Source organism: Streptomyces sp. NPDC005141, from assembly GCF_053599975.1.
Genome location: NZ_JBSFYW010000060.1, coordinates 1 through 54,042 on the forward strand (window position 1 = coordinate 1; position 54,042 = coordinate 54,042).

Genomic DNA, 54,042 nt, shown 5'->3' on the forward strand with positions numbered 1-54,042 from the left:
GGGCGTGAACTTGTCGTGGTCGACCGCTGGTTCCCGAGCTCGAAGCTGTGCGGAGCCTGCGGAACGGTCCGTGAGAGTCTGCCGCTGCACGTCCGTGAGTGGACGTGCGGCTGCGGCGTGACGCATGACCGTGACGTGAACGCGGCGAAGAACATTCTCGCGGCCGGGCTGGCGGTGTCTGCCTGTGGAGACGGTGTAAGACCTCAACGGGAATCCTCCCGGACGGGGCAGTCGTCGGTGAAGCAGGAACCCCAGCGGGCGACCGCTGGAATCTCCCGCCTTTAGGCGGGGGAGGAAGTCAAGAACGGCTCCAGGTGTCGGAGGTGTGGGGTGTCTCTGAAGTGCCGGGCCCTTCGGCGGAGGTCGGGGCATTCGCGCGCTGCGGGCCGGGGTCCGGGATGTCCGCGCTTCGAGGGGTGCCCGAGTGGCCCGCGCGGTCGAAGGGCCCTGAGGCGGCGGATCAGGGAGAGGCGGACCGGGAGGAGACCGTGGCGCGGGCCTCGTCCCAGGTGGGCTGTGCCGCCGTACCGCCGTGCGCCCGCGTCGACAGCGAACCGCAGGCGGCGGCCACGGTGAGCGCGGAGGGCAGGTCGAGACCCCGCAGGGTCGCGGCGACGAATCCGGCGTCGAAGCTGTCGCCCGCGCCGACGGTGTCCACGGGGTCGACGGGCACGGCCGGTGCGTGTGACAGCCGTGTCCCCGCGCACGCGAGGGTTCCGTTCGCGCCGTCCTTGACGACGACCGTCGGTCCCCGGCCGGCCAGGAGGAGGGCGGCCGGGGCCAGTTCGGTCTCCCCGGACAGGGCGGACGCCTCCGCCGCGTTGGGCAGCAGGAAGTCGGTGAACCTCAGCACCGGGTCCAGGAGCCGGCGGTCCCATCGCCCGGCGGGGTCGTCATTGGTGTCGAGGGACGTGGTCGCGCCCGTCTGTCGAGCCTGGGCGAACACCGTGCCCAGCGACCGTGCCAGACGGGGCATCAGGAAGAAGGACGCCGCGTGCACGTGCCGGGAGGCCGCGAGCAGGTCCCGCGGCACGTCCTCGGGGCCGGTCGCCGTGAGACAGCCCGGCGCGGTGAGGATGGCACGGTCCCCGTCCCCGGCCGTGACGACCGTCGTGAGCGGGGTGGGCAGGACCGGGTCCGTGACCAGGAAGCCGACGTCGACGCCGCGTCCGGCGAGCGCCTCGCGCACGAAGGCGCCCGCGGGATCGTCACCGACCCGGCCCGCGAACGCGACCCGCAGCCCGAGCCGAGCGGCCCCGCACGCCATGATCGCCGCGGAGCCGCCGAGCACCAACGCGGCGTGTTCCACGAGCTGTTCGCGCTGCCCGAACATGAGGGGGCCGCGCAGCGGGCCGACCACGACATCCGGATTGGCGTCGCCCATGACCAGGAGATCGAAGGATTTCATGCCGGCTAGCCCTTCAGCCCGCTCGAAGTCAGTGACTGGACAAAGGTCTTCTGCGCGAGGAGGAACGCGACCAGGACGGGCAGCACGGTGATCACATTCCCCGCCATCACCGCCGACCACCGCGTGTGGTGCTGTCCCTGGAACGTCGTCAGACCGAGTTGCAGCGTGTACCGGGTGTCGTGGTTGATCGCGATGAGCGGCCAGGACAGGTCGTTCCAGGTGCTCAGGAACGTCAGCACCGCGACGGTGGCCAGCGCGGGCCGGGCCAGCGGCAGCACGATCGAGAACAGCACCCGCAGCCGCGAACAGCCGTCGATCCAGGCCGCCTCCTCCATCTCCCGGGGCAGGGCGAGGAAGAACTGCCGGAACAGGAAGACCGCGAACGGGGTGACGAGCGAGGGCACGATCAGCGCGCCGAGCGTGTCGATGAGCCCCAGCTCCTTCATCACCAGGAACGTCGGGATCATCGTGAGCTGGAAGGGGATCACCATCGTCGCCAGCATCAGGCCGAGCAGCGCCCGTGATCCGGCGAACCGCATCCGCGCGAAGGCGTAGCCGCCCAGTGCCCCGAGCAGCAGATTCGACAGGACGGCCGCCAATGCGACGATCAGTGAATTGGCGAACCAGCGGGGGAACATCGCGTTGCCGAGCACATAGCGGTAGCCGCCCAGGTCGACGCCCTTCGGCCACAGCGCGGGCGGGAACCGGTTGATCTCCGCGTTGGACATCACCGAGCTGAGCACCAGCCACACCAGCGGCAGCGCGAAGCACAGAGTGAGCGGCGCCAGCAGCAGATGCCAGGCGCTCACCTTCCGGGAGGCGGTGGGTGAACTCATCGGACCGCTCCTTCCGTACGGGCCTGTCGGCGCCGTGCGAGGTGCAGCGCCCCGCCCGCCACCAGGAGGGCGGCCGCCAGGACGTACGCCGCCGCGGCCCCGTAGCCGGCCGTGAACATCTGGAACGCCTGCTGCCAGACGAAGTAGACGACCACGCCGGTCGAGCCGAGGGGCCCGCCCTTCGTCGTCACATAGATCAGGTCGAAGACCTGGAGTGCCGTGATCAGCTGCCACAGCAGCAGGAACACGGTGACCGGGGTGAGGGTCGGCAGGGTGATGTGGCGCAGCACCCGCCAGCGGCCCGCCCCGTCGATCCGGGCGGATTCCACGAGTTCGGGAGGGACGTCCTGGAGTGCGGCCAGATAGACGACCACACAGAAGCCGACGCCGCTCCACAGCGAGATCAGCACCAGCAGATAGATCGCCTGGTCCGGGTCGGTGAGAAAGCCCTGAGGGGACAGGCCGATCTTGTGCAGCAGGGAGTTCGCGGCGCCGAACTCCGGATCGAGGATGAACGAGAAGAGCACGCCCTGCGCGGTCGCCGACACCACGAACGGAACGAAGATGAGCGTGCGGTAGAGGCCGATGAAGCGGATACGGCGGTTCAGCGCCAGGGCGAGCACCAGCCCGCCGAGCAGGCTGAGCGGCACGTACAGGGCGGAGTAGAGCAGCGTATTGCCCACGGCCGTTCGGAAGTTGGGGTCCTGGACCAGCGCCCGGTAGTTGTCGAGGCCGACCCAGCGGCCGGGGGTGACCAGATCGTCGGCCCGGAAGGAGAGCAGCAGCGACCAGATGACGGGCACGATGCTCAGACCCAGGATCACGACGACCGCCGGGCTGATGAACCCCCAGGCGGTGGCCGTCTCGCGACGGGCCCGGCGGCGTGCGGCGCGGCGTGCGGCGGCCGGGCTCACCGCGGCGCCGGGTGCGAGTGTGAGGGCGCGGGGAAGAGTGGACATGACGGCCTCCTTCACCTGGAAGTCAGGTGGGAACGTCGGAAGTCGAGGTCACCGGGGGATGAGCAGGGCGGCGTCGGCCTTGTCCGCGCACCGGTGGATGGCGTGGGCGGGGGAGTCCTTGCCGAGCAGGACCGAGATGATCGCCTCGCCGAGGGCCTGGGAGATCTGCGGGTAGGCCGCGTGCACCGGCCGGACCCGGGCGGAATCGAGCGCGTCGGTGAACACGTCGAGTCCCCTGGTCGTCGCGGAGTGGGCGCGCCACTCCGGCCGCCGGGCGGTGCCCGAGCTGAGCGGCAGGCTGCCGGCCGAGATGCCCCAGCGCGCGTCCTGGGCCGGCCGGCTCATCCAGCGGACGAACTCGACGGCGGCCCGGGAACGGGCCGCGCCGTTGTCGAACACGGTCCAGGTGTCGGGTCCGGAGATGGTGACCGGCGTGCCGTTGTAGGTCGGCAGCGGGACGACGTCGTAGTCGACCTTCGCGGTGATGATGTCCGGAAGCTGCCAGGGCCCGGTCGCCACCATGGCCATACGGCCGCCCAGGAAGACCTGGTACATCTGCTCGCCGCCCGGCTTCGGGTCGACGTACACGCTCTTGTCGCGGGTCAGCCGGGCGAGGGTCTCCAGTGCCTGGGTGCCCTGCTCGGCGAATCCGATGCCCTGGCCGTCGGCGGCGACCACGTCGCCGCCCAGGTCCCAGATCATCGGCCACAGCCGCCAGACGGTGTCCTCGTCGCCCGTGCCCGGCCATCCGGTGCCGAACACCCCGCGCCCGGAGTCTGTCAGCCGCCGCGCGGTGTCGGTGAACTCGTCCCAGCTCCAGCCCGGCTCCGGGAAGGGGACTCCGGCCTGCTGGAACAGCTTCTTGTTGTAGACGACGGCCAGCGAGTCGAGCACCGCCGGGGCGGCGCGCACCTTGCCGTTGACGGTGACCGCGTCCCGTACCGGAGCCCAGAAGGAGTTCCAGGGCGGGTCGCCCTCCCGCAGCGCGGACGTCAGGTCGACGACCCGGGGGCTGCGCGCGACGCTGGCCAGGTCCGAGCCGAAGACGTAGGCGATGTCGGGGTAGGAGCCGGCGGCGAGCGCGGCCGTCACCTTCTGGAGCATCGCGTCGGCCAGCACCCCGCCGCCCGAACTGTCCACGCGGATGCGTGGATGGGTGCGGTTGAACTCGGCCACCAGCCCCTCCACGACCTTCCTGGCCGTGTCGTTCTGGCCGTGCCACAGCTCGACGGTCACCCGGCCGTCGGCACCGACGCCGTCCGAGGGGCCGGCGCAGCCCGCGATCGCTCCGGCGGCCGCCGCGCCCAGAAGCAGCCGGCGCCGCGGAATCATGCCTGTCATCCCAGCCCCCGTCAGCGGGTTCTGCGGACGTAGTCCGCGCTGCCGGGCGTCGAGACCAGTACGTCCCGCCGTACGATGCTCAGCCGGTCACCGAAGGCCGAACGGGCCTTGCGCAGACCGCTGTCGGTGTACTCGATCACGACCACGCGGTCGTGGAACGCCTTCGCGTACGCCCCGCACTCGTCGTACTCTCCGCACTCCTCCGCCACCGCGAAGTCGAGCCCGGTCCGCGACCTGAGCCCCGCCAGTTCGACGGTGTTCTTCTGCCCGATCGCCAGATGCCGGGCGTGCGCGTGCTGCGACAGCAGGCGGATGAACGCGGTGGCGTCGTCCGCGGTCAGCAGCTTCCTGGAGCGGGTGTAGCTGTCGAAGTTGTCCGGTTCGACCGCGTCGAATCCCTTCCGGGCGCAGTCGTCGATCCACCGGTCGACGCGCGCGGCCACCCGTTTGCGCTTGGCCGGCGTGCGGATGTCGAGCAGCGCCTCGTTCCAGTCCTCGTCGACGACGACCTTGCCGTGCGCGTCCCGCAGCAGCAGGTCGGCGGGCCACTGCCCGCGTTCCTCCGGCTGTGCCTGGAACGCGTTGACGTAGCAGATGTTGTACAGGCCCGGCGCGGGGGACGCCGCGCGGTCGCGGCTGACGATGCGGACACCGGCGGCCGGGGGATAGGCGCCGCCGATCTGGTAGTCGAAACCCGCGTGGAGCGGCGGGAGTTTCACGGCGGTCGCCGTCCGGTCGGGGCGGTGCGTCGGTTTCGGTGAACCGGCCGCCGTTCCGACCCGCGCCGAGGGTTCGGCCGGGGTTCTGGAGGGCGCCGGGGAGGCGGCCGGGGTCCTGGACGTCCTGCTCGGGCTCTTCGGCGATGCGCTCGCATTCTTTCCCGAGTCGCAGCCCGTGAGGGTCATAAGACCGGCCAGGGCAGTGGCTGTACCCAGAATTCCGGCGCGGAGAACACGTTTGACGGGGGGCATGTCCGCTCCATCAATCGCGAGTACGTCCCCGCCTCGGACGCTGCGCGCGATCCTGGCGACTTTGGCCGGACTTGAACCTAGTCCGCTACCGGCTGGGCGTACCTCTGCGTGCCGGGTCGCACCACGGCACGCCAGGATCAAATCGTGCATGCCCGACTTCGTCAAGGGGCGGCCCCGGCCACGGGGCACGCCGCGGCCGCTGCTCCGCCGGCCGGAGCGCGGGCCGGTCACTCGACGGATGCCGCCGCCGGGGAAGTGCCCCGATGCTGGCCGGGCGCCCGTCGGGAGGCCGGGCACGGCCATGGAGCGGACCGCGGGGACATCGAGGAGAGCAGGCACGCCATGCCCATCGGAATCATCGGCGCCGGAGCCGTCGGCCGGGCCCTCGCGGGGCGGTTCGTCCGGGCGGGCGAGCAGGTGGTCATCAGCAACAGCCGTGGCCCCGCGTCGCTGCGGGACCTCGCCGCCCGGACCGGACCCGCGCTGAGACCCGCCACCGTCGGCGAGGCCGCGGACCAGGAGATCGTCGTCCTCGCCGTGCCGTGGCGCCGGCTCGGCGAGGCGGTGGCCGCGGCGGACGTCACCGACTGGCAGGAGCGGATCGTCGTCGACACCACCAACCCGCTGGGCCCGCCGGACTTCCGGGCCCCCGACCTCGGCGGCCGCGTCTCCAGTGAGATCGTCGCCGACCTGGTGCCCGGCGCACGGCTGGTCAAGGCCTTCAACACGCTGCCGCCGGACGTCCTCGGCGCCGATCCGCTGACTTCGGCGGGACGGCGTGTGATCTTCCTCTCCGGCGACCACGCCCGCGCCAACGAACGCGTCGCCCGTCTCGCCCGGCGCGTGGGCTGGGCCGCGACGGATCTCGGCCGACTCGCGGACGGCGGGCGTCTGCAGCAGTTCCCCGGCGGTCCGCTCGCCGCACTGAAACTCGTCATGGAGCCCTGACCTGACGCTTTATTGTCAGGACATGACCGGAGAGCGCATCGCACTGGCCGTGCACGAGCACGGCGGAGACGGACCACCCCTGCTCCTCCTGCACGGAGCGGGACGCACGCTCGCCGACTGGGCCGCCGTCGCCCCGCTGCTCGTCCCCCACCACCGGGTGCTCGCCGTCGACCTGCGCGGACACGGCCGCTCACCCGCGGGCACCTGGAGCCTCCCGGAAGTGCTCGCCGATCTCGAACGGGTCCTGGAGCGGTACGACATCCCCCACGCGCTGCCCGTCGGCCACTCCCTCGGTGGGATGCTCGCCGTGCTCCACGCGTCGCGGCACCCGGACGTCACGCCCGGCGCGGTGAACCTCGACGGGTACGGATGGGGCCGCCCCGACCAGTACGTGGGACTCGACACCGCGTACGTCGAGGAACGCCTCCTGCAGGTACGGAAGTTGGCGCATGCCAGGTTCGGCCTCCCGCTCCCGGCCGACGGGTTGCGGGAGCTGCTCGCACGGCAGCGCGAGGTGTCCGGGCAACTGGGCATCCCCTACGAGCTGCTGGAGGCGGGCGCCGTGCGGTCGCTGCGGGAGCGGCCCGACGGAACGTTCGACGTGGGACCGGAGCAGGAACACGCTCGGGAGATGCTCGCCGCGATCGACTCGCTCGACCTCTTCGCCCTGTTCCGCGGCACGCCCGTACCCCAGCTCATCGGGCGCGCGCTGCGGCCCGGTCCGGCGATCCACGGGATGGACTGGTTCGACGCGCTGATGGCCGCCTACGCGCGGGGACTCGCCCGGGATCTGGCCCGGCTGGCCGAGGAGCGCGCCGATGTGGCGGTCGTCGAGATCGACGCAAGCCACGCGATGCTCCTGGAGAACCCGAAGGCCGTCGCCGACGCCGTCCTCGCCTTCACCTCCACGGCGATCCCCGGACCCGCCGAATGACGCCGGCCGGAGACGAGTGGATCGTCGGCCGCGACCGGGAATTGACCCTGCTGGCCCGCCTGGTGGACGAACTCGCGGCGGGCGGCTCGGAGTCCTTGGTGGTGACGGGCGGCCCCGGCGCGGGCAAGAGCGTCCTGCTGGACGCCACGGCCCGCACCGCGCGGCGGGCCGGCGTACGGGTGCTGCGCTGCCGGGGCAGCGAAGGGGAGTCCGAGCTGGCGTTCGCCGGACTGCACCAACTCCTGCGCCCCGTCCTCGACCTGGCCGGCGGCCTCCCCCCGCGCCAACGCACAGCGCTGCTGGGCGTGTTCGGACTCGACGACTGCACCGAACCGGCGTCCGACCCGATGCTGACCGCGCTCGGCGCCCTGACCCTGCTCTCCGACGCCGCCGAACGGGCCCCCGTCCTGCGCGTCGTCGACGACGCGCACTGGATGGACCTGGGCACGCTCGACGTCCTCGCCTTCGTGGCCCGGCGCCTGGAAGGCGAGCCGGTCACCCTGGTCCTGGCGGCCCGCGACACCGACGTACCCCCTCAATTTGCCCGGGAAATACGGCAGTTGACGGTCGACCCGCTCGATCAGGCGTCCGCCGCGCTCCTTCTCGACCACCAGCCGCAACCACCAGCGGGACGAGCCCGCTCGCACGTCCTCGAACAGGCCGCGGGCGTCCCTGCTGGCCGAACCGGACGACGCCGAGCGGCACTTCGAGTGGGCCCTGGCCGATCCGGCGGGGGACCAGTGGCCCTTCGAGCGGGCCCGGGTCCGCCTCGACGACGCTGAGTGGCTGCGCCGCCGCCGGCGTGCCGTGGCCGCCCGCCCGCTGCTCGGCGCCGCGCTGCACGTCTTCGAGCGGCTCGGCGCCCACCCCTGGACCGAACGGGCCCGCGCGGAACTCCGGGCCGCCGGCGTCACCCCCGGCACCACGTCCCGGACCTCCCTCGACGCCCTCGCCGAACTGACCGCGCGGCAGGTCCAGATCGCCCGTCTCGCCGCGGCCGGACTCACCAACCGGGAGATAGGGGAACGCATCTTCCTCTCCCCGCGTACGGTCGGCTTCCACCTGTACCGGGTCTTTCCCAAACTCGGCATCACCTCCCGGGGCCAACTCCGGGACGCGCTAGCCGACTTGCCGGAGTAGTCCGCCCTTGGCGCGGACCGGCCGGCGGGAGGTCCTCGACCGTCCTCCGACCGTCCCTTCGCACCGTGCCGCTCATGCCTCACGCCAGGCCGATACCCGGTCCGGGGGAAGCCTGCGCGCGTGACGCCGGCGGGCCCGCACCGGATGCGCCACCTCAGTGACGCGGCGGATGCGGGGGAGGGGGTGGCAGCGTCGTGACGTCCGGTGCCGGCTCGGGCCAGACGAGCAGCACCGGACAGGGCGCGTGGTCCACGACGAAACGCCCGGCCGGTCCCAGACTGTGCGGGCCCAGCCGGCTGCGGTCGCCGTCGCGGGCCAGCACGAGCAGATCGGCCCCCTCGGCCGCGGCGACCACCTCCCGCTCGACCCGGCCGGCGCGCTCCAGCCGCGTCGCCGGGCCGCCCAGCCGCGCGGCCGCCGTGTCCAGGAGCTCCGCGCCCGAGATCGTACCGAGGGATTCCAGGAGGTCGCCCGGGTCGGACTCGGAGCGTCCGCGGCCGAGGAGCCCCGCGAAGGCGCCGTGCGCGAGACCGGGCACCCCGGGGTCCGCGACGTGCAGCAGCACCACGTCCGTCGCACCGGGAGCGTGCGTGTGTACGGCGTCCACGCACGCGGGCCATGTTCCCTCGACCAGCCAGACGACCACCCGCATACCCATCAGCCTCCGATGACGTGGAGCGAGACCCACAGCGCCAGTACGGCGGGAACCAGCGCCGCGGGCACGGCGATCAGGCCCAGCCGGGTGAACTCCTTGAGGTCGACGCCGTGTTCGTGCTGATGCACGATACGCCGCCACAGCAGCGTCGCCAGGGAACCGGCGTACGTCAGATTGGGCCCGATGTTGACGCCGAGCAGGACGGCCAGCACCGCGCCCGCACCCGAGTCGGCGGCCAGCGGCAGCAGGACGAGGACCGCGGGCAGGTTGTTGATCAAGTTGGCCAGCACGGCCGCGAGCGCGGCGATGCCGAGCAGCGCGGGCAGCGAGCTGCCGTCCGGCAGGAGCCGGTCGAGGGCGTCGGCCAGACCGTTGTCGACCACCGCGCGGACGACGATGCCGAGCGCGAGAACGAAGGCGAGGAAGGACGGCGCGGCTGCCCGCACCACGGTGAACGGGGTGGCGCGGCGGCGGACGAGGGCACGGGTGGCCAGGACGAGTGCCCCCGCCGCCGCGGACCAGGCCGGATCGAGGCCGGCCACCGAGGCGACGACGAAGCCGGCCAGGGTGCAGCCCACGGTGATCAGCGCGAACAGCGGCACGTCCGGAGGTTCCTCCGCCCGACCGGGGAGCGCGCCCGCCCCGAGGTCACGGGCGAAGAAGCGCCGGAAGACCACGTACTCGGCGCCGATCGCGACCAGCCAGGGCAGCACCATCAGCGCGGCGAACCGGGTGAAGCTCAGACCGCTGGCCGTGAACGCGAGCAGGTTGGTGAGGTTGGAGACCGGCAGGAGCAGTGAGGCGGTGTTCGACAGGTGGGTGCAGGCGTACACATGCGGTTTCGGGCGGGCCCCCATTCGCGCGGCCGTCGCGAACACGACCGGCGTGAGCAGCACGATGGTGGCGTCCAGGCTGAGTACCGCCGTGATCGCCGAGGCGAGGACGAAGACCGCCGTCAGCAGCCGGCCGGGCTGTCCCGCGGCCCAGTGGGCCATCCACGCGCCACAGGCGCGGAAGAGCCCCTCGTCGTCGCAGAACTTGGCCAGGACGAGGACCGCCGCCAGGAAGCCGATCACCGGACCCAGGTGCGCGGCCTCCGCGCGGACGTGGTCCCAGGAGATGGCCCCCGTGGCCAGGACCAGCCCCGCGGCGGGCACCGCCACGACCGCCTCCGGCCAGTTGAACGGCCGCACCACCGCGCACACGAGGACGGCCGCGAGCAGGACGACGGACAGTGCCTCGGCGAACGGACTGCCCAGAGCGGCGGCGAGCGGCGCGGCGACATGGGTACCGAGCCCGGGGGAGAGCGGTGCGGTGACATGGTTGCCGGTGCCGGCGGAGAGCGCCTCGGCGAGGGGGGTGCCGGCTGTGCCGGAGACTCCTTGGACGAGCGGGCTGTTCAGGATTCGGTCCTCCGGGCGGTGATGGCGGCGCGCTCCCATCACATCAGACGAGACCTCTCCCGCCCCTCAGCACCCTCGCGCCGCGTCGCCGGTCTGCCCCGCCCTCGCTCCCGAACGGCTTCACGCCGAGTCGGCGAATGCGCCCTGCGCGTCGCTCCTGCGATGCCGGCGCGCCGCGTCGGCGTCCTGGCCCGTCCTCGCCCCCGAACGGACCGCCGGGCCATGAGCGCCGCTCACTCTTCGCCGACGAGTGACAGCTCCGCCCAGATCGTCTTGCCGTCCGGTGTGTGCCGGCTGCCCCAGCGCTGGGTGAGCTGGGCGACGAGGAGCAGCCCGCGCCCGCCCTCGTCGGAGGATTTCGCACGCCGCAGATGCGGCGCGGTATGGCTGCTGTCCGAGACCTCGCAGATCAGGGTCTCGTCGTCGTGGATGAGTCGCAGCCGAATCGGTGACTCGCCGTAGCGGATGGCGTTGGTGACGAGTTCGCTCACCACGAGCTCGGCCGTGAAGGTGGCCCCGGTCAGCTCCCAGACCTCCAGCTGGTCGGCGACCTGCTTGCGGATCGGCGCGACGAGAGCGGGGTCGGCGGGGATGTCCCAGGTGGCCACGTGGGAAGCGGCGAGGCCATGGGTACGGGCGAGCAGCAGCGCCACGTCGTCCGGTGCTCCGCCCGCCGGAAGCAGCGCCTGGAGGATCGCGTGCGCCGCCCCCTCGAGGGACTGCGACGACTCCTCCAGCGCCCGGCACAGGAGCCGGTGGCCGGTGTCGAGGTCCCGTTCGCGGCTCTCGAGCAGGCCGTCGGTGTACAGCGCGAGCACCGTGCCCTCGGGCAGGTCGAGCTCGATGGACTCGAAGGGCAGCCCGCCCAGGCCGAGCGCCGGACCGGGCGGCACGTCGATCTCCCGGGGCACGCCGTTCGGCAGCAGGACGACGGGCGGCGGATGGCCCGCCCGGGCGAGGGTGCAGCGCCGGGAGACCGGGTCGTACACGGCGTAGATGCACGTGGCGCCGACCTCCCCGGTGGTGCCCTCGGAACCGGCCTCGGCGGACAGCCGGACGACGAGGTCGTCGAGGTGGGTGAGCAGCTCGTCCGGAGCCAGGTCGATGTCGGCGAGCGTACGGACGGCGGTGCGCAGCCGGCCCATCGTCGCCGAGGCCTGGATGCCGCTGCCGATGACATCGCCGACGACCATGGCGACCCGCATCCCGGACAGCGGGATCACGTCGAACCAGTCACCGCCCACCCCGGCACGCGCCGCGGGCAGATAGCGCGACGCCGCCTCCAGGGCCGCCGTCCGCGGGAGGGACTGGGGAAGCAGGCTGCGCTGCAGGGCGAGCGCGGTCTGCCGCTCACGGGAGAAGCGGCGGGCGTTGTCGATGCAGACGGCCGCCCTGGCCGTGACCTCCTCGGCGAGCAGCACGTCGTCGGCGGTGAAGGGCTCGGGCCGCCGGAACCGGCTGAGGACGGCCACCCCGAGGGTCCGGCCGCGGGCCCGGACGGGCACCGACATGGTGGTGTGGATGCCGTACTCCCGGACGCGCTTGCCGCGGACCTCGTCCCAGCTCAGCCACTCCTCCAGCGTGCCGTCCGCGTTGGGCGCGACGAGTGGCCGGCCGACGATCAGGGAGTCGGCCTGCGGGGAGGACGCGGGGTAGACGTCGACGTCGCCGGGTTCGACGACCGCTTCGGGGCTGCCCGGGTTCACCGACTGGTGGGCGGCGCGGCGGAGCGTGACCGGGGCGGCCGGCGGCTCGACACCGTACTCGCCGCCGTTCTCCGGGGGGTCCAGCAGATCGACGCTGACGAAGTCGGCGAGGGCGGGAACACAGACGTCGGCCAGTTCCTGGGCCGTCCGGGTGACGTCGAGGGTGCTGCCGATGCGCACGCTCGCCTCGTTGACCAGCTGGAGCCGCTCGCGCGCCCGGTACTGCTCGGTGAGGTCGTGGGCGGCCACACACACGCCGTGCACCGTCCCGTCGGAGTCGGTCAGCGGTGCGATCCTCGCGAGCCAGTGGTGCGCCCGGTCGTCGCCGCCGCCGCGCCCGTACGTCTCCACGTCGCGCCCGCGGCCGGAGACGAGGACGTCGGCCATCTCGCGCTCCAGCTGCTCACCGGTCCGCGGGTCGCCGATCTCGGAGGCCCGCAGGCCCCGGATACGGTCCTCCGGGAGGCCGATCACCTCGGACATCGCGTCATTGACGCCGTACAGCCGCAGCCGTTCGTCGTAGACGGCCATGGCGCAGGGCGACTGGGCGAGGACCGCGCGGACCAGCGGGGTGTCCAGGGCGCGGGGCCCGTGGCCGTCCAGTGGGGTGACCACGAGCCAGTCGCCGCTCTGCTCGAGGCGGTGGGCGAGCAGCCACACGGACAGGACACGGCCGTCGCGGTGACGCAGGGCGAGCACCCCGTTCCAGTGCTTGCGGGTGGGTCCCGGTGGTGCGGTGGTGTCGGGGGAGACGAGGAGTTCCGCCGCCGGGCGGCCCTCGACCTCCTCGGGCGCGTACCCCAGGAGCCGCCGGGCGCCCTCGCTCCAGCGGATCAGGGTGCCGTTCTCGTCGATGACCGCCCGTGCAGTGGCGGCCTCGTCGAGGGGGTGGACCGGGCTCATCGTCGCCACTTTCCCTTGTGCACACTCACAGTGAACAAGCGCGTCATCCGGGTTCCAGCCTAGTGGCTGGGCACCCCGCGCACCGCCGAACCCGGACGGCCCGGACAGCCATTCGTACGGTGAGTTTTCGGCCGATGCGACCGGCGGGACGGAAGTGACCGCCTGCCCCTTGACTCCGCCGCATACCCCACCGTCAGAATCTGTTTGTTCACGATCAGTTGTGATGACTTATGGGAACTGGTGAGGGAGACGCCGTGACGGTCACGCGCAGATCGGTATTGATCGCAGGAACGGCCGTACCCGCCGTCGGCACGCTCTCCGGCGTCGCCGAAGCCCGGCCGGTGTCCCCCGAGCACGCCGCGGGACGCCGCACACTCCCGCTGCGCGACGGCTGGCGTTTCGCGCTGGTCGACGCGGGCGGCATCACCGACCCGACCGGCACCTACACAGGGGCCGAGCGGCCCGGCTACGACGACTCGGCGTGGCGGGCCGTGGCGGTACCGCACGACTGGAGCATCGAGCAGACCCCCACCACGGAGCACGGCACCACGAGCGGCACCGGGTTCTTCCCCGGCGGCCTCGGCTGGTACCGCACCTCCTTCACCCTGCCGCCCGCCTTCGCCGGCAAGCGGATCTCCGTGGAGTTCGACGGTGTGTACATGGACGCCTCCGTGTACTGCAACGGCGAGGAGGCCGGCCGCCACCCGTACGGATACACCGGCTTCGCCTTCGATCTGACCGGCTCGCTGCACACGGACGGCAGCACCGCGAACGTCATCGCGGTCCAGGTCCGCAACCAACTCCCCAGCAGCCGCTGGTACTCGGGCAGCGGCATCTACCGCGAGGCCCGGCTGGTCGTGACGGAGGCGATCCATGTCGCGCGCTGGGGGACATGTGTCACGACACCGGAGGTCGGTGGGGACCGGGCGGTCGTCCGGGCCCGGACGACCGTCGTCAACGAGTCCGGTGCCCCGGCCGACGTGCGGGTGATCTCGACCGTCATCGGCCCCGACGGCCGGACCGCCGCCCGAACGAGCGGCACGGTCACGGTCGGCGACCGGATCGAGGAGACCCACGAACTCACCGTCGACAAGCCGAAGCTGTGGGACTTCGCGACCCCGGAGCACCGCTACACGCTGGAGACCGAACTGCGCGTCGGGGGCACCGTCGTCGACACCTTCCGCACGCCGTTCGGCATCCGCACGTTCCGCTTCGACCCGGACGAGGGCTTCCACCTCAACGGCGTCCACGCCAAGATCAAGGGCGTCGACCTGCACCACGACCAGGGCGCGCTCGGCGCGGCGGTCAGCATCGACGCAGTACGCCGCCAGCTGACCATCATGAAGTCGATGGGCGTCAACGCCTTCCGCACCTCCCACAACCCGCCCTCGCCGCAGATCGTCCAGGTCTGCGAGGAACTGGGCATCGTGATGATGGTGGAGGCCTTCGACTGCTGGCGGACCGGCAAGACGACCTACGACTACGGCCGCTTCTTCGACGAGTGGGGCGAGAAGGACGCCACCGAGATGGTCCTCGCGGCCCGCAACTCGCCGGCCGTGGTGCTCTGGTCCATCGGCAACGAGGTGCCCGACTCCACCTCCACCGCCGGTCTCGCCATGGCCGACCGGATCATCGGCGCCATCAGGGCCGCGGACGACACCCGCCCGCTCGTCATCGGCTCGGACAAATACCGCCGCCTTCCCGCGAAGGGCTCCGCGGCCGACCTCATGCTCGCCAGGCTCGACGGCCTCGGCCTGAACTACAACACCGCCAAGTCGGTGGACGCCCTGCACGCCGCCTACCCCCGGCTGTTCCTCTTCGAGTCCGAGTCGTCCTCCGAGACCTCGACCCGCTCCGCGTACCAGGAGCCGGAACACCTCAACACCGGGGAGAACCACACCCCGGGCAGGCGCGCGGTCTCCTCCTACGACAACAACCTCGCCTCCTGGACGATGAGCGGCGAGTACGGACACAAGAAGGACCGCGACCGCGCCTGGTTCGCGGGCCAGTTCCTGTGGTCCGGCATCGACTACATAGGCGAACCCACGCCGTACGACGTCTTTCCGGTGAAGGCATCCTTCTTCGGAGCGGTCGACACGGCCGGTTTCCCGAAGGACTTGTACCACCTGTTCAAGAGCCAGTGGACGAGCGAGCCCATGGTCCATCTGCTGCCCATGAGCTGGAATCACACGGTGGGGGACACCGTCGAGGTCTGGGCCTACGCGAACGTCGACACCGTCGAGCTGTTCCTCGACGGGAAGTCCCTCGGCACGCGGACGTTCGACACCAAGAAGACCATCGACGGGCGTACGTACCTGGAGACCACGGAAGCGACCGGCGACGACAAGACCTTCACCGGCGGCCCGTACCCCGGGAGTTACACGAGCCCGAACGACAGCGCGGGCAAACTGCATCTCACCTGGAAGGTCCCCTTTGCGCCAGGGGAGTTGAAAGCGGTGGCGCGGCGCGGCGGCAGGGCGGTCGCGACGGACGTCCTGCGCACGGCCGGGGCCGCCCACGCGATACGCCTGACGCCGGACCGCACCTCGCTCGCGGCCGACGGCCGTTCACTGGTGTTCGTGACCGCCGAAGTGGTCGACGCCCACGGTGTCGTCGTGCCCGACGCGGAACACCCCATCGCCTTCGACGTCGACGGGGGATCGCTCGCCGGCCTCGACAACGGCCGCCAGGAGAGCGCAGAGCGCTATCAGGCGAGCACCCGGACCGCCTTCCACGGCAAGGCGCTCGCCATCGTCCGGTCCGGGACGAAGGCGGGCGCTCTGAAGGTGACCGCGCGGGCGAAGGGGCTGCGGGCGGGCTCCACGACCGTGCGCGCCACCCCGGCAGGACCGGGGGCGAGCACCCCGGTGACGCCGTTCGGGCCCGACCACCCAGCGGCCCCGAACTACCCCTACGCGGACGCCGGTTACTCGGGCCGCCCGGACACCCTGCCGACCGCGATGCTGGACGGCGAGGCGGCCACCGGATGGTCCAACGCCTTCTACAAGTCGGCGACCGCGCTGCTGCCCGCCTTCGGCGGAGCCCGCCCCGAGGACTGGGTGTCGGTCACCTGGGCGCGCCCCCGCCGCGTCGACCGTGTCGAGGTCTCCTTCACCGTCGACGCGACTCACACCCGCCCGGCCTCGGTCGAGGTGTCGGTGTGGGACGGGAAGCGGTACGCGCCGGTGCGGGGGGCCGCCGTCGACTGGGCCACGGCGTCGGACGCGCCGACCGTGATCACCTTCGACGCGGTACGCGGCTCACGGCTGCGCCTCGTCATGGCGAGCGGGCACCCGGGCGGGGCCGACGGCGGCCTGCGCATCAGCCGCCTGGAGGTCCCGGTCGTCTGAGGGGCCTGGGATGAGGGCCCGCCGCTCAGCTCGCGGTGCTCGACGAAGACCCGCGTCGGGCCGTCGGCGACCGCTCCGGGGCTGCCGGACATGGCTCGCCTCCCTTGATGCGCTCACCACCGCGAGGGGAGGAGCGGGCCCGGATGCGACAGCGGACGGCCGAAGGGTTGCGCACGCCGCCGGGTCGGGTCGGAAGCGGCCCCGTGGGAGGCGCGAGAAGACGGGGTTGGTGGGTCCGGTTCCTTTTCCGGGCGAGCCGGGTCTGTACCTGGTGACCCGTCCACCGCGTCGACGGGTCACGCCCTTCGAACAGGAGAAACGTCATGAACGCCGATTCCGTGGAACTCGCCGGCCAGGTCGCCCGCGCGGCGCGCGGCCTGCGGGACCACACACAGCGGTCAGCCCTCAGCGGCAAGCGTGAACTCCCCACCCCCTGCGCCGACTTCGACGTACACCGGCTCAGTGAGCATCTGCTCGGCGTGCTGGTCACCGGTGCCCGCGCGGCAGCGAAGGAGGCGCCGGCGGCGGACGCCCCGACGGCCCTGACCGAAGCCCCCTGGGTGGTCTTCCCGCCGCTCGTCGACAAGCTCGCCGCCGCCTGGTCCGAGCCGGGCGCCTGGGAGGGGGAGACACCCTTCGCCGGAAGCGTCCGCCCCGCGCCGGTCGCCGGGATGATCACCATCATGGAGCTGACCGTGCACGGCTGGGACCTGGCCACCGCCACCGGTCAGCCGTTCACGGCGGACGACGACGTGATCGCCACCGCCACGGCCGTAGCCGGACAGATCGCCGAGAGTGCCCGCGCCGACGGGGCCTTCGGTCCTGAGGTCGAGCCCGCCCCCGACGCCACGCCCCTGGAGCGGCTGCTCGCCCTGACCGGCAGGAAGACCGTCTGAGCACAGGCCCGGACCCGCGGTCCACCCGGGCCCCCGCCCGGGACCGCGAACCGCGTGGCGCGCACCTCGCCACGCGGTTCCGCCGACTGGGCAGCTCTCGCAGGCTCCGGTACGGACGGTACGGGTACCGGGACGCAAGGGCGCCGACCTGGATGTCCACGGCGCGGCCGACCGGCTGCGGGCCTGGCGGATCTGGGCCTGGCGGATCTGGGCCGGGTGCCCGCGGGCGCGGGCTCGTGCGCCGGACACCGAGCCCCCTCGGGGCCGCCGACCGAGGGCGGGAGGAACGGGGTCGGCGGCCGGTTTCGCGCGGGAGAGCCGCCGTCCCGCGCGGGGCCCCCGAGAAGGGCCGGTCCCAGTGGACTACGGAGATCTGTGCGCCGGGAGCGTGCGAGAGAGCCCGGCGCGTGCGCACGGTTCACACGGGGCGCATGAAATATCGAAAGCCGGTGCGAGCCCGCTGAGTTGCCGCCCCGCTTTTGACATTCTTTCAATAAGTCGATCTTGCCCAGGCGCCTTGTTGGTCATGAGAGTGTTGTGCGAGGGTGAGCCTCCTGCGCTTGGTCAATGGCCGGGTCTGAATCGCTGTTCGCCATTCCCGGCTGTCGACGGGCTCAAAAAGCTCCTGACCGACGGTCGCCGCACGGCCTTCGTCCCCCGGCCGTTTTCCCGGCGCTCCGTCAAAAAGGTCCACACCAATCAGGACTCCTTTTTCGACGGGCAAGCACCTTTTGTGTGCCACCTTGCACCTCGGAAGGAACCCGCTCCCGTGCGCACCCCCCACCCACCGCTTCCCGCTCATCCGCCCAGTGGCGTTCCGGGCGAGTCCGACGAGGACCTCGCCGCGCTGCTGAGAGGCCGGGCGGGGGACGACACCACCCGTCCCGTCGCCCTGTTGACGGCCCGGCACTGGCAGCCGTCGTACGACTACGCGGTGATCTGCCTCGCCACATCGACGCGTGTCGCCTCGATGGTCACCGAGGCCTCCTTCCATCATGTGCTCGGCCGTCTCGCGGAAGGCGAGCCGGCACTCGCGCTGCGGCCCGACCTGCTCGTGAGCGTGAGGGACACGGTCAAGAACTGGTCGGCGGACGATCGGATATCCGACGTCCTGCCGGACTTGAGGAAACCCGCGGGGGGCCGCGGTCTGCGTGCGGCGAAGTCCATGACGGCCGAAAACCGCAAGGTAGCCGAGCGCGCTTTCCTCGCTCTTCCCGGACTCGCCCGCTGTCTGCTGTGGCACACCGAGGTGGAGGCCGAGTCCCTATCCGTCCCCGCCGCCCTTTCGGGCATCGACTCCGACATCGCCGCCGGGGCCTGGGAGCAGGCCCGCGAACAATTCCGCGAGGGCTGTGTTCGCGCCCACCGGGAACTCGCCCCCAGTCGGGAATGCGGTTTCTACAACCGGCTTCTCGACGTACCGATTCGCCGCGGCGGCGCCTTGCTGCCGGATGTCCAGCAGCACCTGGCGGTGTGCTCCTACTGTCGGCACGCTGCCGAGCAACTCAGCCATTTCGAGGGCGAGTTGGGGGTTCTGATCGCCGAGTCCGTGCTCGGCTGGGGCGCCCGGCGCTATCTCGACTCCCGCCCAGGCCGCGCGGGGCAAGCGCTACGCCACCGGAGCGTCTCCCCCTTCGGCGGCAGACGGCAGCGAGGCGGTGGACGCCCCGCCAAGAGCGCACGCTCCGGAGCGTCCGCCCTCGCCGGAGAGAGCGGACGCACCGCGAGCGCCGGGCGCCCCGGGACGGGCGGACGCCACCGGCTGCTGACCCAGCTCTCCTCGACGGGACGCCGCGCCGCCACGTCCGGTGACCGGCCCCAGCAGGCGCTGGTCACCGGAGCCGGTCTGTCGGCCGTCCTGCTGGCGACCGTGCTCGCGGTCAGCCTGTGGCCGAACGAGGAGGGCGGCGCCGACCCCGCGACCACCACCGGCGCGAGCAGCAACCAGACGTTGCCGCCCGCCCCTGGTTCCGGTTCGCCGACCCCGCCCGCCGTGTCCGCGCCGCCCACCTCGGCCGCACTCCCCGCGAACGCCGGACGGACGCGGCTGCGCAATCTGGACGCCGACCTGTGTCTCGACATCCGGGGCGCGCACCTGGGGGAGGGCTCCGGGACCAGGCTGGCGGTGTGCTCGTCCGCCTGGACCCAGCAGTGGTCGTACGAGAGCGACGGGCTGCTGCGCAGCGTCGCCGATCCCGGACTGTGCCTCGAATCGGGCGCCGACAACGGTGTCCTCTTCCTCAGCGGCTGCGTGGCCGAGGACGCGAAGCGGGGCAAGGACATGCGCTACGACCTCACCGCGCAGGGCGAGCTGTTGCTCCGCCGGGACGAGGGACTGGCCGTGACGCCCGCGTCCACGGACCCTGACACCGATGTCGTGGTCAAGGTCCGTGACGGCTCCGACAAGCAGCGGTGGCGGACCGACGGTTCGTCGACCGGCCCCGATTCGCTGTCGATCGCGGGCACGTCGACCAGCTCGCCCCGGCCCACGGGCGAACCCTCGTCCGCCGACGGCACACCTGTCTCGCCGAGCGGGCCCGTGGAGGAACCGCGGGCAGGCGTATCGGCGGACCCGGGGGCCACGTCGGCGGGGACCTATCGGGGACAGCCCAGGGCGGTGACCGTCGCCGACGGCCACCGCGCCGAGCCCGGCCCCCGGCCCGTCCTGTCGCTGCCTCTCCCCGATGTCGTCGGCCTCTCCGAAGCCGTCGAAGTCGCCGGTATAGGCGAGATCATCGGCGGAATCGGCTCGTAGCACTACGGGGCGTCCACGCCACGGGGCCGTGATGCCACGACGAGCGTGATGCCACGACGAGCGTGATGCCACGACGAGCGTGCGGCTACGAGACGACGTCCCGCGGTGGCTCGCCCGCCACGAAGTCCGCGGCGTTCTGCACGGCGGCGAGCGCGATCCGTACCAGCGTCTCGCGGGTGACACCGGCGACGTGCGGCGAGAGCACCACGTTCGGTGCCTTGAGCAACCGCAGGGCCGGAGTGGGCGGTTCGGGGTCGAAGACGTCGAGGCCCGCTCCGGCCAGGGTGCCCGCGTGCAGCGCGTCCGCGAGGGCGTCCTGGTCGATCAGGGCGCCCCGCGCGGTGTTGACGACGAACGCGGTCGGCTTGAGGAGCGCGAGCCGTTCGGCGTTCAGCAGGTGCCGTGTCGCCTCGGTGAGCGGGGCGTGCAGGCTGATGTAGTCGGACGTGCGCAGCAGTTCGTCGAGTTCGACATGGCGGGCGCCGAGCCGGGCCTCCGTCTCGGCGGACACGGGCTTGGGCCCGGCGTACACGATGCTCATGTCGAACGCGACCGCGCGACGGGCGACCTCCTCGCCGATATGGCCGAGCCCCACGATGCCGAGCGTCTTGCCGGACAGTTCGGTGATGGACTGCTGCAGCCGGGGCAGCGCCCAGTCGGCTTCGGTCAACGCGGTGTGGGCGGGCACCAGTTGCTTGGCCAGGGCGAGCATGAGGGCGAAGGTCTGCTCGGCCACGTTCTGCTTCTCGGCGCCGCTGGAACCGATGTTGCACACGGGTACGCCCCGGTCGCGCGCCGCGTCCAGATCGACGTAGTCGAAGCCGTGACTCGCGCACTGGATCAGCTCCAGGTCCGGTGCGGCGGCGATGTGTTCGGCGGTCACCGGGCCGAGGCCCGTGATGAGGACGTGGGCCTCGCGCAGCGCCGCGGGGTCCTCGTCCGTCGTCTCCACGACGGTGACGCGGACCTGCCCGGGGAAGAGTGTGGCGAGCGCGGCTCCCGCCGTACGGCCGCCCACATGCGGAGAGACGATGGCCAGCACGTTCTTCGTGACGGTCATGCGGTCTCCTCGATGAGGTCGTCGGGGCCGACGGTGGCCGGGCGGGCGTGCCCGGACAGGGCGAGGGTGAGGTCGAACTCGGCGAGCAGACAGCGGACGACGTGTTCGACGCCCGCCTGCCCGTCGAGGCCGAGCCCGTAGGCGTAGGGACGTCCGACGAGGACCGCCCGCGCGCCGAGCGCGAGTGCCTTGAAGATGTCGTCGCCGGTGCGGATCCCGCTGTCGAAGAGGACGGTGAGCCGGTCGCCCACCGCCTCCGCGACGCGCGGCAGCGCGTCGGCGGCGGCGACCGACCCCGCCACCTGCCGGCCGCCGTGGTTGGAGACCACCACGCCGTCCATCCCGGCGTCGGCGGCGTGCCGGGCGTCGTCCGGGTGCAGGATGCCCTTCAGGACGATCGGCCCGTCCCAGTTCTCGCGCAGGAAGGCCAGGTCCGGCCAGGTCTTGCCGGGGTCCGCGAACATGCCCACGAAGTGCATCACGGCGGCGTTCGGGTCCTCGTGCACCGGTTTGGCCAGACCGGCCCGGAACGCCGGATCCGAGAAGTAGTTGGCGGTGCCCACACCGTGCAGGAACGGCAGGTACGCCTGGTCGAGGTCGCGCGGGCGCCAGGCCAGCAGAGGCGTGTCGAGCGTGACGAGCAGCGCGGTGAACCCGGCCGCCTTCGCCCGGTCGAGGAAGCTCCGGGTGACCTCACGGTCCTTCGCCCAGTACAGCTGGAACCAGCGCTCGGCGTCGCCCATGGCCTCGGCGACCTGCTCCATGGGGGTGCTGGAGGCGGAGGAGAGGATGTAGGGGATGCCCTGCGCGGCGGCGGCCCGTGCCGCGGCGCACTCCGCGTCCGGATGCATGATCGACAGCACGCCGATCGGGGCGAGCGCGAGCGGCGCGGGCAGCGGGCGCCCCAACACCTCCACGGACAGGTCGCGTTCATGGACGTCGCGCAGCATGCGCGGCACGATCCTGCGCCGGTCCAGCGCCGCCCGGTTGGCGCGCGCCGTGCTGCCGTTGCCCGCGCTGCCCGCCACATAGCCGACCGGACCGGGGCCGAGCCGCTGCTCGGTGAGCTCCTCCAGCCGTGTCAGATCGGTGGGCAGCCGCGGTACGGCGCCCGTCATTCCGTTCAGATAGATCTCGTACTGGAAGTCGGCCCAGTGCTTCGCCATCCGTACGTCCCGCCTCTCGTCCCTGAGACCGCGCTGTACGACGACGATCCTGGCGACTGTGACAAGTCCCGTCCACCGTGGTGCGCACAACGTGCGGCTGGGATCATCACCCTGTGACAAACAAGCCGTCCGAGGTCCGGGAACGCGTCCGGCAGGAAATGGTCGCCGACCCGCGCGTCGTGGAGGCGATCGTCGCGGCGGTCCACGAACAGGTCCCGGTGTACGCGGCGCTCGACGACAGCCGGCTCCCCGAGGTGAGGGCGATCGCGGCCTGGGGTCTTGAGCGGCTGCTCCACCTCTGGGCCACCGACGGCACGCTGGGGCCGGCCGATCTGCGGCGCTTCCGGGGCATCGCGTCGGCCCGCGCGGCGGACGGCCGCCCGGTGCAGGCGGTGCTGCGCGCCTACCGGGTCGCGGGCACCGTCCTCACGGACGAGGTCGCCGCCCGCGCGCCCCGGCTCGCCGCCGCCGACGCCTTCGCACTAGCCCGCATGCTGCTCGCCACGCTCGACACCCTCTCCGAGGAGATGGCCACCGCCTACGCCGCCACCAGCGAGGACCTGGCCGGTGACCGGACCCGGGCGCTGCGGCTGCTGCTCGACGACCTGATCGCCGGGCGGCACGCCTCGGTGGGCGCGCTGACCGACCGCTCCGCCCGGCTGGGCATCCAGCTTCCGGACCCCTTCTGCCTGCTGGCGGCGGAACCGATCGGCGCGGATCGGCCCGACCTGGCGCACGAAACGGCGACGGACCTGCTCGACACGCTGGCCGGTCCCGGGGGAGAGGCGGCGCCCCTGGCGACGGTACGAGGGTCCAGGGCCGTCCTGCTGCTGCCGCTCGCGGCGTCCGCGCGGGTGGGCGCGGTCCTGGCCGAACGGTCCTGGCGCGGGTGCGTCATCACGGGCGAGAGCCTGGACCGGGTCGCCGTCGCGCACCGGCTCGCCGCAGACGCCCTCGACACCGCGCCGGCCCACGCCCACCGGTCCGGGCGTGTCCTCACGGACGCCGACGCGCAGGTCCTCGCCCTGCTCGCCGGGCGCCCTGCCGCGGTGTCGGACCACATCGCCCGGCTGGTGCTCGGGCCGCTCACCGACACCGCTCAGCGTCATCTGCTGGAGGCGCTCACGGCGTACATCGACTCGGGCTCGGCGAACGCCGCCGCGCGGACGCTGCACCTTCATCCGCAGTCCCTGCGCTATCGCCTGCGGCGCGTCCACGAGCTGACCGGCCGCGACCCGCGCGACCCCTGGCAGCGGCTCACCCTGGACATCGCCCGAACGATCCGCGACTGAGCCGCGGCCATGGCCGGTTTCGCCCCCTCCGCCCCTACGTCCCCGGGGGCTGCCGCCGCGGGCCCCGCTTCGGCCTGGAGGGCCTCGTCCTCGATCGCGGGCCGGGCTGAGACGTTCCAGCGCCGGACGCGAAAGTTTCAGCCCCTCCGGCGTTTGAGGAGCGGGGTCCGGGGCGGAGCCCCAGGTACGGGACGGGTAGGGGCGGAGGGGGCGAACTCCCTCGGTGCGCGGCCGTCGCTCAGGGGTCCCGCGTGGCCCGCCAGCCCCGCCAGCGGTGGACGGCGATCACCGTCACCGGGCCGTCCGGTGGCCGGTTCCGGTACTGCGGGTACTTGTCGCGCAGCGCGTCGACCGCCGCGGCGTACGCGTGGACGACCTCGCCGGACCACGGCGCCCCGAGCCCCGGTTCACCGGGACCGGGACCGCCGGGACCGGGACCGCCGGGCGACGGGATGACGCGCGCGTCGCCGTCCGCCCGCACCCACCACAGTCGCTCCCAGTCCTCGTCGTAGGCGTCCACGAGCAGACAGACGGCCGGACGGGCGGCGATGTTGCGCAGCCGCCGCAGCACCGGTGACCGTTTGGGCTTGTGGTCGACGGCGGTGACGAGCCCGTCGCCGCACTGCGCGAACACGAGCGGCACCAGATGCGGGCGGCCCTCGGCGTCCACGGTAGCCAGGCGTGCCACCCGCGCCGCCAGGAAGCGGCGGCGCGCCTCGTCCTCGTCCATGTCGGGCACGATCGGCTCCGATTCCCCGGCGGCGGTCCTGTGCGGCCGTCAGCGGTGGGTGGACACGGCCTCGGCCAACTCGTCGAGCTCGCGCAGAGTCTGGTCCTCGGGCCGGGTCGGAAGGTAGAGCAGGACGCGCTCGACGCCGAGCTCCGCGTAGCGGTCGAGGGACTCCCGGTCGTGCCGGGCCGCGTACACCACCACGGCCGGCCGGTCACCCGCCGTCTTCCTCAAGTGGCCGATGCGTGCGCCCAGTTCCTCGGGCGGTACGCCGCTCGGCATCCAGGCCGCCCCGTACTCGGCGACCCGGCCGAAGGCTCGCTCGCCGTCGCCCCCGACCCAGATCGGCGGGTGTGGTCGCTGGAGGGGCTTCGGCCGCAGGTGGACCGGGTCGAAGTCGACGAAGTCGCCGTGGAACTCGGCCTCCTCCTTCGTCCACAGCTCGATGATCGCGCGGATCCGCTCGTCCATCAGGCGGCCGCGGCGGGCCGGGTCCGTTCCGTGGTTGCGCATCTCCTCCCGGTTCCAGCCGGCGCCCACTCCAAACACGGCACGGCCGCCGGAGATCAGATCGAGGGTGGCGACCTCCTTCGCGGTGATGATCGGGTCACGCTGGACCACCAGGGCGATCCCGGTGCCCAGCAGCAGTTCGCTGGTCACGGCCGCGGCGGCGCCGAGCGCCACGAACGGATCGAGCGTGCGGTAGTACATGCGCGGCAGCTCGCCGCCGGGTGGGTACGGCGTCTCCCGGCTGACCGGAATATGCGTGTGCTCGGCGATCAGCAGCGCGTCGAACCCGCGCTCCTCCAGGGCCGGTCCCAGCGCCGTGGGACCGATGCCCTCATCCGTGACGAACGTCGACACCCCGAACTTCATCCGTGACCACCTCGTCTCGTCGGCACCTGCTGCCAGTGTGGCGCGGTACCTCCGAAGCGGTGCGGTCATGGCCGTTCCGGCGGGGTCACTCCTCGTCGCCGGGGGCGTCCTGCGGTTCGGCGTCCGGGCCCTGCGAGCGGACCCGCTGCACCTGCTCCAGCGAATCGCGCAGCTCGGCGAGCCAGTCGTCGGTGTGCCGCTGCACCAGCCGGACGCACCACGCCAGGGCGTCACTGCGGCTGCGGGCGACCCCGGCGGCGATGAGGGTGTCGAGGACCTCGCGTTCGGGCTGGCGCAGCCGGGTCATGACCGGCGCGGCGACGTGCGTGAACAGGGCGCGCTCGGTGCCGCACTCCACACCCCAGGAGACCTTCTTGCCGAAGCGGTGCTCGGCCTCGCGGGCGACCGCGACGCGGTCCTCGCGGGTGCGCTCGCGGAATTCCTGGATACGGGACCGGAGGGCGGCCTCCTTCTCGGCGTCCGAGGCGCCTTCGGTGAGCCTCGGCTCGGGGATGCGGCCGACGACGGTGATCTCCTCACGGTCCACCGTCACCTCCGCCAGGCTCTCGAAGAGATCGTCGGGCAGGCGGCCGGCGAACCAGCCGCGCAGCTTCTCGCGTTGCTCCGTTGTAATCATGTAATGACGATTACTCCATTGCGGAGGATGTGCAAGGGGTGCGGGGGGAAGTCCGCCGTAAGCGGAAGGCAAGGCGCCATGCGGGTTGAAGCGGAATGTTTCAGGCCTATTGCTGAGGCATGTCAATCCGGCCAGGTGGCCGTCAGTGACGATCAACAACCGCTCAGTTCCGGGCTTCAGGCGTTCGAATTCTGTAACTTCACGCCACTGATTCAATACTCAAAGTTACTGAAACACGTGGGGTCGATGTGTGTTTCCTGTGCGGACTCGGCAGACTCGCGCTCGCCGAACCGGCACTCGACCGAGCCGGTATCGCATTCGATCGAGCGGAAGGATGCACACAATGCCGAACACCGCGCGCTGGGCAGCGACTCTCACTCTGACGGCCACCGCCGTCTGCGGCCCCCTGGTGGGGTCCGCCCACGCAGCCCCCAGCCTCGCCCCGTCCGGGCTCTACGCCCCCTCTGCCCTGGTGCTCACCACGGGCCACGGACAGAGCGCGGCCGTCGCCACCCCGGAACGCGCCGTCACCCTCAACTGCGCCCCGACCGCCTCCGGGACCCACCCGGCCGCGGTCGACGCCTGCGCCGAACTCCGGGGGATCAAGGGTGACCTCGACGGGCTGACGGCCAGAAACGACGTCTTCTGTACGAGGCAGTACGACCCTGTCGTGGTCACGGTGGCCGGCGTCTGGCAGGGCAAGCGCGTCGCGTACGAGCACACCTTCGCCAACGAGTGCGTGAAGAACTCCTACGGGATGACCGTCTTCGCGTTCTGAGACCGGGATCGCGTGGTCCTTGTGGACATGGACCGGGGCACGTGGCTGGGGAGCGCGAGCCCCGTCGCGAGGTGCCATGTGATTTCGCACCGAGGGTCGGCCGGACAGAGTGGGGCTGTCGGCCGGCCCTCGGCATTTCCGCGTGTACCGCCCGGTCCGTGCGTACCGCAGGACGACGGTCCCGGCCCGTGGACCGCCCCTCCTGCGGGCGATCCGCTGCCGCCCGTGCGCCGCACGGCCCAGGCGCTTCACCGTTCCGAGTCACCCCGGATGCCGACACGGCCGGGACGGCGTAGCCGTGGAACATGGGTGCACTCGGCGAATGGGACCAGCGGCTCTTCACACGGGTGGCCGCGGCGCGGGTGCCGGCGGCCGATCCGGCGCTGCGGCGGCTCAGCCTCGCGGCCAACCACGGACGCCTGTGGCTCGGGACGGCGGCGGGGATGAGCCTGGTCGGCGGGCACACGGCGCGACGGGCGGCGCTGCGCGGCCTCGGCTCCCTGGCGCTGGCCTCGTTCACCGTCAACACGCTGGTGAAGTGGAGCGCCCGCCGCCCCCGCCCGCTGCTGGAGGGCGTCCCGTCGATCCGGCACCTGGCTCGTCAGCCGCACACCACATCCTTCCCCTCCGGGCACTCCGCCTCCGCCGCGGCCTTCGCCACCGCGGTCGCCCTGGAGTCCACGCGTTACGGCGCGGTGGTCGCGCCCGTGGCGGCCGCCGTCGCCTTCTCGCGTGTGTACGTCGGGGTCCACTACCCGGGAGACGTGCTCGCCGGAGTGGCCATCGGCGCGGGCGCGGCCGCCCTCACCTGCCACTGGTGGCCGCCACGCGCCGCCGTACCGGAACGGGAGCGACCCGCGGCGCGGGCGCCCGCGCTGCCGCTCGGCAAGGGGCTGGTCGTCTTCGTCAACAGCCGGGCCGGCGCCGGTGCGCCCGCGGCACCGCTGCCGCCCTCCGAGCGGCTGCGCGCCCTGCTGCCCGAGGCCGAGCTGATCGAGCGCGGCCCCGGTGACGACTTCGCGGAGCGGCTCGGCGCGGCGGCCGACCGGGCCGCGGAGACCGGTGGAGCGCTGGGTGTCTGCGGCGGCGACGGCAGCGTCAACGCCGCCGCCCGCGCGGCGGCCGAACGAGGGCTGGCGCTGGCCGTGTTCCCCGGCGGCACCCTCAACCACTTCGCGCTGGACGTGGGCGTCCCGGACTTCGAGGACACCTCCGTGGCGGTCGCCGGGGGCGAGGCGGTGACGGTGGACATCGGCGTGGCCCGCTCGGGCTCCGGACAGGACATGCCGTTCCTGAACACCTTCAGTATCGGCCTGTACCCCGAACTCGTGCGTCTCAGGGAGAAGTTGGAGCAGCGGTGGGGCAAGTGGCCGGCGGCGGCCGTCGCTCTGGTCCGGGTGCTGAACACCGCGGGCCCGATCGAGCTGACCATCAACGGGCGGCCCCGCCGCCTGTGGCTGCTGTTCGCGGGCAACGGGCGCTACGTCCCCGAGGGCTTCGCCCCCTCCTTCCGGCCGCGCCTGGACGACGGACTGCTCGATCTGCGCCTGGTCGACGGCGACCACCGGCTCGCGCGTACCCGGGTCGTCGCCTCCGCGCTCCTCGGGACCCTGCGTCACTCGCGGGTCTACAGCGCCGAACGGGTTCCCTGGGTGGAGCTGGACGGGATCTCCGGCGCGGACACCCTCGCGTACGACGGCGAAGTCCACCACGGTGCGGCCGGGTTGCGGCTGGAGAAGGAGCGCCGGGCCCTGGTCGTGTACCGGCCCGCCCGGCAGGGGAACGAACTGCGCCAGGAGGCGCGCCGGGTCGCCGCGACGGCCCGCTACCGGCGACGGGTGAGGGGCCGCCGTCTCCCTGCGGACGGCGGCCCCTCGGCCTGATGGGTGAATCGGTCAGGACACGATCACATGTGGACGACCGGTGCGGCGTCCGGGTCCTGGACCGGCTTGCCGCGACGGTAGAGCACCAGCGCGATGAGCGCTCCGGAGGCGAAGAAGCCGGCCGACCACCAGAAGGCGGTGGTGTAGCTCTCGATCGTGGACTGGGCCCGGACCAGCTTGTCCGTCGGGTCCTTGCCGACGAGGTAGCTGGTCGCGGCGCTCGCGGCCAGCGTGTTCAGCAGCGCGGTGCCGATCGAACCGCCCACCTGCTGCATGGTGTTGACGGTCGCGGAGGCGACGCCCGCGTCCTCGGGGGCGATCCCGCTGGTGGCCAGCGACATGGCGGGCGGCATCACCATGCCGAGTCCGGCGCCGATGAGGAGCAGCTGCGGCAGGACGTCGGTCGAGAAGGACGAGCCGATGCCGATACCGGTCAGCCAGGCCATGCCGAGCGCGGCGACCGCGAAGCCCGCGGGGATGACGGCCTTGGGACCGATCCGGGGCACCAGGATCGTGGTGGAGACCTGGGCCATGACCATCAGGGCCGCCATCATCGGCAGGAAGGCCACACCGGTCCTGGTGGGGCTGAAGCCGAGGTTCAGCTGCAGGTAGTAGGTGAGGAAGAGGAAGACGCCGAACATGCCCGCGCCGGTGATGAGCACCGCGAGGAACGAGGCGGCCCGGTTGCGGTCGAGCAGGACGCGCATCGGGAGCAGCGGGTGCTTGGCCCGCGTCTGCCACCACGTGAACGCGCTCAGCAGGATTCCGCCCGCGACGAGGAAGCCCCAGGTGGCCGGTGAACTCCAGTCGTGCGTCTCGGCGTTGGAGAAGCCGAAGACCACGGCGAAGAGACCGGTGGAGACCAGCAGGGTGCCCGGCAGGTCGAGCTTGGAGTTCGCCGCGTCCCGGTGACCGCTCAGCAGCACCCAGCCGCCGGCGAAGGCGACGACCGCGAAGACGAGGTTGACGAACAGCGTCCAGCGCCAGTCGAGCGCGTCGGTCAGGACGCCGCCGAGCAGCAGGCCCACCGCGCCACCGGCACCGGCGATCGCGCCGTACACGCTGAAGGCCTTGGCGCGCTCCTTGGCGTCGGTGAACGTCGTGTTCAGCAGGGAGAGTGCGGCCGGCGCGAGGAGGGCTCCGAAGACACCTTGCAGCGCGCGGGCGGTGACCAGCATCCCGAAGCTGGTCGAGGCGCCGCCCAGGACGGAGGCCCCGGCGAATCCGACGACACCGACCAGGAAGGCGGGCTTGCGCCCGAAGAGGTCGGCGATGCGCCCGCCGAGCAGCAGCAGGGAGGCGAAGGCCAGGGAGTAGGCGGTGACGATCCACTGCCGGTTGCCGTCGGAGAAGCCGAGGTCCGCCTGGGCGGAGGGCAGGGCGATGTTCACGATGGTGGCGTCGAGGACCACCATCAGCTGCGCGATGCCGATGATCGAGAGGATCCACCACCGCCGCTTCGACGAAGGTGCGGACGTCACGTCCGCGGCACCCGTTCCGGTGCCTTTGGTCAAGGTCTGGGACATGGGAGAAGCACTCCAGGGAAGTCGCTCGGTGCGTGCACGTAAACGAAACGGTTTCGTACACATCGACGTTTTGAGGTTAGACCCCGTCGAGCGAAACGGCAACGTTTCGCTAGGCGGGCCGGGTGTGAGCTGCGTCCCACCCATTCCTTGACGTTCATATAACTGCAGAGGCATATTGGAACCATGTCCGACGCCTCCCTCTGGGCCGCCCTCGCCGACCCCCACCGGCGGGCCATCGTCGCGCTGCTCCTGGAGCGGCCACGGGCCGTCGGTGAGATCGTCGAGGCGTGCGGGCTCAGCCAGCCGGGCACCTCGAAGCACCTGCGGGTGCTGCGCGACGCGGGGCTCGTCCGGGTACGGCAGGACGCGCAACGCCGGGTCTACGCCCTCGACCCGGCCCCCATCGCCGCACTCGACGCCTGGCTCGCCCCGTACCGCACGCTGTGGAACGAGAGCCTGGACGCCCTCGGCCGCCGCCTGGACGAGGATCCGGACCGCCTGGCGGGCGAGCCGCCGGACCACCCCGAAGAGCCGTTCCCGCACGATCGAAGGCAGCCGAACGGCGAATCACCCGCACCGAAGACTCCCTCGCCGAAGGCACCCCCACCGAAGGACTGAGCCACCATGTCCGCCGAATCCACCGCCCTCACCGGGACCTACCTCATCCTGGACGACGGCCGCGCCGCCGTCCGCTTCAGCCGCACCTACGACCATCCCGTCGACCGGGTCTGGCGGTTCGTGACCGACCCCGACGAGCTGGCCGCGTGGTTCCCCTCCCGCGCCGAGATGGAGCTGCGCCCCGGCGGCACGATCACCTTCAGCGGCGATCCGAACATGCCGGCATCCACGGGCCGCGTCCTCGCCGTCGACCCGCCCCGCCACCTCTCCTTCGCATGGGGCGGCGACGAACTGCGCTTCGACCTCGAAGCCCTCGACGGCGGGCGTACCCGCTTCACGCTCACCGACGTGCTCGCCGAGCGGAACACGGCCGCCCGCAACGGCGCCGGCTGGGAGGTGTGCCTCACCGCCCTCGACGCGGCGGCACGCGGCGAGCGGTCCGACGGCCCGCACGCCGGGGGGAACGCGCCCTGGAAAGAGATCTACCGCGGCTACGTGGAGGCGGGCGTCCCCTCCGGCGCCCCGGTCCCGGGAACGGACTGACCGCTCAGGCCAGCTGCCGCCGCACCAGCTCGTGCAGCCGCCCGCCCGTGTCCGCCAACAGCTGTGCGGGCGAGCCCTGCTGGGCGACCCGGCCGTCCTCCATCACGATGACACGATCCGCGTCCAGTACCGTCGACAGCCGGTGCGCGATCACGACCCGGGTGGCGTTCAGCGCCTTGGTGCTCTCGATCACCGTGCGCTGCGTCGCGTTGTCGAGGGCGCTGGTCGCCTCGTCGAAGAAGAGGATGCGCGGCCGTCGTATCAACGCCTGGGCGATCATGAGACGCTGGCGCTGGCCGCCCGAGATCGCGCCGCTGCCCGACACGAGCGTGTGCAGACCCATCGGCATCCGCCTGATGTCCTCGGCCAGACCCGCCATCTCGGCCGCCGCCATCGCCTCCTCCGGCGTGTACGGCTCGGTGCCGCAGATGCAGTCGAGGATGGACCCCGTGAACGGCTGCGCGTGCTGGAGCACCACCCCGCACTGACGGCGTACGGCGGACTGGTCGAGCGCCGCCAGATCCTGGCCGTCGTAGAGCACACTGCCCGACACCGGCCTGTCGAAGCCGATCAGCAGCCGCAGCAAGGTGGACTTGCCGCAGCCGCTCGGCCCGACGACCGCCACGAACTCACCCGGCCGGATGTCGAACGACACATCGTCGAGGACGAGCGGACCGTCGTCGGCGTACCGGAACGACAGCCGCCGCGCCTCGATCCCGCCGGACAGCACACCGGGACGGGTGCTCGCCACGCGCACCTCGGGCGTCGCGTCGAGGACCGGCCTGATCTCCTCGAACATCGGCAGCGCGGCCGCAGCCGAGACGAACGCGCCGGTGATCTGGGTGACCGAGGTCAGCAGCATCGTCATCGACGTGTTGAAGGTCAGGAAGTCGGCGGCCGACAGCGAGCCCTGCGCCGGGCCCGCCAGCAGCATGAACATCAGCAGGGAGCACAGCGGCAGATACACCGCGCCCATCACCGTCGTCAGGTTCTTGATGCGTCCGACCTGCCGCTGGAGTTCACGGCTGCGCGCGAACTCGCCCGCCCAGGCCGCGTACGCGTAGTTCTCGGCCGCCGCGACCCGCAGCTTGGGCAGTCCGCGCAGGGTCTGGAAGGCCTGGTTGTTGAGCTTGTTGCTCAGCACCACCAGATGGCGCTGCCGGCGCACCTGCCACAGACCGAGGCCGAGGAACACCGCCGCGATGACCACGAGCATGCCGATCGCGGCCAGCGCCATGGGCACGCTGTACCAGAGCAGCAGGCCCAGGTTCATCGCGCCGACCGTGCCCGCCTGCGCGAGCGTCGGGCCGACACCCGCGAGAAGACGGCGGATCGCGCTGATACCCATCGCGGCGCCGGCGAGCTCACCGGTCGAGCGGGAGGCGAAGAACGCCGTCGGCAGCCGCAACAACCGGTCCCACACGGCAGGTTGGAGGCTCGCCTCGATCCGGCCCTCCATCCGCAGCAGACTCAGGTTCTGCAACAGCATGAACGCCGCCGACACCACACTGGTGACCATCAGCGCGAGACAGACCTGCACGATGAGGCCGTGCTGGGCCTTCGGCACATACTCGCCGAGCACCTTGCCGGTCGCGATCGGCACCAGCGCGCCGATCGCCACGGTCACCAGCCCGCTGATCGCGAGGTTGCGCAGATCTCCACCGGTACCCGTCAGACAGAACCGCAGCAGCCTCAGCGGGCTCAGCCGCCGCTCGGGCAGCGGACGGTAGAACATCACGGCCTGCGCCTCGAACTCCGCCGCGTTGGCCCTCTCGACCGGCGTCTCCCGACCGGACGACGGCTGCACGGCCACATACCCGCCGCGCCGCCACAACAGCGCCACCGGCGCACCGGACACCGCCCGATGACCGACCAGCGGCCCGATGTCGTCGCGCCACCAGCGCCCGTCGAGACGTACGGCACGGGTACGGACACGTGAGGCGAGCGCGATCCGCTCCACGGGGTCGAGCCGCTCGCTCTCCGTGCCGCTCTGCGCCTGCTCGGCGAGGGTGATCCCGGCCGCGCGGGCGACCAGCGCGCAGGCCGCGTACGTGGCGTCCGTGTCGGCCGCGGTCGGGCGCTTCGCCGACGACCTGCCCATCGAGGCGAGCAGCGTGCGGTCGGCCTGGGCGCGAACGGCCTCACCGGCCTTGATGCCCGCCGCCGTACGGTCCTCGTGACCGGCCTCCACCTGCTCGATCCACCGGTCGAGGGTGGACAGCAGCCGGAACTGGTGATCGACCATGCCCTGCCAGACACCGGAGTCCATCAGCAGGTCGGCCGCCGCCTCGGCCCCGTACAGGGAGCCGTACTGCACACTTCCCGGCGGGACCTGCATCCAGAACACGTCGTCGTCGGTGGGCGCCGCCGCGTTCTCCGTGGCCATCGGCGCCTGGAAGAGGATGGACAGGCTGCGTCCGACGCCGAGGGCGAGGGCGTGCTCCAGCGGGCTCGACGCCGGCGGCACGTACCGCGGGTTGCCGTACTCGTCGTACGACCAGGTCGCCGTGTTGGCCTGCTGGTACAGCTCGCGCAACCCGATCCGGCGCACGGCACAGTCGCGCAACGGCCGCCCGACCAGGGTGTGCTGGGGGCCCGCCACCGGGCCGAGCAGCAGGGAGCCCGCTTCGAGCCGGCCGAGGTGATACCAGTGACCCTGCTGCGCGGCGTCGACCGCGAACAGGTCCATGGCGCCCGCGGCCACCAGCCACAGGACCTGCGGCCCCTCCAGGTCGAGACGGCTCAACCCCGCACAGTCGACCGGCATCCCCATCCCGCCGAGCGCACCGAGCACGACGTCCTGCTCGTGGACGCCCTCGTGAACCGTGGTCATCTGATTCCTCCGTGTATGCTCCGCGCCTTCAGGGAGAGTGGAGACGGGTTCCTGCGGAGCAGGGGAAGGAGCTGCGATGCGCTGCGAGGGCGGATCGTGGTGCCCTGGCTTGCAGGTTTGTTCCTTGGTTGTGGTCGCGTTAGCTTGTGGGCGTGTCCAGGCACCCTGTGAAGCGGGCGTTCAGGTACCGCTTCTATCCCAGTGATGCGCAGGCGGCTGAGCTGGGGCGGACGTTCGGGTGTGTGCGGAAGGTCTACAACCTGGCGCTGGCGGCCCGGACCGAGGCGTGGGCGCGGCAGGAAAGGGTCACCTACAGCGCCACGTCCGCGATGCTGACCGGGTGGAAGAAGACTGAGGAACTGGCCTTCCTGAATGAGGTGTCGTCGGTGCCGTTGCAGCAGGCGCTGCGGCACCTGCAGACGGCGTTCGCGCACTTCTTCGCCCAGCGGGCCAAGTATCCGCGTTTCAAGTCCCGCAAGAAGTCCCGTAAGTCGGCCGAGTACACCACGTCGGCGTTCCGCTTTCGCGACGGGAAGCTGACGCTGGCGAAGATGGCGGAGCCTTTGGACATCGTCTGGTCCCGGCCGCTGCCCGAGGGGGTGAAGCCGTCCACCGTGACGGTCTCGCAGGACGGTGCCGGCCGCTGGTTCGTTGCAATGCTGTGCGAGGACCCGACCGTGAAGCCGCTGCCCACAACGGATGCGATGGTCGGCGTCGATGTCGGCCTGCACCATCTGCTGACCCTCTCCACCGGTGAGAAGATCGCCAACCCCAGGCATGGGCGCCGTGACCACGGCCGGCTGGCCAAGGCCCAGCGCAGTCTTGCCCGTAAGGCCAGCGGTGACGGCGCCAACCGGCAGAAGGCCCGGCGCAAGGTCGCGAAGATCCACGCGAGGATCGCCGACCGCCGTCGTGACGGGCTGCACAAGCTGACCACCCGACTCGTTCGTGAGAACCAAACGATCGTGATCGAGGATCTGACCGTGCACACCATGGTCAAGCGCCGGAGTCTGGCCCGTGCCATCAGCGACGCGGCATGGGCGGAGTTCCGCAACCTTTTGGAGTACAAGGCCGCTTGGTACGGGCGGGAAGTGATCGCGGTCGACCGCTTCTTCCCCTCCTCCAAGCTGTGCTCCTGCTGCGGCACCCTCCAAACGAAGCTGCCGCTGCACGTTCGGACCTGGATGTGCGAGTGCGGCACGACTCACGACCGGGACGTGAACGCAGCGAAGAACCTTCTGGCCGCCGGACGGGCGGTGTCGGCCTGTGGAGCGGATGTAAGACCTCAACGGAGAACTCCCGACGGGCAGTCGGCAACGAAGCAGGAAGCCTCACGGCGCAAGCCGTAAGAATCTCCCCCATTCAGGAGGGAGAGCGTCAACTCATCGCTCCCTGACCAGCACGGCATACGGACCGCCGGCCGCCACCAGTGCCTCGTGCCGCCCGCGTTCCACGATCGTGCCGTGTTCGAGAACGACGATCTCGTCGCTGTCCCGCACGGTGCTCAGCCGGTGGGCGATCACCACACAGGCGCAGCCTCGCCTGCGCAGGTTGTCCATGACGGTCTGCTCCGTCTCCGCGTCCAGGGCGCTGGTCACCTCGTCGAGCACCAGGATGCTGGGCCTGCGCACCAACGCCCTCGCGATCTCCAGGCGTTGCCGCTGGCCGCCGGAGAAGTTCCGCCCGTCCTGCTCGACCCGGCTGTGGATACCGCCGGGACGGCGCGTCACGACGTCGTACAGCGCCGCGTCCTGAAGGGCGGCGACGACCGCGTCGTCCGGGATCGACGGATCCCACAGCGCCACGTTGTCGCGGACCGTCCCCTCGAAGAGGAAGACGTCCTGGTCGACGAAGGACACGGAGGCCGCGAGCGCGCCGCGCGGAATGTCCTCCAGGCGCCGGCCGTCGATGCGGATCGTGCCCTCCCAGGGTGCGTACAGCCCCGAGATCAGCCGGGAGACGGTCGACTTCCCGCTCCCCGAGCCGCCGACCAGCGCGACCTGCTGCCCCGGTCCGACCGTCAGCGAGAACCCGGTGAGCAGGGGCTTGTCCAGCGGGCTGTAGCCGAACGTGATGTTCTCCAGCTCGACATGGCCCTGAAGACGCCGGGTGGAATCGCCGGTGCCCGAGCGGGCGTAGAGCGGGTCGGCGCGGAAGTTCTCGACATCCTTGAGGCGGGCCACGTCGGCGGCGAAGTCCTGGATACGGCCCGCGACGCCGTTGAGCCGGGTGATCGGCGCGGTGAACCGGGTGACCAGCGCCTGGAAGGCGACCAGCAGCCCCACGGAGACATGCCCCTCGACCGCCCGCAGACCGCCGATCCACAGGATCAGCGCGCTGTTGAGCATCGCGAGCGTCGGTGCGACGACCCCGAGCCAGGCGCTCGGCACCCCGAGGCGCTGCTCCTCCTCCAGCGTGGTGGCGTGCTGTCCGGCCCATTTGCGGAAGTAGCCGTCCTCGCCGCCCGTGGCCTTCATCGTCTCGATCAACTGGAGCCCGGTGTAAGCGGTGTTGATCAGCCGGGCGCTGTCCGCGCGGAGCTTGGCGGTGCGGGTCGCGCGCAGCCGGATCACCACCCGCATCGCCACCACGTTGAGCAGCGCGACACCGATGCCGACGGCCGTCAGCTGAGGGTCGTACGTGTACAGCAGCACGGCGTACAGGACGACGACGATCGCGTCGACACCCGCGGCCGCGAGATCGCGGGCCAGGGTCTCGGCCACCGCGTCGTTCGACTGGAGCCGCTGCACCAGGTCGGCCGGGCTGCGCTGGGAGAAGAAGGTGACCGGCAGCCGCAGCAGATGGCGCAGGAAGCGGGCGCTGGAGAGCGTCGAGGAGATGATGCGGCCGCGCAGCAGATTCGCCTGCTGCAACCAGGTCAGCACCACCGTCAGCAGCACGGAGGCGCCCATCGACGCGAACAGCACGCCGAGCAGTGAACTCTGACCGCCGATCAGATACTGGTCGATGAACGTCCGGCTGAGCGCGGGCACCGCCGCGCCGACCGCCACCAGGAGCAGGCTCGCCAGCACCGCGGTGGGCATCGTGCCCGAAGTGCCGCGCAGTCGGGCCGGCATGGCCCCCAGCACCCCCGGTCTGCGGCCCCCCTTGCGGAAGTCGGGGCCCGGCTCCATCACCAGGACCACTCCGGTGAAGCTGGTGTCGAAGTCCTCCATCGGCAGGAAACGGCGGCCCTTGCCGGGGTCGTTGATGTGCACGCCCCGGCGCCCGAAGCGGCGGCCCATGCCGTCGTACACCACGTAGTGGTTGAACTCCCAGAACAGGATCGCGGGCACCCGCACCTCGGCGAGCGCGGCCGTGTCCATCTGCATGCCCTTGGCGGTCAGGCCGTAACTGCGCGCCGCCTTCAGCAGGTTGCTCGCGCGCGAACCGTCCCTTGAGACACCGCAGGCGATGCGCAGCTCTTCGAGCGGGATGTGCCGGCCGAAGTGGCCGAGCACCATGGCGAGGGACGCCGCACCGCACTCCACGGCCTCCATCTGGAGAACGCTGGGGGTGCGGACGTTCTTGACCCGGCCCTTGGGAGCACCGCGCCGGGGCGGGGCGGTGCGCCGTCTGTGCCGGGTGTCCGGTGCGGTGGTCACGGCAGGAGCCAATCGACGGGGCGCTGGTCGGCCAGCCGGATCGAAGCCGTGGCCAGGGTCATGGAGGTGAGCGCGTACGGCGGCCCGCCGGCCGACGACCACTTCAGGCCGCTCTTCGTGGTGGAAGAACGGTCGAGACGGACCAGGACGGCCACCGGCCTGCCCTTGTCGGTGAACTGCTCGCCCAACTGGTCGTCGCCCAAGAAGGAGGCGATCTGCTGCCGGCTCTGCACGCTCCGGCCCACCGTCTTCACATGGCCGCGCAGCACGCCGTACCGCTGGGCGGGCACCGACTGGACGGTGAGGTCGACGGCGGCGTCGGCGGGAATCGTGGCGGCGCTTCCCGCGGAGACGTACACCGTGGCGTACAACGGGTCGTCGGCGTGGGCGACCTTCTCCACGGCCGCGACGTTCGCGCCGGTCGAGATGATGGCGCCGATGGTGGCGGCGAGCGCGGTGACGCGACCCGAGGCGACCGTGCGGACGACCGAGGTCTCCCCTTGTGCCGTACGCACCTTCAGTACGGGGGCGTTCGCGGGGAGCCGTTCGCCCTCCTCGGCGAAGACGGCGGTGACCTGGCCGGCGACGGGGCTCTGCAGGATGTAACTGCCCTCCCCGTGGGTGAGGACGGCGGGCGCGCCGACCGTGGAGGCGACGGTGCCCGTCACGGCCCATACGGACGCGGCGGCCATGGCGATGACCGTCACGGACAGCACGAGCCAGCCCTGGGGGCGGGCGAAGCGCACCGGAAGGTCGAGTTCTTCGGGCGACCGCAGCTTGGCGAGGGCCTGTTGACGGAACTGCACGGGACTTGCCTCACCTGTCAGAGAGGTCTACGGCACCCGAGAGTCCCGGAACCGGTGGGGCGGTTCCGGGACTCGGCGGCGTGAAACGCGATCAGAGACCGGCGACCAGGCCGGTGACCGGGGCGGTGTTCAGGCCGGTCACACCCTCGACGGTGCCGACGGCCGTGCCCAGGAGGCCGGAGACCGGGGCAACGCCGTCCACCAGACCGGTGACGGAGCCGACGGCGTTCAGCGCGAGGCCACCGGAGACGTTGTCGAGGTCGGCGTCCGAGATCTCGGCGGTCTGGACACGGGGGGTGGAGTTCATGATGGAACTTCCCTTCATATGGATATTCACAAGGGGGAGAGCGGCCCCCTCTGGGGGGACAGATGACGGCCGCCACCGCAGGGGGTGCGGCTCCCGTTCCCGGGAGCACTGCTGCGACCTCCGCGGTGCAACGGATCAAAGCACGGCCGCGGGGCGGGCTTCCAATCAACCAGGGCTCCCACCTGCGCACTTGCGCTCCATCGGCGGTGAACCGTGCAGGCGCCCACACGCCTCTGCGGCCACTTCTTCACATGCTGCGCGGCATCGATCCACCCCAACCCTTGCGGCTCCCCGGCCGAATGGGGCAGTCCCGGCCCAATGAGGCGCAGGGGGGCGTGCGCCTGTGCAGATCCTCCGCAGGCGGTGACCCGCTTGAGCATGGGCTGTGCAGATTCACTGAACCCGGGATTCCATTACCGGTCATCGACGCAACGTAGCTGACCGGTCGCACACGGTACCCGGTGCGAGGCGGTGTGGCGGAGCCCGCCGGCCGGGCGGAGCGTGAACTCCACCCACCCGCCGGGCGGGAGGGTGCCGGGCCGCCGCGCGGCCGTCGTCGGTCAGCCGAGGATCGCGTACACCGTGCTCGCCCGCGCCGCGATCTCCGTCGACCCCTCGGCGGTCATCGTGATGTCCGCGAAGGCCATGCGGCGGCCCAGTTTGGTGAGGACCGCCTCGATCAGTACGTCCGCGTCCGTCACCGCCCGCTGGAAACTCGTGGACTGCTGAACCGTCGTCATGGGGACGAAAGCGCCGCGGGCCGCGGAGACAGCGATCACCGTCGCCGTGTCGGCGGCCGCCATCAGGGCCTGGCCGGACAGGCCGCCGCCCTCCCGGGCCAGCCGCGCGGACCACGGCAGCCGCAGGACGGCGCGGTGACTGTCCAACTCCGCCACGGACAGGCCGAGGTCGAGCACCCAGGGAGCGAAGTTGTCGGCGAGGATCTTGTCGGCTTCTACGAGGGTCAGCGTCATACGGCGCATTGTTCCCCTTCGGGCCGCCGGATCCCCGCACGGCCACGCGAGCCGGAAAGGCCCGATTGTCTCCGCAATCAACTGCTTTGGCTCAGCCAACTCCCGCTATTTGCAATGGCAGTTGAACACCCCGGGCGACCCACGCGTATCAACAGGCAACCAGGCGCCCCCCAGTCAGCTGCCGGACGGCGGCATCGACCCCGTCCCCAGGAGGTCAAGAGTTGAGTCACAAACGGATACCCAAGCGCAAGGCCGCCATCGCGGTGGGCGGCGTGGCAGCGCTCGGAGCAGCGGCTCTGCTGCTGCCCAACGCCAACGCGTCGCAGTCGAACGGGGACGACGCCACTCCCAGAACCTTCAAGGCGGGCGATGTCTCGGACGTCGCCTCCCAGCTCGCCTCCCAGCTGGGCGCCGCCTTCGCCGGGTCGTACTACGACGCGTCGAAGAACCAGATCATCATCAATGTCGTCGGTAACGACAGCAACGTCGTCAACCAGATCGAGAAGGCCGGAGCCGTGGCGCACCAGGTGCAGAACAGCACCTCCACGCTGCAGGCCGCCGCCAAGACCCTGAAGACGGACGCGACGATCCCGGGCACGGCGTGGTCCGTGGACCCGAAGACCAATGAGATCCGCGTGACCGCGGACTCCACGGTCACGGGTGACAAGTGGGACACGCTGAAGTCGACCGTCAAGGGCCTCGGTTCCGACGTGGCGACCGTCAAGAAGTCCGCGGGCACCTTCAAGACGTTCGTCGACGGCGGCGACGCCATCTTCGGCGGTGGCGCGCGCTGTTCCCTCGGCTTCAACGTCACCGCGGGCGACGGCAGCCCCGCCTTCCTCACCGCGGGCCACTGCGGTGTCGCCGCCGCCCAGTGGTCGGACGCGCAGGACGGCGCGGCGATCGCCACCGTCGACCAGGCCACCTTCCCCGGTGACGGCGACTTCGCCCTCGTCAAGTACGACGACCCGAACACGCAGGCCAACAGCGTGGTCAACGTCGGCAACGGGCAGACCGTCCAGATCAACCAGGCCGCCGACGCCGCCGTGGGCCAGCAGGTCCTCCGGATGGGCAGCACCACCGGTCTCAACGACGGCAGCGTCACCGGCCTCGACGCCACCGTGAACTACCCGGAGGGCACGGTCACCGGGCTCATCCAGACCGATGTGTGCGCCGAGCCGGGCGACAGCGGCGGCTCCCTGTTCACCCAGGACGGCAGTGCGATCGGCCTGACGTCCGGCGGCAGCGGTGACTGCACCGTCGGCGGCGAGACCTTCTTCCAGCCGGTCACCACCGCGCTGGAAGCGACCGGCGCGACGCTGGGAGCGGGAGGCGCCGGAGCGGGAGATGCCGGAGCGGGAGATGCCGGAGCGGGTGACGCCGGAGCGGGTGACGCCGGAGCGGGTGACGCCGGAGCGGTCGACCCGAGCGCCGGCGCCAGTGACCCGGCGGGCGCAGGCGACCAGGCGGGCGCCGGGGCCGACGACCAGGCCGGAGCCGGAGCTGACGACCAGGCCGGAGCCGGAGCTGACGACCAGGCCGGGGCGGGTGCCGACGACCAGGCCGGGGCGGGTGCCGACGACCAGACCGGTGCGGGCCACGACCAGTCCGGAGCCGCCGCGGACGAGAGTTCCGGGTGGTGACCACCCCCTGATGAAGCCGGAGACTCCGGCAGTCAAGAACCACTGACTCGGCCAACGGAACAGGGAATTCCGGTCGGCAGTGGAAAGGTCCGGCCCTCCGGCGGGAGGGTCGGACCGCTCCCTTTTCCCGATCGGGCCGCTCGCCCTTCGTGATCGGGACCTCTCGCTTTCCATGGTCGGACGCTCGCTCTCGGCGAGCCGCGTCGGCTTTCGCGAGCCGGGTCAGCCGAGCGGCCGTACCCGCAGCAGAAGCAGGGCGACATCGTCGGGCCGCTCCTGACCGGCCTCCTCGCCCCGCTGGAGCAGCGTGTCGGCCAGTTCGTCCAGGGGCTGGTCCCCGGTCGCGGCGAACCGTCGCCCGAGGTCGGCGAGGGCGTCCTCGATGTCGACGCCGGGGGACTCGATCAGACCGTCGGTGTAGAGGGCGAGCACGGACCCGGGAACGAGCGGCACCTCCGTCGTCGGATAGGTGGCGTCGGGGTCGATGCCGAGCAGGGGCCCGCCGGCCAGGTCGAGCACCCTGACCTGGCCGTCCGGCCGGCGCAGCAGCGGCGGCGGATGCCCCGCGCGGGCCATCACGGCCACCCCGCGCGCCGGGTCCAGCCGCAGGTACAGACAACTGGCGAACAGCTCGGTGCCGAGGTCGATGAGCAGCCGGTTGGTGCTCCTCATCACTTCCTCCGGCGCCTGGCCGACGGCCGTGTACGCGCGGACGGCGGTGCGGATCTGCCCCATCAGGCCCGCGGCCGTCACGTTGTGCCCCTGCACGTCCCCGATCACCGCCGCCGCCCGGCCGTGCGAGGACACCAGGTCGTAGAAGTCCCCGCCGATGTCCATGCCCTGGGTGGCCGGCAGATACCGCGCGGCCGCCTCGATCGAGGCCAGCGGCGGAAGTGAGGTCGGCAGCAGCGCGGCCTGCAGACCCTGCGCCAGCTGGAGCTTGGCGTCGTACAGCAGGGCCCGCTCCAGCGCCTGCGCGATCAGCCCGCTCAGACTGGTCAGCACCGCCTGCTCGTCGGCCGCGAAGTGGTGGGACTGCGCGTACCCGAGGACGCAGGTGCCCACCGGCCGCCCGGAGGCGATCAGCGGCAGATAGGCCCACGCGCCCATACCGTCGGGTGTCACGTTCCGCGACGGATACAGGCGCTCCAGTTGTTCGCGCGAGTTGAAGAACGCGGGCACACCGGTGTTCAGCGCCTGGGTGCCCGGGGTCTGCTCGCTCAGCGGCAGCCCGTCGAAGCGCTCCACGACGCGCGCGTCCGGATAGCCGCGATGCCCGAGCACGTGCAGGCGGCCGGCCCGGCTGCCGAGGACGACCAGGGCCTGGCTGCCGACGGCGGGCGAGATCTCGTCCGCGATCAGCTGGACCACGTCCTGCACGCCCGCCGCCTCGGTCAGCGCGCTCGCCAGGCTCAGCACGTGGGAGATCGTCACCAGGCGCGGGCTGCCGTCGCGCCGCTGCGGCCCCGCCCGGGTCATCTCGGACACCGGCCGGGCCCGCGAGATGCGGACGCTCAGCCCGGTCGTACTCGGATACAGGCGGAACGACAGCCACTCGCCCGGCGGGCGCAGCGCGACGAACGAGGTCACGTGCTGGCTGATCAGCGCCGCCCGGTAGCGGTCCTCGTAGACCGGGTCGTTCAGCCAGGGCACGGCCGCCCACAACTGGGTGCCAAGGAGGCGGCTGACGGGCACGTCGAGCAGTTCGGCGGTCGCGGCGTTGGCGAAACCGACCCGCCCGTGCAGATCGAGCGAGCACAGCCCGTACGGCAGTCGGGCCACCATCCGTGTGGCCTCCAGCGCGCCGAGCGTGCCCGCCGACGCCGTCGCGGTCGGTGTGAGCAGGTCGGGCTCGGGGCGCATCGGGCGGTGTTCCTCGGCGGCCCGCTCCAGCCGCAGCGCGAGCCGGTCGCAGGCCGCGGTGAGGTGTTCCCGCTCCCGGACGGAGAGGTCCGGAGGATGCGAGCCGGGCCATGTCACGTAGGCGGCGCCGTACACGGTGGTCGCCGTCGCCACCGGCAGGGCCGCGAGCGCGAAGGGGTAGGGGAGCACGACCGCGATCCGGGGGTACCGGCGGGCCATCTCGTGCTCGCCCCCCACCCAGATCAGCCGCCGCTCCCGTACGGCCTCGGCGACCGGGATCGGCGCGCTGAGCCCCACGCGCTCCCACGGCGCGGCGAAGGCCCTCGGCAGTCCGGCGGCGACCGCCATCTCCAGCACCGGCTCGTGGGACGCCAGCAGATACACGGCTCCCGAGTGGGCGTGCACGTCGTCCAGCATCGCGGCCAGCGTCAACGACAGCAGCGGCCGTCCCACCGGGGCCGGCCGACTCGCCGGCGCCTGTGCGGCCCCCTGCCCGTCGGACACGCCGACCACCTCCTCCCGGGACCGCTGCCGGCCTCCGGACCTCCAGGGATCAAGGCTCCCCCCTGAACGCCCATCGCGCACGGCGAGCGGGTGGACCTCGTACGGCTGGTCCGTGCCGTGCCCCTTCGGCCTTCGCCGCCGTGCCACCGAGCCCTGCATCCGGCCGGAGGCGCGGACCGTCACAACTGTCACCCGATCACCCCGCGAAACGCATGAATCAAGATGAGTTCGATTTCGTTCGATAGGCTGTCCCGTATGGGCTCCTTCGCAGGCCCGACGGGTTCGGAACGGTCACAGGGGCTGCGCCGGAGCCCTGGAAGCGCTGTAATTGCGGACGTGGTCAGTGAGGGTGCTGCGGAACGCGAAACGAGAACGTCGCGCGCCGAACTCGCCCTGAAGACGCTCACCGCGGACCTCGACCCGCACGAACGGCTGCACCGTCTGCTCGAACAGGCACTCGTCTTCACCGGTGCGACCGTCGCCGCCGTCTACTCACCGAACGTGAGCGGCGACGAACTGCATCTGGCCGAGTCCGCGGGAGTGCCCAGGACGCTGTACGGGCTCCGCGACAGCTACCCCCTGTCCGGCGGCTCCCCGGCCGTCGAGGCCCTGCGCTCCGGGGAGCCGTGCTGGCTCGGACCGCAGGAGGTCGCCCGCTGCGCCGACGCCCGGCGGCTGTCCTCCCAGGACTTCTCGCTGGCCGTCCTGCCTCTGCGGGACAGCGGCTGCCTGGTCGCCGTCAGCGAGAGTGCGCAGGGCTTCGGCCCCGTGGACCGGGTCTGCCTGGGGATGCTCGCCGACGCCGTCGTCTGCCCGCCGCCCCCGCTGCCGGACGATGTGGCCGACCTGCCCGCCAGTTCCTTCAGTCTCTCCATGGACACAGGGCATGTCGAGGTCGACGGCGAGGTGCTCGACCTGTTCGGGCTGACCTCCGCCGCCTTCGACGGCAAGGTCGAGACCCTGCTGTCGATGACCGTGCCCGAGGACCTCCCCTCGCTGATGTCCGCGGTGGAACCGGACCACATGTCCATCGGCGAGCGCGAGCTGGAGTTCCGCATCCTCCAGCCGTCCGGCGGACACAAGTGGCTCCGGCTGCGCGCCCGCCTGCTGCCATCCGGAGAAGGCCGCCCCGCACGGCTCGTGGGCACCGTCTCCGACGCCTCCAAACTGCGCTCCGGCGTGAACGACGTGGGCCGCGTCCAACGGCTCGCCGCCTCGCTCGCCACCGCCGGCACCGTCCGCGATGTCGGCCAGGCCGTCGTCGCCGCCCTGCGCAAACCCCTCCAGGCCGACCGGATCGCCGTCGCCGAGCTGGAGGGCGACCGCCTCGTGGTCACGCTGCTGGACCCGCCCGAGCCGGAGTTCTGGCCTGAGCTGTGGCGCAGTGAATGGCGCTCGGAGTGGCCCGACGCCCCCGTCCGGGCCATGCCCACGCTCGCGGCGGCCCTCCATGAAGGGCGCCCCGCCATCTGGCCCGCCGGCGCGGACCTGGAGGCCGCGCTCGCCGACGTCGGCCCCGGCGGCCTCGCCGTCCTGCCGCTCCCGGCGGGCGGACGCATGGCAGGGGCCTGCCTGATCGGCTGGGACACCCCGCACGAATTCGGCCCCGACGAGCGCGCCCTGCTCACCGTCTCCGCCGGCCTCGCCGGGCAGGCCCTGGTCCGCGCCCACGCCTTCGACGCCGAGCACGAACTGATCGGCATGCTCCAGCGGACCCTGCTGCCGCGCCGGCTGCCGGGGCTGCCCGGCGCGGTCGCCGTCGCCCGCTATCTGCCGACCACATCGGGCCTGGACGTCGGCGGCGACTGGTACGACGTGATCCCGCTGCCCGACAACCACGTCGCCCTCGTCATCGGCGACGTCCAGGGGCACAACGCCTCGGCCGCGACCCTCATGGGCCAGATGCGCACCGCCCTGCGCGCCTACGCCGTCGAGGGTCACCCCCCGGACGTGGTGGTCTCGCACGCCAACCGGCTCCTGCTCGATCTGGAGACCGACCTCTTCGCCACCTGCTGCTATGTCGATGTCGACATGGAGGAGGGGTCCGCCTGGTACGTGCGCGCCGGACACCTCCCGCCGGTGCTGCGTCACCCGAACGGCGTCACCGAGATCCCCGAATCGGAGGTCGGGCCACCGCTCGGCGTCATCCGGCAGGCCGACTTCCCCATGAGCCCGCTGCGGTTCCAGCCGGGCACCATCGTGGCGCTGACCACGGACGGACTGGTCGAGTCCGTCGAGGTCGACATCGAGGACGGCCTGAACCGGCTTGCCGCGGGCCTCTCCGACTCCGACCCCGCCCACCTCGGTCACGTGGCCGACGGACTGCTCATGGACGCCAACCGCAGCGACGACGTGGCCCTCCTGCTGATGCGCTACGACGGCATGGCGGTGCTCCCGCTCCGTGAGAGCTGGACCGTCTGGCGGGTCCCCGAGGCCGTCCGGCACGCCCGTCGCTACACCCGGCGCGCCCTGCGCGTCTGGGGCGTCGGCGAGCACGTGGACGCCGCCCTGCTGATCGTCTCCGAACTCGTCACCAACGCCCTGGTGCACACCGACGGGCAGGTCAGGCTCGACCTCACCCTCATCAACCACCGCCTGCGCATCGCGGTCGCCGACAACTCGCCCCGTACGCCGATCAAGCCCACCAGCATCGGCTGGGAGGCCACCGGGGGCCGCGGCATCCTCCTCGTCGAGGCGATGTCGGCGACGTGGGGCACGGTGCCGGTGAGCGGGGGCAAGCAGGTCTGGAGCGAGATCGCGCTCGACTGACGGACGAGGTGACACCCTGGGGCGGTGCGCCTCCTGCTGCTGTCCGACACCCATCTCCCGAAGCGGGCCAGGGTGCTTCCCGACCCGCTGCTCGCCGCACTCCCGCTCGCCGACGTCGTGATCCACGCGGGGGACTGGGTGGACACCGCCACCCTCGACCTGCTGGAAGCCCGTTCCCGCCGGGTCATCGGGGTGTACGGCAACAACGACGGTCCCGGCCTCAGGGCCCGCCTTCCCGAGACCGCCCGCGCCGACCTGCGCGGTCTGCGCCTCGGCGTCGTCCACGAGACCGGCGCCGCGCGGGGCCGTGAGCAGCGCTGCGCCGAACGCTTCCCCGACCTCGACGTCCTGGTCTTCGGCCACAGCCACATCCCCTGGGACACCACCGCGCCGACCGGTCTGCGCCTGCTCAACCCCGGCTCGCCGACCGACCGCCGCCGTCAGCCGCACTGCACGTACATGACCGCGACGGTGACCGACGACGGCCGGCTCACCGACGTGACCCTGCACCGACTGCCCCCGCGCACCGGCTGACCCCACGGCTACCGCGGATGGATCGCCCCGCCCGTCGCCGTCAGGGGCATCCCGCTGCCGCCCCAGCGCAGTGCGATGATCTCCGCCGCGACGGACACGGCCACCTCCTCCGGTGTACGCGCCCCGAGGTCGAGGCCGACGGGGGAGCGCAGCCGGGACAGTTCGCGCTCCGACACCCCGGACGCGAGCAGCCGTCCGACGCGGTCGTCGTGGGTACGGCGGCTGCCCATAGCCCCGATGTACGCGGCCGGGCGGCGCAGCGCCTCCTCCAGCAGCGGCACATCGAACTTGGGGTCGTGGGTCAGGACGCAGATCACCGTGTGCGCGTCGGTCGTCGTGCCGCTCAGATAGCGGTGCGGCCAGTCCACGACGACCTCCACGCCCGCCGGGAACCGTCTCGGCGTGGCGAACACCGGACGGGCGTCGCACACCGTGACCCGGTAGCCGAGGAAGGCGCCGATGCGGGCCACGGCGGCCGCGTAGTCGATCGCGCCGAAGACCAGCATGCGCGGCGGCGGTGCGAAGGAGTGCAGGAAGACGGTGACGGCGTCCTCGCGCCGTTCACCGTGCGGGCCGTAGTGCCGTTGCCCCGTGGCGCCCTGGGCCAGCTCGCCGCGCGCGTCGGCGGTGACGGCGACATCCAGCCCCGACGACCCGAGCGAACCGGCCACCCCGCCGGCCCTCCAGAACTCCGTCCCATCGCCCACCTCAGCCGCTACCCCGTCGGTCATCCCGGCCGCCACCGAGTCGGCCGCCCCGGCCACTCCGTCGGTCATCCCGGCCGCCACCTCGTCGGCCGCCGTGGGCGCCACCCGGTCGGCCGCCTCGGCTGTAACTCCGCCAGTCATCCTGGCTGGCGTCCCGTCCGCCGCCCCGGCCGTCACCCCGCCGGGCGGCCCCGGCTCCTCGTTCGGCCACACGGCGAGGGTGGCACCGCGCGGCGCGGGGCCCTCGAGCACCGTCGCCACCGTCACCGGGCGGCCCGCGGCCACCGACTCGGCCACCGCGGCGAAGGACGGATCGTCGGCGGGCGACACCCGCCTGACCAGCAGCGTGATCTCGCCGCCGCAGGTGAGTCCCACGGCGAAGGCGTCCTCGTCGCTGTACCCGAACGTCTCCAGGCGCGCCTCGCCCGAGGCGATCACCTCCTGGGCCAGTTCGAAGACCGCGCCCTCCACACAGCCGCCGGACACACTTCCCACGACCTCGTCGTCGGGACCCACCGCCATGGCCGCCCCCGGGTCGCGGGGCGCGCTGCGGCCGACCGCCACCACCGTGGCCAGCCCGAAGGGGGTTCCGGCCGTGTACCACTCGTACAGCGCCGGGAGGATCTCACGCATCGTCCGCTCCTCTCGCCGCGGTGTGCGTCTGTCTCAAGGATCCGGTCATCCTCCGGGATCCGCTCCGCGGCGGGTCCTCGTCGAGCGTTAATGCGTTGCCGCCGAGGGCGGCCGCCTGCTGCACTACGCAGGACGCGTTCAACCGGACCGAGGAGCAGCAATGCGCACACCGTTCATGTCCACCCAGGAAGGAATCACTCACACTTCGAAGGACATGACACCCGGTGCATATGCTCAACCTGGGAATTCTGGCGCACGTAGACGCCGGTAAGACAAGCCTGACCGAACGACTGCTGCACACGGCCGGGGTCATCGACGAGATCGGCAGCGTCGACGACGGCAGCACCCGGACCGATTCCCTCGCGCTGGAGCGGCAGCGCGGCATCACAATCAAATCCGCTGTCGTCTCGTTCGCGATCGACGACCTCACCGTCAATCTGATCGACACCCCCGGTCACCCGGACTTCATCGCCGAGGTGGAACGGGTGCTCGGCGTGCTCGACGGCGTCGTTCTCGTCGTCTCGGCCGTGGAGGGCGTCCAGGCGCAGACGCGCGTACTGATGCGGACGCTCCAGCGGTTGCGCATTCCCACGCTGATCTTCGTGAACAAGATCGACCGCCGTGGGGCGCGCTGCGATCACGTCCTGGAGAAGATCTCAGAGCGGCTCACCCCGGCGATCGTCCCGATGGGCGAGGTGGTCGAACCGGGCACGCGCGAGGCCCGCTTCACCGCTCACTCGGCCGTCCGGCTGCGGCCGCACCTCCTCGATCCGCTCGCCGACCACGACGAGGAACTGCTGGCCGCCTACGTCGAGGACCGGGTGTCGTACGAGCGGATGCGCGCCGCTCTCGTCACGCAGACCGGGGAGGCGCTGGTGCACCCCGTGTTCCTCGGATCGGCCATGACGGGTGCGGGCATCACCGAACTGATGGCGGGGATCAGGGAGTTGCTGCCCGTCGCGAAGGCGGACACCGACGGTCCGGTGTCGGGCACCGTCTTCAAGGTCGAGCGGGGAGCGGCCGGGGAGAAGATCGCGTACGCGCGGATGTTCTCGGGGACCCTGCGGACCCGCGACCGGCTCGCCCTGCGCGGCGGCGAGGAGGGGAAGGTCACCGCGATCAGCGTCTTCGACCAGGGCTCGGACGTCCGTGAGGCGTGTGTGACCGCCGGGCGCATCGGCAAGCTCTGGGGACTCGGCGCGGTCCGGATCGGCGACGCCATCGGCGTACCGCGGACAACGCCGGCGGGCGGGCACCACTTCGCCCCGCCGACCCTCGAAACCGTCGTCTCGCCCAGCAACCCGACCGGCAAGGGCGCGTTGCATCTCGCGCTGACCCAACTCGCCGAGCAGGACCCGCTGATCGATCTCCGGCAGGACGACGTGCGGGGGGAGATCTCCGTATCGCTCTACGGTGAAGTGCAGAAGGAAGTCATCCAGGCGACCCTGGCCGACGAGTTCGGCATCGACGTCGTGTTCCGCGAGACGACTCCGCTCTGCGTCGAACGGCCCGTCGGCTCCGGCGCGTCGGTCGAGTTCAACAAGAAGGACGCCAATCCTTTTCTCGCGACCGTGGGACTGCGCATCGATCCGGCGCCGATCGGTTCCGGCGTGGACTACCGCCTGGAAGTCGAACTCGGATCGATGCCGTACGCGTTCTTCAAGGCGGTCGAGGACACCGTCATGGAGACGCTGGGGCAGGGAATGCACGGCTGGCAGGTCACCGACTGCACCGTCACGATGACGCATTCGGGCTATTCGCCACGCCAGAGCCACGCCCACCAGGGCTTCGACAAGAGCATGTCCAGCACGGGTGCCGACTTCCGGGGCCTGACCCCGCTGGTGGTGATTGACGCGCTGCGGGAGGCCGGCAGCCAGGTGTACGAGCCGATGCACCGCTTCCGCCTGGAGGCGCCCGCGGACACCCTGGCCGCCGTGCTGCCCGTGCTGGCCGGACAGCGCGCCGTACCGCAGACCACCCAACTGCACGGGGCCTCCTGTGTGCTGGAGGGCGTCCTGCCGGTGGTCCGGACGCATGAACTGGAGCAGCAGCTCCCGGGGTTGACGCGGGGCGAGGGTGAACTGGAATGCGCCTTCGACCACTACGCGCCCGCGGCGCACGGCGCGATCCCGGACCGTCCCCGGAGCGATCTGAACCCGCTGGACCGCAAGGAGTACCTGCTGAACCTGACGCGCCGGGTCGGCGGGTGAGCCGGCCGCGGTGCTTCCGGCGCCGTGCGGCGAGGCCGGTGACGATGCGGGTGACGAGGCGAGTGGCGAGGCGGGCAGGCTGGGCGGGTGAAACGAGAAACTTACTCATGAGTCAGGGGTGTTGACGCCTCCCGGTACCGGCGAGATTGTTGTGGACATGTCGAAGTTGCGTGCGCGTCTGCTCGGCGTCCTCGTACTCCTCACCGGCCTCCTCACGGCGGCGGGCACCCGGCCCGCCGCCGCGGACGGACTCCCCGACTCCCTCTGGTTCGAAGAGTGATGCGCCCGAATTGCCCCCGATGATGGCGTCGTCTCGCCCACCCCTTTCACAAGGAGGACAATCATGTCCGCGACGACCGAACCCAACGTCGGTTCGTTCACCCTCGGCGGTCCGTCGACCGCCGAACCCGCTGAGACGATCGAGGTACCGGAGCACGAAGAGTGGACCCTGCCGAACGGCTTCGCCTGGGTCTTTCCCGGCGAGGGCAGCCGCGGCGGTCTTGTGCGGCCCGTGATCATGGCTGACGGCTTCAACCTCGGCCGGAGCAGGCTTGACTCCCTCTACGAAGGGCTGGAGACCGGCTACCCGTTCATCAGCGAGCTGCGTCGGCGCGGCAGGGACGTGATCCTGCTCGGCTTCGACGAGCGCAGCGCCTCGATCATGGACAACGCGCAGGCGGCCGAGGCCGCCGTCATGCGGACCCTCGCCGACCAGACCGGCGACACCCGCCTGGCCGTCGGCGGCTTCAGCATGGGCGGCATCGTCACCCGCTACGCACTCGCCAAGATGGAGAGGCAGCGGATGGACCACCGGACCGCGCTGTACTTCTCCTACGACAGTCCGCACCGCGGCGCTTCCATCCCGGTCGGCGTGCAGGCGTTCTCCCACTTCATTCCCTTCCCGAACGACTTCGCGCGGCAGATGAACAGCCCGGCCGCGCGCCAGATGCTGTGGCAGCACTACGACAAGGACACCGGCAAGATCGGCATCGCCCCGGAGCGCACGGAGTTCCTGGCCGCCCTGGAACGGGCCGGCGGCTGGCCGCAGATCCCGATGAAGATCGCCGTGGCGAACGGTCGCGCCGACGGGGTCGGCCTGCCGGACGTGAAGCCCGGCGAGGTCGCGCTGCGGATCGACCGGATCTACCCGGACACCACCTTCTACACCCAGGCCCAGGGTGACGGCGTGACGGCCGCCTACCTGAACCGCAGGTTCCCCAAGGCCGAGAAGACCATCACCACCAGCGGCTTCCCGGAACTGGACGGTGCGCCGGGCGGAACCCTGCACACATACAAGATCCTCGCCGACACGATGAAGAAGCTCGGCGGCAAGGTCGACCTGCGGCACGAGGACGTCTGCTTCGTCCCCTCGGTCAGCGCGGTGGCGATCCGTAACATCGAGAAGCAGGACGACCTGTACGTGAACATCAACGGGCTGGAGCCGGGGGAGAGCGAGCTGGACGACTTCCTCTGTTCGTCCACGACCACCGCGCACACGGCGATCACCGAAGAGCTGTGCATCTGGCTCATGGACCGGCTCCCCGACTGATCCCCGTCACGCTCCGGCAGGGCTGCCGTCCGCTCAAGCAGGGCGAACGGCAGCCCCTTCGGCCTTGCCGGGCTTCGCCGTCGCGACCCCCCGGCGCGGGTCTCCCCGCCGTGGTCGGCCGGGCCTGGGACCGGGGTTCGTAAAGAACTGGCCATGGCGCAAAATCGCTCTAGCTCGCCACGATGGCGAATGATCGAATCGGTGCTCGATTAATTTCGGTGGTGGGGGTGGGCTCCGTGCGGGCGAAGTCGTACATGGATCTGCATCGTGAAATGTCCGCGGAGATCGAGGCGGAGCGGCAGTCCGCACTCGAACTGCTGGGTCCCTCCGCCGCCTCGGTCCGGGCGGCGGTCGCCGAACTCCTGCAACACCGGACGTTCGCCTACCCCCTGTCCGTGCTGCCGGTGATAGTCCACGCCGTGGAGACGGGCACGACCGGGCCGGCTGTCCCCCTGGCCGTCGTGCACGAGCTGTGGTGGACCTCCGCGTGCTATCTGGACGACCTCGCCGACGGCCAGGCCGTCTTCGCCGCCGGTGCTCTCGGCGAGAGCGAGGCGCTGCTCGCCACCGTCATCGGCGGAATTCCGCTGCCGCTCCTCGTCGTTCAGTCGCCGCGGATCCCCGAGGCGGCGCGCGGCGTGCTGTCGGCCGAGATCGTGAGGTGCTGGATCACCGCCACCGAGGGGCAGTTGAGGGACCTTCGCGCGGATCTGGGCGCCGCCACGCGCGACGCCGTGGTCACGGCGTACCTCGGTAAGTCCGGAGCGCCGTACAGCATGGTCACCGCCATGGCCGCGCAACTTGCCGGCCGCACGCACGACAGAGTCGAACTCTGGAGGGAGTTCGGCAATGTCTTCGGCATCCTGTGGCAGCTGTTCAACGATCAGCAGGACATCCTGACCGGCCGCAACGAAGACCTCGTGAACGGCACGGTGACCTACCTGCTGGCGTGCGCCCTGGAGAACCCGGACCCCGGGTCGACGGCCCGCGTCCTGGAACTGCACGCCGCCGCACGCACGTCGTCCGATGCCCGCGCCGCACTCACCGACATCCTTCTCGCACCGGACGTGCTCCGTCGGTACGAGGAGGACATCAACGGCTTTCGCGACGGGGCCCACCGCCTCCTGGACCTGCTCGGCGGCGACGCGGCCCATCTGTCCGTCCTGCACGACATGGTGGACCGGGCCTCCCCGATGCTCCTGCGGGCGGCGGAGCCCGTCGCCCGAGCGGTTCCGGCCCCGCACTGAAAGCTACCTCCGCGACACGGCCGTCACCACGAACGCCGCCAGGGCGAAGGCGGTGCCGAGGAGGCATCCCGCGTACAGCCGTCCGCGCAATGAGCGGTACCTCTGCTCGTACTCGGTTCGCAGCTCCTGGCTTCGGCGAGCGGTGCGCTCCCACGAAACCCGTGTGAGGGCAAGGTGGTTGTCCTCGTAGCGGGCCTCCACCTCCTCCCGCTGCGTGTCCGTCAGCCAGACCAGCGAGCGCGTGAAGCGGACGGCCTCGGCGCGGCCCTCGGCACGGGTGGCCGCGATGAGGAGGTGGCCTTCGAGCTCGCTGATCAGGGCACCGGCCCCCGGCTGCCGTTCGTCCATGGCCGTCACCCGAGCTCCTTCGGGGCCGACGGTGTCCGCGCTCCCGCGGCGCCGGCCGCGGGGTGGTGCAGATCGAAGGCCGGGGACTCCGACCGGATGCGCGGCAGGACAAGGAAGTTGTGCCGCGGCGGCGGGCACGAGGTCGCCCACTCCAGCGAACGGCCGTACCCCCACGGGTCGTCGACCTCGATCTTCT

The 54,042-nt window shown here is 71.7% G+C and carries 43 protein-coding genes and 1 pseudogene; 21 read left to right on the forward strand and 23 right to left on the reverse strand.

Annotated features, from left to right (window positions below; genetic code table 11):
- A partial coding sequence (locus tag ACWD68_RS33400) for a zinc ribbon domain-containing protein (RefSeq protein WP_451810199.1) occupies positions 1-285 on the forward strand: 285 nt, incomplete at its 5' end.
- Between the two features lie 175 nt (positions 286-460).
- Here the strand turns inward: ACWD68_RS33400 and ACWD68_RS33405 are convergent.
- From ACWD68_RS33405 to ACWD68_RS33425, 5 genes are read right to left on the reverse strand one after another with little or no spacing between them, the layout of a single operon-like run.
- On the reverse strand, positions 461-1,408 hold the full coding sequence (locus ACWD68_RS33405) for a carbohydrate kinase family protein (RefSeq protein WP_451810200.1): 948 nt from the start codon (positions 1,406-1,408) through the stop codon (positions 461-463).
- A gap of 5 nt (positions 1,409-1,413) precedes the next feature.
- Positions 1,414-2,244 carry a carbohydrate ABC transporter permease gene (locus ACWD68_RS33410; RefSeq protein WP_451810201.1) on the reverse strand — a complete coding sequence of 277 codons (831 nt, stop codon included), beginning with the start codon at positions 2,242-2,244 and terminating at the stop codon, positions 1,414-1,416.
- Positions 2,241-3,203, reverse strand: coding sequence for a carbohydrate ABC transporter permease (locus ACWD68_RS33415; protein ID WP_451810202.1), 963 nt, complete (start codon positions 3,201-3,203; stop codon positions 2,241-2,243). The genes ACWD68_RS33410 and ACWD68_RS33415 overlap by 4 nt, the downstream gene beginning before the upstream one ends.
- Before the next feature lie 48 nt (positions 3,204-3,251).
- Positions 3,252-4,544 carry an ABC transporter substrate-binding protein gene (locus ACWD68_RS33420; protein ID WP_451810203.1) on the reverse strand — a complete coding sequence of 431 codons (1,293 nt, stop codon included), beginning with the start codon at positions 4,542-4,544 and terminating at the stop codon, positions 3,252-3,254.
- Positions 4,545-4,555: 11 nt separating this feature from the next.
- Entirely contained in the window at positions 4,556-5,449 is an 894-nt protein-coding gene (locus ACWD68_RS33425) for an endo alpha-1,4 polygalactosaminidase (protein WP_451810237.1), read from the reverse strand.
- 321 nt (positions 5,450-5,770) lie between these two features.
- On the opposite strand from ACWD68_RS33425, the gene ACWD68_RS33430 reads away from it, so the two are divergent.
- The 4 genes from ACWD68_RS33430 to ACWD68_RS33445 are packed head-to-tail and all read left to right on the forward strand — an operon-like array spanning position 5,771 to position 8,537.
- Complete coding sequence (locus ACWD68_RS33430; protein ID WP_451810238.1) at positions 5,771-6,463, forward strand: NADPH-dependent F420 reductase; 693 nt, start codon at positions 5,771-5,773, stop codon at positions 6,461-6,463.
- A gap of 22 nt (positions 6,464-6,485) precedes the next feature.
- Complete coding sequence (locus ACWD68_RS33435; RefSeq protein ID WP_451810204.1) at positions 6,486-7,397, forward strand: alpha/beta fold hydrolase; 912 nt, start codon at positions 6,486-6,488, stop codon at positions 7,395-7,397.
- Complete coding sequence (locus tag ACWD68_RS33440; RefSeq protein ID WP_451810205.1) at positions 7,394-8,179, forward strand: ATP-binding protein; 786 nt, start codon at positions 7,394-7,396, stop codon at positions 8,177-8,179. Before ACWD68_RS33435 ends, ACWD68_RS33440 begins: the two co-directional genes overlap by 4 nt.
- Before the next feature lie 25 nt (positions 8,180-8,204).
- Positions 8,205-8,537 (forward strand): helix-turn-helix domain-containing protein, encoded by a 333-nt coding sequence (locus tag ACWD68_RS33445; RefSeq protein WP_451810206.1) that lies wholly within the window; start codon positions 8,205-8,207, stop codon positions 8,535-8,537.
- Between the two features lie 154 nt (positions 8,538-8,691).
- On the opposite strand, the gene ACWD68_RS33450 is transcribed toward ACWD68_RS33445, so the two are convergent.
- From ACWD68_RS33450 to ACWD68_RS33460, 3 genes are all read right to left on the reverse strand, one after another.
- A complete protein-coding gene (locus ACWD68_RS33450; protein WP_451810207.1) occupies positions 8,692-9,189 on the reverse strand; it encodes a universal stress protein in 498 nt (165 codons plus the stop codon).
- A 5-nt stretch (positions 9,190-9,194) separates the two neighbouring features.
- Complete coding sequence (locus tag ACWD68_RS33455) at positions 9,195-10,634, reverse strand: arsenic transporter (RefSeq protein ID WP_451810208.1); 1,440 nt, start codon at positions 10,632-10,634, stop codon at positions 9,195-9,197.
- A gap of 194 nt (positions 10,635-10,828) precedes the next feature.
- Positions 10,829-13,204 (reverse strand): SpoIIE family protein phosphatase, encoded by a 2,376-nt coding sequence (locus ACWD68_RS33460; protein WP_451810209.1) that lies wholly within the window; start codon positions 13,202-13,204, stop codon positions 10,829-10,831.
- Positions 13,205-13,458: 254 nt separating this feature from the next.
- Between ACWD68_RS33460 and ACWD68_RS33465 the strand changes: the two genes are divergently transcribed.
- The 3 genes from ACWD68_RS33465 (at position 13,459) to ACWD68_RS33475 (ending at position 20,205) form a co-directional block, all read left to right on the forward strand.
- Complete coding sequence (locus ACWD68_RS33465; protein ID WP_451810210.1) at positions 13,459-16,554, forward strand: glycoside hydrolase family 2 TIM barrel-domain containing protein; 3,096 nt, start codon at positions 13,459-13,461, stop codon at positions 16,552-16,554.
- Positions 16,555-16,877: 323 nt separating this feature from the next.
- Entirely contained in the window at positions 16,878-17,450 is a 573-nt protein-coding gene (locus tag ACWD68_RS33470; protein ID WP_451810211.1) for a TIGR03086 family metal-binding protein, read from the forward strand.
- A gap of 769 nt (positions 17,451-18,219) precedes the next feature.
- Positions 18,220-20,205 carry an RICIN domain-containing protein gene (locus tag ACWD68_RS33475; RefSeq protein ID WP_451810212.1) on the forward strand — a complete coding sequence of 662 codons (1,986 nt, stop codon included), beginning with the start codon at positions 18,220-18,222 and terminating at the stop codon, positions 20,203-20,205.
- Positions 20,206-20,290: 85 nt separating this feature from the next.
- Here ACWD68_RS33475 and ACWD68_RS33480 read toward each other — a convergent pair whose 3' ends face one another.
- Positions 20,291-21,265, reverse strand: coding sequence for a 2-hydroxyacid dehydrogenase (locus ACWD68_RS33480; protein WP_451810213.1), 975 nt, complete (start codon positions 21,263-21,265; stop codon positions 20,291-20,293).
- Complete coding sequence (locus ACWD68_RS33485; protein WP_451810214.1) at positions 21,262-22,431, reverse strand: lactate 2-monooxygenase; 1,170 nt, start codon at positions 22,429-22,431, stop codon at positions 21,262-21,264. Before ACWD68_RS33485 ends, ACWD68_RS33480 begins: the two co-directional genes overlap by 4 nt.
- A gap of 113 nt (positions 22,432-22,544) precedes the next feature.
- On the opposite strand from ACWD68_RS33485, the gene ACWD68_RS33490 reads away from it, so the two are divergent.
- A complete protein-coding gene (locus ACWD68_RS33490) occupies positions 22,545-23,723 on the forward strand; it encodes a PucR family transcriptional regulator (RefSeq protein ID WP_451810215.1) in 1,179 nt (392 codons plus the stop codon).
- Positions 23,724-23,961: 238 nt separating this feature from the next.
- Here ACWD68_RS33490 and ACWD68_RS33495 read toward each other — a convergent pair whose 3' ends face one another.
- The 3 genes from ACWD68_RS33495 to ACWD68_RS33505 all read right to left on the reverse strand — a co-directional run bounded on the left by ACWD68_RS33495 (position 23,962) and on the right by ACWD68_RS33505 (position 25,966).
- Positions 23,962-24,453 carry a TIGR03668 family PPOX class F420-dependent oxidoreductase gene (locus ACWD68_RS33495; protein WP_451810216.1) on the reverse strand — a complete coding sequence of 164 codons (492 nt, stop codon included), beginning with the start codon at positions 24,451-24,453 and terminating at the stop codon, positions 23,962-23,964.
- Between the two features lie 48 nt (positions 24,454-24,501).
- On the reverse strand, positions 24,502-25,329 hold the full coding sequence (locus tag ACWD68_RS33500) for an LLM class F420-dependent oxidoreductase (RefSeq protein WP_451810217.1): 828 nt from the start codon (positions 25,327-25,329) through the stop codon (positions 24,502-24,504).
- A gap of 85 nt (positions 25,330-25,414) precedes the next feature.
- Positions 25,415-25,966, reverse strand: coding sequence for a hypothetical protein (locus tag ACWD68_RS33505; protein WP_451810218.1), 552 nt, complete (start codon positions 25,964-25,966; stop codon positions 25,415-25,417).
- A 343-nt stretch (positions 25,967-26,309) separates the two neighbouring features.
- On the opposite strand from ACWD68_RS33505, the gene ACWD68_RS33510 reads away from it, so the two are divergent.
- On the forward strand, positions 26,310-26,744 hold the full coding sequence (locus ACWD68_RS33510) for a protease inhibitor (protein WP_266764374.1): 435 nt from the start codon (positions 26,310-26,312) through the stop codon (positions 26,742-26,744).
- Between the two features lie 305 nt (positions 26,745-27,049).
- On the forward strand, positions 27,050-28,627 hold the full coding sequence (locus ACWD68_RS33515; protein ID WP_451810219.1) for a phosphatase PAP2 family protein: 1,578 nt from the start codon (positions 27,050-27,052) through the stop codon (positions 28,625-28,627).
- A gap of 23 nt (positions 28,628-28,650) precedes the next feature.
- Here the strand turns inward: ACWD68_RS33515 and ACWD68_RS33520 are convergent, their stop codons facing one another.
- Positions 28,651-30,153 (reverse strand): MFS transporter, encoded by a 1,503-nt coding sequence (locus ACWD68_RS33520; RefSeq protein WP_451810220.1) that lies wholly within the window; start codon positions 30,151-30,153, stop codon positions 28,651-28,653.
- Between the two features lie 183 nt (positions 30,154-30,336).
- On the opposite strand from ACWD68_RS33520, the gene ACWD68_RS33525 reads away from it, so the two are divergent.
- Positions 30,337-30,771, forward strand: coding sequence for an ArsR/SmtB family transcription factor (locus tag ACWD68_RS33525; RefSeq protein WP_451810221.1), 435 nt, complete (start codon positions 30,337-30,339; stop codon positions 30,769-30,771).
- A gap of 6 nt (positions 30,772-30,777) precedes the next feature.
- Positions 30,778-31,314, forward strand: coding sequence for an SRPBCC family protein (locus ACWD68_RS33530; RefSeq protein ID WP_451810222.1), 537 nt, complete (start codon positions 30,778-30,780; stop codon positions 31,312-31,314).
- 4 nt (positions 31,315-31,318) lie between these two features.
- Here the strand turns inward: ACWD68_RS33530 and ACWD68_RS33535 are convergent, their stop codons facing one another.
- The gene (locus ACWD68_RS33535; RefSeq protein ID WP_451810223.1) at positions 31,319-34,147 is read right to left on the reverse strand and encodes an NHLP bacteriocin export ABC transporter permease/ATPase subunit; all 2,829 of its coding nucleotides are present in this window, start codon (positions 34,145-34,147) and stop codon (positions 31,319-31,321) included.
- 152 nt (positions 34,148-34,299) lie between these two features.
- Between ACWD68_RS33535 and ACWD68_RS33540 the strand changes: the two genes are divergently transcribed.
- Positions 34,300-35,496 carry an RNA-guided endonuclease InsQ/TnpB family protein gene (locus ACWD68_RS33540; protein WP_451810224.1) on the forward strand — a complete coding sequence of 399 codons (1,197 nt, stop codon included), beginning with the start codon at positions 34,300-34,302 and terminating at the stop codon, positions 35,494-35,496.
- A gap of 33 nt (positions 35,497-35,529) precedes the next feature.
- Here ACWD68_RS33540 and ACWD68_RS33545 read toward each other — a convergent pair whose 3' ends face one another.
- The 4 genes from ACWD68_RS33545 to ACWD68_RS33560 all read right to left on the reverse strand — a co-directional run bounded on the left by ACWD68_RS33545 (position 35,530) and on the right by ACWD68_RS33560 (position 39,839).
- Complete coding sequence (locus tag ACWD68_RS33545; protein ID WP_451810225.1) at positions 35,530-37,752, reverse strand: NHLP family bacteriocin export ABC transporter peptidase/permease/ATPase subunit; 2,223 nt, start codon at positions 37,750-37,752, stop codon at positions 35,530-35,532.
- A complete protein-coding gene (locus ACWD68_RS33550; protein WP_451810226.1) occupies positions 37,749-38,558 on the reverse strand; it encodes an HlyD family efflux transporter periplasmic adaptor subunit in 810 nt (269 codons plus the stop codon). Before ACWD68_RS33550 ends, ACWD68_RS33545 begins: the two co-directional genes overlap by 4 nt.
- A gap of 91 nt (positions 38,559-38,649) precedes the next feature.
- Positions 38,650-38,865, reverse strand: a complete 216-nt coding sequence (locus ACWD68_RS33555; RefSeq protein ID WP_451810227.1) for a type A2 lantipeptide — start codon at positions 38,863-38,865, stop codon at positions 38,650-38,652.
- Between the two features lie 560 nt (positions 38,866-39,425).
- Positions 39,426-39,839, reverse strand: coding sequence for a PaaI family thioesterase (locus ACWD68_RS33560; protein ID WP_451810228.1), 414 nt, complete (start codon positions 39,837-39,839; stop codon positions 39,426-39,428).
- Between the two features lie 221 nt (positions 39,840-40,060).
- On the opposite strand from ACWD68_RS33560, the gene ACWD68_RS33565 reads away from it, so the two are divergent.
- The gene (locus ACWD68_RS33565; RefSeq protein ID WP_451810229.1) at positions 40,061-41,482 is read left to right on the forward strand and encodes a S1 family peptidase; all 1,422 of its coding nucleotides are present in this window, start codon (positions 40,061-40,063) and stop codon (positions 41,480-41,482) included.
- Positions 41,483-41,704: 222 nt separating this feature from the next.
- On the opposite strand, the gene ACWD68_RS33570 is transcribed toward ACWD68_RS33565, so the two are convergent.
- Positions 41,705-43,858 (reverse strand): SpoIIE family protein phosphatase, encoded by a 2,154-nt coding sequence (locus tag ACWD68_RS33570; RefSeq protein ID WP_451810239.1) that lies wholly within the window; start codon positions 43,856-43,858, stop codon positions 41,705-41,707.
- Positions 43,859-44,185: 327 nt separating this feature from the next.
- Between ACWD68_RS33570 and ACWD68_RS33575 the strand changes: the two genes are divergently transcribed.
- A complete protein-coding gene (locus ACWD68_RS33575) occupies positions 44,186-46,618 on the forward strand; it encodes a SpoIIE family protein phosphatase (protein WP_451810230.1) in 2,433 nt (810 codons plus the stop codon).
- 24 nt (positions 46,619-46,642) lie between these two features.
- The gene (locus tag ACWD68_RS33580; protein ID WP_451810231.1) at positions 46,643-47,152 is read left to right on the forward strand and encodes a metallophosphoesterase family protein; all 510 of its coding nucleotides are present in this window, start codon (positions 46,643-46,645) and stop codon (positions 47,150-47,152) included.
- A gap of 8 nt (positions 47,153-47,160) precedes the next feature.
- Here ACWD68_RS33580 and ACWD68_RS33585 read toward each other — a convergent pair whose 3' ends face one another.
- Positions 47,161-48,492: an XdhC family protein gene (locus ACWD68_RS33585; RefSeq protein WP_451810232.1), complete on the reverse strand. Its 1,332-nt coding sequence runs from the start codon at positions 48,490-48,492 to the stop codon at positions 47,161-47,163.
- A gap of 224 nt (positions 48,493-48,716) precedes the next feature.
- Between ACWD68_RS33585 and ACWD68_RS33590 the strand changes: the two genes are divergently transcribed.
- The 4 genes from ACWD68_RS33590 (at position 48,717) to ACWD68_RS33605 (ending at position 53,498) form a co-directional block, all read left to right on the forward strand.
- Entirely contained in the window at positions 48,717-50,702 is a 1,986-nt protein-coding gene (locus ACWD68_RS33590) for a GTP-binding protein (protein ID WP_451810233.1), read from the forward strand.
- A gap of 157 nt (positions 50,703-50,859) precedes the next feature.
- Positions 50,860-50,982, forward strand: coding sequence for a hypothetical protein (locus ACWD68_RS33595; RefSeq protein WP_451810234.1), 123 nt, complete (start codon positions 50,860-50,862; stop codon positions 50,980-50,982).
- Between the two features lie 63 nt (positions 50,983-51,045).
- Positions 51,046-52,251, forward strand: coding sequence for an esterase/lipase family protein (locus ACWD68_RS33600; RefSeq protein WP_451810235.1), 1,206 nt, complete (start codon positions 51,046-51,048; stop codon positions 52,249-52,251).
- A 182-nt stretch (positions 52,252-52,433) separates the two neighbouring features.
- A complete protein-coding gene (locus tag ACWD68_RS33605) occupies positions 52,434-53,498 on the forward strand; it encodes a polyprenyl synthetase family protein (RefSeq protein WP_451810236.1) in 1,065 nt (354 codons plus the stop codon).
- Between the two features lie 3 nt (positions 53,499-53,501).
- On the opposite strand, the gene ACWD68_RS33610 is transcribed toward ACWD68_RS33605, so the two are convergent.
- Positions 53,502-53,846 (reverse strand): hypothetical protein, encoded by a 345-nt coding sequence (locus ACWD68_RS33610; protein ID WP_451810240.1) that lies wholly within the window; start codon positions 53,844-53,846, stop codon positions 53,502-53,504.
- Positions 53,847-53,851: 5 nt separating this feature from the next.
- Positions 53,852-54,042: pseudogene (locus tag ACWD68_RS33615) on the reverse strand (cytochrome ubiquinol oxidase subunit I); the annotation flags it as partial.

What these genes read in the sequence shown, in the direction of transcription:
- ACWD68_RS33405 (WP_451810200.1), bottom strand. Translation starts at nt 1,408, where the DNA reads ATGAAATCCTTCGATCTCCTGGTCATGGGCGACGCCAATCCGGATGTC.
- ACWD68_RS33410 (WP_451810201.1), bottom strand. Translation starts at nt 2,244, where the DNA reads ATGAGTTCACCCACCGCCTCCCGGAAGGTGAGCGCCTGGCATCTGCTG.
- ACWD68_RS33415 (WP_451810202.1), bottom strand. Translation starts at nt 3,203, where the DNA reads ATGTCCACTCTTCCCCGCGCCCTCACACTCGCACCCGGCGCCGCGGTG.
- ACWD68_RS33420 (WP_451810203.1), bottom strand. Translation starts at nt 4,544, where the DNA reads ATGACAGGCATGATTCCGCGGCGCCGGCTGCTTCTGGGCGCGGCGGCC.
- ACWD68_RS33425 (WP_451810237.1), bottom strand. Translation starts at nt 5,449, where the DNA reads ATGACCCTCACGGGCTGCGACTCGGGAAAGAATGCGAGCGCATCGCCG.
- ACWD68_RS33435 (WP_451810204.1), top strand. Translation starts at nt 6,486, where the DNA reads ATGACCGGAGAGCGCATCGCACTGGCCGTGCACGAGCACGGCGGAGAC.
- ACWD68_RS33440 (WP_451810205.1), top strand. Translation starts at nt 7,394, where the DNA reads ATGACGCCGGCCGGAGACGAGTGGATCGTCGGCCGCGACCGGGAATTG.
- ACWD68_RS33450 (WP_451810207.1), bottom strand. Translation starts at nt 9,189, where the DNA reads ATGCGGGTGGTCGTCTGGCTGGTCGAGGGAACATGGCCCGCGTGCGTG.
- ACWD68_RS33455 (WP_451810208.1), bottom strand. Translation starts at nt 10,634, where the DNA reads ATGGGAGCGCGCCGCCATCACCGCCCGGAGGACCGAATCCTGAACAGC.
- ACWD68_RS33460 (WP_451810209.1), bottom strand. Translation starts at nt 13,204, where the DNA reads ATGAGCCCGGTCCACCCCCTCGACGAGGCCGCCACTGCACGGGCGGTC.
- ACWD68_RS33470 (WP_451810211.1), top strand. Translation starts at nt 16,878, where the DNA reads ATGAACGCCGATTCCGTGGAACTCGCCGGCCAGGTCGCCCGCGCGGCG.
- ACWD68_RS33480 (WP_451810213.1), bottom strand. Translation starts at nt 21,265, where the DNA reads ATGACCGTCACGAAGAACGTGCTGGCCATCGTCTCTCCGCATGTGGGC.
- ACWD68_RS33485 (WP_451810214.1), bottom strand. Translation starts at nt 22,431, where the DNA reads ATGGCGAAGCACTGGGCCGACTTCCAGTACGAGATCTATCTGAACGGA.
- ACWD68_RS33495 (WP_451810216.1), bottom strand. Translation starts at nt 24,453, where the DNA reads ATGGACGAGGACGAGGCGCGCCGCCGCTTCCTGGCGGCGCGGGTGGCA.
- ACWD68_RS33500 (WP_451810217.1), bottom strand. Translation starts at nt 25,329, where the DNA reads ATGAAGTTCGGGGTGTCGACGTTCGTCACGGATGAGGGCATCGGTCCC.
- ACWD68_RS33505 (WP_451810218.1), bottom strand. Translation starts at nt 25,966, where the DNA reads ATGATTACAACGGAGCAACGCGAGAAGCTGCGCGGCTGGTTCGCCGGC.
- ACWD68_RS33510 (WP_266764374.1), top strand. Translation starts at nt 26,310, where the DNA reads ATGCCGAACACCGCGCGCTGGGCAGCGACTCTCACTCTGACGGCCACC.
- ACWD68_RS33515 (WP_451810219.1), top strand. Translation starts at nt 27,050, where the DNA reads ATGGGTGCACTCGGCGAATGGGACCAGCGGCTCTTCACACGGGTGGCC.
- ACWD68_RS33520 (WP_451810220.1), bottom strand. Translation starts at nt 30,153, where the DNA reads ATGTCCCAGACCTTGACCAAAGGCACCGGAACGGGTGCCGCGGACGTG.
- ACWD68_RS33525 (WP_451810221.1), top strand. Translation starts at nt 30,337, where the DNA reads ATGTCCGACGCCTCCCTCTGGGCCGCCCTCGCCGACCCCCACCGGCGG.
- ACWD68_RS33530 (WP_451810222.1), top strand. Translation starts at nt 30,778, where the DNA reads ATGTCCGCCGAATCCACCGCCCTCACCGGGACCTACCTCATCCTGGAC.
- ACWD68_RS33535 (WP_451810223.1), bottom strand. Translation starts at nt 34,147, where the DNA reads ATGACCACGGTTCACGAGGGCGTCCACGAGCAGGACGTCGTGCTCGGT.
- ACWD68_RS33555 (WP_451810227.1), bottom strand. Translation starts at nt 38,865, where the DNA reads ATGAACTCCACCCCCCGTGTCCAGACCGCCGAGATCTCGGACGCCGAC.
- ACWD68_RS33560 (WP_451810228.1), bottom strand. Translation starts at nt 39,839, where the DNA reads ATGACGCTGACCCTCGTAGAAGCCGACAAGATCCTCGCCGACAACTTC.
- ACWD68_RS33585 (WP_451810232.1), bottom strand. Translation starts at nt 48,492, where the DNA reads ATGCGTGAGATCCTCCCGGCGCTGTACGAGTGGTACACGGCCGGAACC.
- ACWD68_RS33595 (WP_451810234.1), top strand. Translation starts at nt 50,860, where the DNA reads ATGTCGAAGTTGCGTGCGCGTCTGCTCGGCGTCCTCGTACTCCTCACC.
- ACWD68_RS33600 (WP_451810235.1), top strand. Translation starts at nt 51,046, where the DNA reads ATGTCCGCGACGACCGAACCCAACGTCGGTTCGTTCACCCTCGGCGGT.
- ACWD68_RS33605 (WP_451810236.1), top strand. Translation starts at nt 52,434, where the DNA reads ATGGCGAATGATCGAATCGGTGCTCGATTAATTTCGGTGGTGGGGGTG.
- ACWD68_RS33610 (WP_451810240.1), bottom strand. Translation starts at nt 53,846, where the DNA reads ATGGACGAACGGCAGCCGGGGGCCGGTGCCCTGATCAGCGAGCTCGAA.